The sequence below is a fragment of the Halorubellus litoreus genome, from assembly GCF_037081675.1.
GTDB classification, from domain to species: domain Archaea; phylum Halobacteriota; class Halobacteria; order Halobacteriales; family Natrialbaceae; genus Halorubellus; species Halorubellus litoreus.
The window spans coordinates 56,167-113,837 of sequence record NZ_JAZAQL010000006.1 but is presented as its reverse complement, the minus strand read 5'-3'; the positions used below and the strand labels follow the sequence as shown (position 1 = coordinate 113,837).

The 57,671-nt window shown below is 69.2% G+C and carries 50 protein-coding genes (1 of these 50 running past the window's edge); 22 read left to right on the top strand and 28 right to left on the bottom strand.

Annotated features, from left to right (window positions below; translation table 11 throughout):
- Positions 1-150: 150 nt before the first annotated feature.
- Positions 151-810 carry an HAD family hydrolase gene (locus VYJ16_RS21385; RefSeq protein WP_336352350.1) on the top strand — a complete coding sequence of 220 codons (660 nt, stop codon included), beginning with the start codon at positions 151-153 and terminating at the stop codon, positions 808-810.
- 28 nt (positions 811-838) lie between these two features.
- Here the strand turns inward: VYJ16_RS21385 and VYJ16_RS21380 are convergent, their stop codons facing one another.
- Positions 839-1,297 (bottom strand): DUF7993 family protein, encoded by a 459-nt coding sequence (locus VYJ16_RS21380; RefSeq protein ID WP_336352349.1) that lies wholly within the window; start codon positions 1,295-1,297, stop codon positions 839-841.
- A 34-nt stretch (positions 1,298-1,331) separates the two neighbouring features.
- Positions 1,332-1,790: a DUF2240 family protein gene (locus VYJ16_RS21375; RefSeq protein ID WP_336352348.1), complete on the bottom strand. Its 459-nt coding sequence runs from the start codon at positions 1,788-1,790 to the stop codon at positions 1,332-1,334.
- A 185-nt stretch (positions 1,791-1,975) separates the two neighbouring features.
- On the opposite strand from VYJ16_RS21375, the gene VYJ16_RS21370 reads away from it, so the two are divergent.
- The 5 genes from VYJ16_RS21370 (at position 1,976) to VYJ16_RS21350 (ending at position 10,263) form a co-directional block, all read left to right on the top strand.
- Entirely contained in the window at positions 1,976-2,347 is a 372-nt protein-coding gene (locus VYJ16_RS21370; protein ID WP_336352347.1) for a 30S ribosomal protein S8e, read from the top strand.
- Between the two features lie 192 nt (positions 2,348-2,539).
- Positions 2,540-3,862, top strand: coding sequence for a carboxypeptidase-like regulatory domain-containing protein (locus VYJ16_RS21365; protein WP_336352346.1), 1,323 nt, complete (start codon positions 2,540-2,542; stop codon positions 3,860-3,862).
- A 124-nt stretch (positions 3,863-3,986) separates the two neighbouring features.
- Positions 3,987-6,392, top strand: a complete 2,406-nt coding sequence (locus VYJ16_RS21360; RefSeq protein ID WP_336352345.1) for an ATPase, T2SS/T4P/T4SS family — start codon at positions 3,987-3,989, stop codon at positions 6,390-6,392.
- Positions 6,389-8,443, top strand: a complete 2,055-nt coding sequence (locus tag VYJ16_RS21355) for a type II secretion system F family protein (protein WP_336352344.1) — start codon at positions 6,389-6,391, stop codon at positions 8,441-8,443. Before VYJ16_RS21360 ends, VYJ16_RS21355 begins: the two co-directional genes overlap by 4 nt.
- A 170-nt stretch (positions 8,444-8,613) precedes the next feature.
- Positions 8,614-10,263, top strand: coding sequence for an Ig-like domain-containing protein (locus VYJ16_RS21350; protein WP_336352343.1), 1,650 nt, complete (start codon positions 8,614-8,616; stop codon positions 10,261-10,263).
- A gap of 51 nt (positions 10,264-10,314) precedes the next feature.
- Here the strand turns inward: VYJ16_RS21350 and VYJ16_RS21345 are convergent, their stop codons facing one another.
- From VYJ16_RS21345 to VYJ16_RS21300, 10 genes are all read right to left on the bottom strand, one after another.
- Entirely contained in the window at positions 10,315-11,352 is a 1,038-nt protein-coding gene (locus VYJ16_RS21345; RefSeq protein ID WP_336352342.1) for an NAD(P)/FAD-dependent oxidoreductase, read from the bottom strand.
- Between the two features lie 235 nt (positions 11,353-11,587).
- On the bottom strand, positions 11,588-12,334 hold the full coding sequence (locus tag VYJ16_RS21340) for a hypothetical protein (RefSeq protein WP_336352341.1): 747 nt from the start codon (positions 12,332-12,334) through the stop codon (positions 11,588-11,590).
- A 49-nt stretch (positions 12,335-12,383) separates the two neighbouring features.
- Positions 12,384-13,577, bottom strand: coding sequence for a redox-regulated ATPase YchF (locus VYJ16_RS21335; RefSeq protein ID WP_336352340.1), 1,194 nt, complete (start codon positions 13,575-13,577; stop codon positions 12,384-12,386).
- 107 nt (positions 13,578-13,684) lie between these two features.
- Entirely contained in the window at positions 13,685-14,311 is a 627-nt protein-coding gene (locus VYJ16_RS21330; protein WP_336352339.1) for a GNAT family N-acetyltransferase, read from the bottom strand.
- Positions 14,308-14,958, bottom strand: a complete 651-nt coding sequence (locus VYJ16_RS21325) for a GNAT family N-acetyltransferase (RefSeq protein WP_336352338.1) — start codon at positions 14,956-14,958, stop codon at positions 14,308-14,310. The genes VYJ16_RS21330 and VYJ16_RS21325 overlap by 4 nt, the downstream gene beginning before the upstream one ends.
- Complete coding sequence (locus VYJ16_RS21320; protein WP_336352337.1) at positions 14,955-15,716, bottom strand: GNAT family N-acetyltransferase; 762 nt, start codon at positions 15,714-15,716, stop codon at positions 14,955-14,957. Before VYJ16_RS21320 ends, VYJ16_RS21325 begins: the two co-directional genes overlap by 4 nt.
- A gap of 8 nt (positions 15,717-15,724) precedes the next feature.
- A complete protein-coding gene (locus tag VYJ16_RS21315; RefSeq protein ID WP_336352336.1) occupies positions 15,725-16,348 on the bottom strand; it encodes a GNAT family N-acetyltransferase in 624 nt (207 codons plus the stop codon).
- Positions 16,349-16,473: 125 nt separating this feature from the next.
- Positions 16,474-17,934, bottom strand: coding sequence for a hypothetical protein (locus VYJ16_RS21310; protein ID WP_336352335.1), 1,461 nt, complete (start codon positions 17,932-17,934; stop codon positions 16,474-16,476).
- 57 nt (positions 17,935-17,991) lie between these two features.
- Entirely contained in the window at positions 17,992-18,723 is a 732-nt protein-coding gene (locus VYJ16_RS21305) for a competence/damage-inducible protein A (RefSeq protein ID WP_336352334.1), read from the bottom strand.
- Positions 18,724-18,725: 2 nt separating this feature from the next.
- Entirely contained in the window at positions 18,726-19,175 is a 450-nt protein-coding gene (locus VYJ16_RS21300) for a pyridoxamine 5'-phosphate oxidase family protein (RefSeq protein ID WP_336352333.1), read from the bottom strand.
- A gap of 108 nt (positions 19,176-19,283) precedes the next feature.
- Here VYJ16_RS21300 and VYJ16_RS21295 point away from each other — a divergent pair, with 108 nt between their 5' ends.
- Together VYJ16_RS21295 and VYJ16_RS21290 are read left to right on the top strand one after the other, a co-directional pair.
- A complete protein-coding gene (locus VYJ16_RS21295; RefSeq protein WP_336352332.1) occupies positions 19,284-19,970 on the top strand; it encodes an alpha/beta hydrolase in 687 nt (228 codons plus the stop codon).
- A gap of 82 nt (positions 19,971-20,052) precedes the next feature.
- Positions 20,053-20,211, top strand: a complete 159-nt coding sequence (locus VYJ16_RS21290) for a hypothetical protein (RefSeq protein ID WP_336352331.1) — start codon at positions 20,053-20,055, stop codon at positions 20,209-20,211.
- A gap of 45 nt (positions 20,212-20,256) precedes the next feature.
- On the opposite strand, the gene VYJ16_RS21285 is transcribed toward VYJ16_RS21290, so the two are convergent.
- The 3 genes from VYJ16_RS21285 to VYJ16_RS21275 all read right to left on the bottom strand — a co-directional run bounded on the left by VYJ16_RS21285 (position 20,257) and on the right by VYJ16_RS21275 (position 22,698).
- Positions 20,257-21,192 carry a hypothetical protein gene (locus VYJ16_RS21285; protein WP_336352330.1) on the bottom strand — a complete coding sequence of 312 codons (936 nt, stop codon included), beginning with the start codon at positions 21,190-21,192 and terminating at the stop codon, positions 20,257-20,259.
- Entirely contained in the window at positions 21,189-21,776 is a 588-nt protein-coding gene (locus VYJ16_RS21280) for a flavodoxin domain-containing protein (protein WP_336352329.1), read from the bottom strand. Before VYJ16_RS21280 ends, VYJ16_RS21285 begins: the two co-directional genes overlap by 4 nt.
- A gap of 115 nt (positions 21,777-21,891) precedes the next feature.
- Entirely contained in the window at positions 21,892-22,698 is an 807-nt protein-coding gene (locus tag VYJ16_RS21275) for a DUF7839 domain-containing protein (protein WP_336352328.1), read from the bottom strand.
- Positions 22,699-23,005: 307 nt separating this feature from the next.
- Between VYJ16_RS21275 and VYJ16_RS21270 the strand changes: the two genes are divergently transcribed.
- Positions 23,006-23,986 (top strand): AAA family ATPase, encoded by a 981-nt coding sequence (locus VYJ16_RS21270; protein WP_336352327.1) that lies wholly within the window; start codon positions 23,006-23,008, stop codon positions 23,984-23,986.
- A gap of 362 nt (positions 23,987-24,348) precedes the next feature.
- On the opposite strand, the gene VYJ16_RS21265 is transcribed toward VYJ16_RS21270, so the two are convergent.
- Genes VYJ16_RS21265 through VYJ16_RS21250 form a run of 4 tightly spaced genes read right to left on the bottom strand, consistent with a single transcriptional unit; the run spans position 24,349 to position 28,013 of the window.
- Positions 24,349-25,098 (bottom strand): DUF7519 family protein, encoded by a 750-nt coding sequence (locus tag VYJ16_RS21265; protein ID WP_336352326.1) that lies wholly within the window; start codon positions 25,096-25,098, stop codon positions 24,349-24,351.
- On the bottom strand, positions 25,095-26,372 hold the full coding sequence (locus VYJ16_RS21260; protein WP_336352325.1) for a DUF58 domain-containing protein: 1,278 nt from the start codon (positions 26,370-26,372) through the stop codon (positions 25,095-25,097). The genes VYJ16_RS21265 and VYJ16_RS21260 overlap by 4 nt, the downstream gene beginning before the upstream one ends.
- Positions 26,369-27,082, bottom strand: a complete 714-nt coding sequence (locus VYJ16_RS21255) for a DUF7269 family protein (protein WP_336352324.1) — start codon at positions 27,080-27,082, stop codon at positions 26,369-26,371. Before VYJ16_RS21255 ends, VYJ16_RS21260 begins: the two co-directional genes overlap by 4 nt.
- A gap of 34 nt (positions 27,083-27,116) precedes the next feature.
- Complete coding sequence (locus VYJ16_RS21250; protein WP_336352323.1) at positions 27,117-28,013, bottom strand: DUF4129 domain-containing protein; 897 nt, start codon at positions 28,011-28,013, stop codon at positions 27,117-27,119.
- 324 nt (positions 28,014-28,337) lie between these two features.
- Between VYJ16_RS21250 and VYJ16_RS21245 the strand changes: the two genes are divergently transcribed.
- The 4 genes from VYJ16_RS21245 (at position 28,338) to VYJ16_RS21230 (ending at position 34,273) form a co-directional block, all read left to right on the top strand.
- Positions 28,338-30,158, top strand: coding sequence for a bacterio-opsin activator domain-containing protein (locus VYJ16_RS21245; protein ID WP_336352322.1), 1,821 nt, complete (start codon positions 28,338-28,340; stop codon positions 30,156-30,158).
- 46 nt (positions 30,159-30,204) lie between these two features.
- Positions 30,205-30,993 carry a helix-turn-helix domain-containing protein gene (locus VYJ16_RS21240; protein ID WP_336352321.1) on the top strand — a complete coding sequence of 263 codons (789 nt, stop codon included), beginning with the start codon at positions 30,205-30,207 and terminating at the stop codon, positions 30,991-30,993.
- A 375-nt stretch (positions 30,994-31,368) separates the two neighbouring features.
- Complete coding sequence (locus tag VYJ16_RS21235) at positions 31,369-32,361, top strand: glycosyltransferase family 2 protein (protein ID WP_336352320.1); 993 nt, start codon at positions 31,369-31,371, stop codon at positions 32,359-32,361.
- 1 nt (position 32,362) lies between these two features.
- Complete coding sequence (locus VYJ16_RS21230; protein ID WP_336352319.1) at positions 32,363-34,273, top strand: asparagine synthase-related protein; 1,911 nt, start codon at positions 32,363-32,365, stop codon at positions 34,271-34,273.
- 286 nt (positions 34,274-34,559) lie between these two features.
- Here VYJ16_RS21230 and VYJ16_RS21225 read toward each other — a convergent pair whose 3' ends face one another.
- Genes VYJ16_RS21225 through VYJ16_RS21210 form a run of 4 tightly spaced genes read right to left on the bottom strand, consistent with a single transcriptional unit; the run spans position 34,560 to position 38,122 of the window.
- Positions 34,560-35,480: a glycosyltransferase gene (locus tag VYJ16_RS21225; RefSeq protein ID WP_336352318.1), complete on the bottom strand. Its 921-nt coding sequence runs from the start codon at positions 35,478-35,480 to the stop codon at positions 34,560-34,562.
- A 31-nt stretch (positions 35,481-35,511) separates the two neighbouring features.
- Complete coding sequence (locus tag VYJ16_RS21220; protein WP_336352317.1) at positions 35,512-36,573, bottom strand: DUF354 domain-containing protein; 1,062 nt, start codon at positions 36,571-36,573, stop codon at positions 35,512-35,514.
- Positions 36,570-37,661, bottom strand: a complete 1,092-nt coding sequence (locus tag VYJ16_RS21215; RefSeq protein ID WP_336352316.1) for a glycosyltransferase family 2 protein — start codon at positions 37,659-37,661, stop codon at positions 36,570-36,572. The genes VYJ16_RS21220 and VYJ16_RS21215 overlap by 4 nt, the downstream gene beginning before the upstream one ends.
- Positions 37,661-38,122 (bottom strand): hypothetical protein, encoded by a 462-nt coding sequence (locus tag VYJ16_RS21210; RefSeq protein ID WP_336352315.1) that lies wholly within the window; start codon positions 38,120-38,122, stop codon positions 37,661-37,663. Before VYJ16_RS21210 ends, VYJ16_RS21215 begins: the two co-directional genes overlap by 1 nt.
- Positions 38,123-38,414: 292 nt before the next feature.
- On the opposite strand from VYJ16_RS21210, the gene VYJ16_RS21205 reads away from it, so the two are divergent.
- The 5 genes from VYJ16_RS21205 to VYJ16_RS21185 all read left to right on the top strand — a co-directional run bounded on the left by VYJ16_RS21205 (position 38,415) and on the right by VYJ16_RS21185 (position 46,756).
- Complete coding sequence (locus VYJ16_RS21205) at positions 38,415-39,731, top strand: nucleotide sugar dehydrogenase (protein WP_336352314.1); 1,317 nt, start codon at positions 38,415-38,417, stop codon at positions 39,729-39,731.
- 233 nt (positions 39,732-39,964) lie between these two features.
- On the top strand, positions 39,965-40,588 hold the full coding sequence (locus VYJ16_RS21200; RefSeq protein WP_379762946.1) for a DUF7344 domain-containing protein: 624 nt from the start codon (positions 39,965-39,967) through the stop codon (positions 40,586-40,588).
- 5 nt (positions 40,589-40,593) lie between these two features.
- The gene (locus VYJ16_RS21195; RefSeq protein WP_336352313.1) at positions 40,594-42,249 is read left to right on the top strand and encodes a helix-turn-helix transcriptional regulator; all 1,656 of its coding nucleotides are present in this window, start codon (positions 40,594-40,596) and stop codon (positions 42,247-42,249) included.
- A gap of 875 nt (positions 42,250-43,124) precedes the next feature.
- A complete protein-coding gene (gene glmS / locus VYJ16_RS21190) occupies positions 43,125-44,942 on the top strand; it encodes a glutamine--fructose-6-phosphate transaminase (isomerizing) (protein WP_336352312.1) in 1,818 nt (605 codons plus the stop codon).
- Between the two features lie 185 nt (positions 44,943-45,127).
- Positions 45,128-46,756, top strand: coding sequence for an alkaline phosphatase family protein (locus tag VYJ16_RS21185; RefSeq protein ID WP_336352311.1), 1,629 nt, complete (start codon positions 45,128-45,130; stop codon positions 46,754-46,756).
- Positions 46,757-47,020: 264 nt separating this feature from the next.
- On the opposite strand, the gene VYJ16_RS21180 is transcribed toward VYJ16_RS21185, so the two are convergent.
- On the bottom strand, positions 47,021-47,728 hold the full coding sequence (locus VYJ16_RS21180; protein ID WP_336352310.1) for a hypothetical protein: 708 nt from the start codon (positions 47,726-47,728) through the stop codon (positions 47,021-47,023).
- Positions 47,729-47,969: 241 nt separating this feature from the next.
- Between VYJ16_RS21180 and VYJ16_RS21175 the strand changes: the two genes are divergently transcribed.
- Positions 47,970-49,319: a CapA family protein gene (locus VYJ16_RS21175; protein ID WP_336352309.1), complete on the top strand. Its 1,350-nt coding sequence runs from the start codon at positions 47,970-47,972 to the stop codon at positions 49,317-49,319.
- A gap of 202 nt (positions 49,320-49,521) precedes the next feature.
- Here VYJ16_RS21175 and VYJ16_RS21170 read toward each other — a convergent pair whose 3' ends face one another.
- From VYJ16_RS21170 to glmM, 3 genes are all read right to left on the bottom strand, one after another.
- On the bottom strand, positions 49,522-51,150 hold the full coding sequence (locus VYJ16_RS21170) for a lipopolysaccharide biosynthesis protein (RefSeq protein ID WP_336352308.1): 1,629 nt from the start codon (positions 51,148-51,150) through the stop codon (positions 49,522-49,524).
- 115 nt (positions 51,151-51,265) lie between these two features.
- The gene (gene glmU, locus VYJ16_RS21165; protein ID WP_336352307.1) at positions 51,266-52,450 is read right to left on the bottom strand and encodes a bifunctional sugar-1-phosphate nucleotidylyltransferase/acetyltransferase; all 1,185 of its coding nucleotides are present in this window, start codon (positions 52,448-52,450) and stop codon (positions 51,266-51,268) included.
- Between the two features lie 716 nt (positions 52,451-53,166).
- On the bottom strand, positions 53,167-54,519 hold the full coding sequence (glmM, locus tag VYJ16_RS21160; protein WP_336352306.1) for a phosphoglucosamine mutase: 1,353 nt from the start codon (positions 54,517-54,519) through the stop codon (positions 53,167-53,169).
- 201 nt (positions 54,520-54,720) lie between these two features.
- On the opposite strand from glmM, the gene VYJ16_RS21155 reads away from it, so the two are divergent.
- The 3 genes from VYJ16_RS21155 (at position 54,721) to VYJ16_RS21145 (ending at position 56,916) form a co-directional block, all read left to right on the top strand.
- Positions 54,721-55,014, top strand: a complete 294-nt coding sequence (locus tag VYJ16_RS21155) for a PadR family transcriptional regulator (protein ID WP_336352305.1) — start codon at positions 54,721-54,723, stop codon at positions 55,012-55,014.
- Positions 55,015-55,304: 290 nt separating this feature from the next.
- Positions 55,305-56,222, top strand: coding sequence for a DUF1616 domain-containing protein (locus VYJ16_RS21150; protein ID WP_336352304.1), 918 nt, complete (start codon positions 55,305-55,307; stop codon positions 56,220-56,222).
- A 115-nt stretch (positions 56,223-56,337) separates the two neighbouring features.
- Complete coding sequence (locus tag VYJ16_RS21145) at positions 56,338-56,916, top strand: metal-dependent hydrolase (RefSeq protein ID WP_336352303.1); 579 nt, start codon at positions 56,338-56,340, stop codon at positions 56,914-56,916.
- A gap of 574 nt (positions 56,917-57,490) precedes the next feature.
- Here the strand turns inward: VYJ16_RS21145 and VYJ16_RS21140 are convergent.
- Positions 57,491-57,671 carry the 3' portion of a polysaccharide deacetylase family protein gene (locus tag VYJ16_RS21140; protein WP_336352302.1) on the bottom strand. It continues 1,049 nt past the right edge of the window, so 181 of the gene's 1,230 nt are visible here — the last part of the coding sequence; the start codon falls outside the window, past its right edge; its stop codon occupies positions 57,491-57,493.

Genomic DNA, 57,671 nt, shown 5'->3' with positions numbered 1-57,671 from the left:
CGCCCCGCGCCACGAGACGACTCGTCACGCGACGGCCGGTCACGCGACGGTCAGCCTCGGCGAGGCCGGGCGAGCGCGGCGTCGGTCGGCCGTCGACGCCGACGACCGGAACCTGGCACGCTCAAGTACGTCCGGCGCCTCTAGTCGTCCGTGAGAACGCGCGCCGTCGGCTTCGACCTCGACCACACGCTCGCGGTCCCCGACCGGGACCGCCACCGCATCCTCGCCGCGGCCGTCGACGACGTCGACGCACCCCCGATAACGCGCGAGGAGTACCTCAGCGCGCACCGCGACGACCACGCCGCCGTCACGCGCTCGCCGATATTCGAAGCCGTGCTTCCAGCGGACGCCGGCGTCTCGCCGGACGCGCTCGCGAGCGCGTACCGGCGGCGCATCGCCGACGCGCTCGCGCCCATCCCGGGCGCTCGCGACCTCCTGGACGGGCTCCGAGCGGACTACCCGGTCGGGCTCCTGACGAACGGCCCCGTGAAGGCCCAGGGCGACAAGCTCGACGAGCTCGACTGGTGGACGGCGTTCGACGCGACGCTCGTCACCGGCCAGCTCCCCGCGGGCAAACCCGACCGGCGGGCGTTCGACGCGCTCGCCGGCGCACTCGGCGTCGCCGTCGAGGACGTCGTGTACGTCGGCGACGAACCCGTCGCGGACGTCGAGGGGGCGACGAACGCCGGGGCGCGCGCCATCCAGGTCGTGTGGCCGGACGGCCCCGACCCGCATCCGGCCGCGGCCGCGGTCGTCGACCGCGAGCATCTCGCTCGCGACCTCGGTGACGTCATCCGGAGTCTCGACTGACCGGGCGCGACGCTGCCGAGGAAAGCGGCTACGAGTCCTCGAGTAACGCAGCGACGACAGCGCTCGCGACGTCCGCGGCGTCCTTGACCGCGGCGCCGGACTCGACGAACGCGAGCGTTCGCGGTGGCGTCGTCGCCTTCGGGCGGACGCGGAGGCGCGTTCCCTCGGCGGCCTCGACCGCGACGTCGACGCCGGCGTGGAACTCGACGCGTGCACGGTCCGGGTGCACGAACACGGACGCGAGGCGCTCCCCGTCGGCGTCGCCGACGTCCACCTCGAGGACGGCGACGTCCTGCTCGGGTTCGTCGACGAGCGCTTCGGGCGACCACACCACGTCGTACGCGCGAACGCCATCTTCGGTCGGCGTCACGTCCGCGACCGCGTCCGTCACCGCGACGTGCGCGAGCACGCCGTCGGTACGCCCGTGCAGCTCCGAGGACAGCAACTCCGCGATGCGGACGCCGTCCGTGACGCGACGCTCCGTCATCGCTCGCCCCCACGCTGGCTCGTCCGGACGCAGATCATTCCTCGTCGCCCTCCAGTTCCGTCATCGCTCGCGCCGCCGCGTCGGCCACGTCGACGCCCTCGCGGCGACCGTAGACGACCGCCGCCGCCGCGACCGTCACGCCCAATCGCTGCTGGAGTTCGTTGATCGCCGCGACCGCCTCGTGCTTCTCGGCGCCCGCGTCCACGAGCGCGTCCAGCACGCGCTCGAACGTCGACCGCTTCCTGAGGACGTCGTCGTCGGGCACGAACCCGTCGGGGACCTCGACGCCGCTCGTGTCGAACGACGGCGACAGCCCACCGTCGTCGACGCGCTCCAGGAGGCCTTCGCCGGTTGCGACGTCCACGAGGCGTTTGGCCTGGTCGGGCGAGAACCAGTCGCGGTCCAGGGACAACGCCACGACGAACTCGCTCTCGGCGAGCGTATCGGTGCCGCGCTGGCGGAACGGCGCGGCGACGGCGACGCGTAGACTCACGCCGAATCGTCGCCCGCGACGGCGCGTAAAGACTACGATTCGCGGTCGCTCGGGCCGCGTTCGCGGACGTGCGGACGACCGCTCGACGGATCGGCGTCCGCGGACGGCAAGGGCCGCGAGCGACCGCCAGACGGCCGTCGGGGCGTTCCGAGCCTTTCAAGTAGTTGCTGGGGCTTCTTCGAGGTATGCAAGACCAGGGTCCGTCGCCGCGCAAGCGTACCGGCGGTCGACGCCGTCGCCAGAACAAGCGAAAGAAGCACCAGCTCGGTCGCCTCCCGACCGAGACGCAGCTCGGCGAGCCGCGGTTCCGCGTCATCGAGACGCGCGGGAACACGAAGAAGACGCGTGCACTTGCGACGAACGTCGCGAGCGTCGCGGACGGTGGGGACACCGTCGAGGCCGAGATCGAGGACGTCGTGGAGAACCCCGCGAACCCGAACTACGTTCGCCGGAACATCATCACGAAGGGCGCGCTCGTCGAGACGAGCGAGGGCACGGCTCGCGTCACCTCCCGTCCGGGTCAGACCGGGCAGGTGAACGCGGTCCTCGTCGAGTAACCACGCGATTCCTTCTCGCGTTCGCCACCCCGTGAGCGACCGCGCTCGCGGTTCCGCCGCGACGATTGCGGCCCGGGTTGCGGTGTCGTATGAACGAATTGACGTCTCTCGGGGTGTAGGGCGGTGTCGCGGCCGCGAACGGCCGTTCCATCTCGCGTATGTTTAAGTGCGAACCGAGACGATACCACGTGTATGAGGACACTCCTAGGCGTGCTCGTCGTTGCGGTCTGCCTGGCGCCGGTCGCTGGAGCCGCTCCGGTCGCGTCGGGAGCGGGACCCGGACCGAGTGACGCCAGTGCGACGGCGTCCAGTTCGACGACGGAAGCGGTGACGATCACGGTGAGCGTGGTCGACGCTGACGGACAGGCCGTTGGTGGCGCGAACGTCACCGTCGCGTACGGCGACGAGACGAAGACCGGTGAGACGTTCGCGAACGGGAAGGCGTTCTTCGACGTCCCCGAGGGTGCGGACGTCTCCGTGGACGTCTCGGCGCCGGACCTGGCGTTGAACCGCCCGAAGACCGTGTCGAACGTCGACGCGGAGACGACCGTGAACGTCACGATGTATCCGGCGGCGACCGCGCTGGTGACTGTGCGGACGCCGAGCGGGCAGGCCGTCGAGGGCGCGCAGGTCCGCTTACGGAAGACCGGAGCGGTCCTGACGTCGGTGTCCGGTGAGACCGCGTCGAACGGGACGTTCGTCGCGAGCAACGTCGAACGCGGGAACTACACGGCGACGGTGACCGCGGACGGGTACTACTCGACGGCGTCGTCGTTCGTCGTCTCGAACCGCGCCGGGAAGACGGTCACGCTGGAACCGGGGACGGTAGCGGTGGAGTTCGCGACGGTCGACGGACACTTCGCGAACGACCGGCCGGTGACGGCGACCGTCGAACTGTACGACGGCGACCAGTTCGTGTCGAACATCTCGACTGGCGAATCCGGGCTGCGGACGGTGAGTCTCGACGTGAACACGCAGTACCGCGTCGTCGTGAAGAAGAACGGCTATCAGCGCGAGAGCCAGGTGTTGTCGGTCAGCGAGTCGGACGTCTCGGTCCAGTACGCGATCAATCGAACGCCGTCGCTGTCGGTGACGGCGGCGAACACGCAGGTCGTCACCGGGCAGACGGTCCGGGTGTCCGTGGCGGACGAGTACGACGAGGCGGTGTCGAACGTGTCGGTGCGCGTCGGCGGGGAGTCGGTCGCGGAGACGGACGCGGCCGGCGAGGCGGTCGTGCCGATAGAGACCGCGGGGACCGTGGAGATCGTGGCGACGAAGGGCGACCTGTCGGCGTCGACGACCGTCGAGGGCGTGTCGCCGTCGACGGAACCGGCGACGACGGCGGCGACGGCGACGACGGCGGGGACGACGTCTGGGACGACCGCGGCGACGACGTCTGCGACGCCGACGCCCGAGAACGAACTCGACGGGCTGCCGACGCCGGGCTTCGGTGGGCTCGCGGGACTGCTAGCGGTCGCGCTCTCGGTGGTCGTTCTCGTCCGCCGACGGAAATGATACGTTAACGGACACTAAATCGTCCGGGTCTATCGCTCTCGGAATCTTTGGTTTCAGCGTCTCTATAGCCGAGAAACGTGCAAAGCTTTAGGTGTAGTTAGGCCGTATACATAAGTATCTATTAATGAGTAACCAAGACCAACCAACTGATACTAACACCAACAGCACGGACGACATCTTCACCGACGGCCCCAGCGGCGACTCCGGAGACGTCCTCGACGTCGCAACCGACGAAGCGACCGACGCCGACACCGTCTCCCTCGACGACGCGACCCGCGACCACGCGACCGAGACCGACCTCTTCGTCGCCGCCGACCCCGAACCAACCGACGACCCGACCAGCGGCGACGCCGACACGACCGGTACCGCCGACGACCCGACCAGCGGCGACACCGACACGACCGGTACCGTCGACGATCCGACCAGCGGCGACGCCGACACGACCGATTCCGACGGCGAACGACCCACCAGCTCGGCCTCGTCGATGTCCACGAAGGAGCTCGTCCGACGCATCGAGGACCGCGACGACGACGAGGTCGTCGACGTCCTCGACACCGTTCTCGAGGCGAGTGACGCCGGGAACGCGGTCAGCGAGGAGCTCGTCCGCCGCGATCCCGACGTCGACACCGAGGACGTCGAGGCACCCGACGTCGACGAACTCGGCGAGGAGGAACTCGTCCTCTGGGTCGAGCAACAGGAGACCCCCGAACCCGAGGACGTCCGCGACGCCATCATCCGCGAAGTCAAGGAGTACTACGACAGCGTCGACCTCGACGTCGAGTTCGCCGAGCGCCCCAGCGACGAGTTCATCGAGACCCGCTGGTTCGACTTCTCGTACCTCGACGACGTCGTCCAGATCGAACGACACTGGGTGAACCGGCCATACGCGTACGTCTCCATCCTCTTCGACACGCGAGCGAAGGAGTTCCGGTACCACGTCAACGAGGTGACGCTCGACGGGTTCGAATCGTACGTCCGCGAGGACCTCACTCGCATCCTCCGGAACAGCCTCATGTACCAGGACATCGACGCCGACGCGGGCCGCGAGGTCGTGTTCGAGGAGCGCTCCAAGGAGGAGATCGCCGAGCACGCCGCCACCGTCGAGGACGGCTCCATCTACAAGCTCCTGTACTACCTGCTCCGGGACTTCCTCGCGTTCGGGAAGATAGACCCCTTGATGCGCGACGAAGCGCTCGAAGACATCTCGTGTGACGGTATCGACGTCCCCGTGTTCGTCTACCATCGCGCGTACCGCGACCTCCGGACGAACGTCGTCTTCCCGAGCGACCAGCTCGCGTCGTTCGTCGTCCAGCTCGCACAACGCGCCGGCAAGCACATCTCCGTGAGCGACCCGCTCGTCGACGCGAGCCTCCCGGACGGCTCCCGCATCCAGCTGACGCTCGGCGGCGAGATCGCCACGCGCGGCTCGAACTTCACCGTCCGGAAGTTCGCCGACGTCCCCTACACGCCGGTGGACCTCATCAAGTGGAACACGTTCGACGTCGACCAGATGGCGTACTTCTGGCTCGCCATCGAGAACAACAAGAGCCTCGTGTTCGCCGGCGGCACCGGCAGCGGGAAGACGACGTCGATGAACGCCATCGGGTTCTTCATCCCGCACAACTCGAAGGTCGTCTCCATCGAGGACACCCGCGAGATGACGCTCCCCCACGACAACTGGATCCAGAGCGTCACGCGCGAATCCGTGATGGAAGGCGGCCGCGGCGAGGTCTCGATGTACGAGCTCCTGCAGGCCGCGCTCCGTCAGCGCCCCGAGTACCTGCTCGTCGGCGAAGTCCGCACCGAGCAACGCGTCGGATTGACGTTCTTCAACGCGATCGCGACCGGGCACACGAGCTACACGACCATCCACGCCGACAGCGTCGACGGCGCGCTCGGCCGGCTCGCGAACCCGCCGCTGTCGATCCCCGCACAGCTCGTGCAGGACCTCGACGTCATCGCCATCCAGAAGCAGATCTTCCAGGACGACGAACGCGTCCGCCGGAACCAGGAGATCGCGGAGATCCTCCCGACCGAGGACTTCAGTGACGTCTCCTACCAGACGGTGTTCGACTGGGACCCCCGCGAGGACGTCTACGTGCAGGTCAACGACTCGCACCTCCTCGCGGAGATCGCGGAGGAACGCGGCTGGAGTACCGACGGCGTGCAGGCGGAACTGGCGGCGCGCCGCGACGTCCTCGCGGCGCTCGTCGACGCCGACATCACCGACTACGACGACGTCACGACGGTCATCCACGACTTCGCGAAGGACCGCGACGCCGTGCTCGACGCGGTCGACACCGACGGCCTCGACGCGTACCTCGGGAACGACCCGAACGTCGAGGACCTCTTCGACGACGCGACCGAGACCGCAACCGAGTCCGACGACGACGCGACCGAGTCCGGCGACGACGCGACCGAGACCGCGACCGAGTCCGACGACGACGCGACCGAGACCGCGACCGAGTCCGACGACGACGCGGTCGAGACCGCTGACGCGACCGAGTCCACGGACGCGGAGGCGCGATGAGCACGCCCGGGGCCACGGGCGAGACGGCCTCGACGCCGATGCCGGACTACGAAGTGAGCCAGTACTTCCCGCGGTCGCGGGACATGACGCCGGAGGAACGGCGCGAACTCCGCGACCAGTACGGCGTCACTCGCGCGTACTTCAAGGCGCGCCCCGAGGAGTACCGCGACGTCCAGCGATGGCTGAACCAGGCGCGTATCGGGACGACGTACGACATCTACCTGTCGCGGAGCGTCATCCTCGCGCTCGTCGCCGGCGTCCTCGCGGCGCTACTCGGCGTCGTGCTGTCGCTCGTCCTCTCGAACCTCGGGGTGCTCGGCGGCCTCGAGTCGCCGTTCTCGTTCCCCGCAGGTATCGCCGGGTACATCGAAGCGAACAAACTGCTGTTCACCGGCGGCGCACTGACGCTCGGACTCGGTATCGCCGCGGGCGCAACCACGTGGTTCGTCCGGTACTACTACCCGCGGAACATCGTCGACACGCGCGAACGCGCTATCAACGTCATGCTCCCCCACGCCATCACGTACATGTACGCGATGAGCTACGGCGGCACGAACCTCGTCGAGGTGTTCCGGTCGCTCTCGGAAGCCGAGGACACGTACGGTGAGGTCGCCGCGGAGTTCGACATGATCGTCCGCGACATGGAGCTGTTCGGGAACGACATGTTCACCGCACTCCGGAACGCGCGGAACCTCACGCCGAGCGGCAGTCTCGAGCGCTTCCTCGACGACCTCGTGAGCGTCGTCGACTCCGGCGGGGACGTCACGACGTTCTTCGAGGACCAGGCCGCACGGTACGCAGAGACCGCGAACGAGGAGCAAGAGGACTTCCTCGAGACGCTCAGCGTGCTCTCGGAGATATTCATCGTCGGGTTCGTCGCCGCGCCGTTGTTCCTCATCGTGACCCTCATGGTCATCTCGTTCCTCGGCGGGTCGACCGTTAACCAGATGGCGGTCCTCGTCTACGCGGGCCTGCCCCTCGGGATGATCGGGTTCCTCGTGTTCCTCGACGTCCTGTCGGCGCCGTTCGTCCAGCCGGCCGCGGACGAACTCGACGACGGTCGGTCGGCGCCGCTGACGCCCGACGACGTCGACGACGACGACGAACGGTTCGAGGCGTACGCGAAGGATCGACAGTACGAGCGCTACTATGCGATCGCTCGCGACCCGCTCGCCGCGGTCCGCGAGCACCCGCTGTACACGCTCGCGGTGACGGTGCCGCTCGCGCTCGTCTACCTGGCGGTCGTCAGCGCGCTCGACGTGGTGCCGGTGTCCATCGGAGCGTTCACGACGACGCCCGTGATGACGACGACCGTCGCGGTCGTCGCACCGCTCCTGCTCGTGCTCGTGCCGCTGTCGTACTTCCACGAGGGGAAGCGTCGCCGCGAGAACGCGATGGTCCGCCGGTTCCCGGAGGTCCTGAACGTGCTGTCGTCGGCGAACTACATGGGTATCCCGTTCGTGGACGCACTCGGGCTGGTGTCGCGGTGGTCGAAGGGCGCGCTCGCGGAGGACCTGCGCGCACTCCGGAACGACATCGAGTGGAACTACGACGTCACCGCGGCGCTGCTCGCGTTCGGGAACCGCATGCACGTCCCCTACCTCACGCGGACGGTGAAGCTCATCGCGGAAGGCGGGCGGACGAGCGGTGACATGTCCCGCATCCTCGCCATCGCGGCGGAGGACACGCGCGCTCGCTACCGCATCGAGCGGTCGCGACGTCGCGCGATGGGGTCGTACATCGCCATCGTCGTCATCGGGTACCTCGTGTACCTGATGGTCATCGTCCTGGTGGCGGCGAGCTTCCTCGGCCCGATCGCCGAGGCGGCGAGCGCCCCGACCGCGTCGAACGTTCCCCAGAGCAGCCTGCCGGTGTCGTTCACGAACATCCCCCTGGACACGTACCGGGCGTTGTTCTACCACTCGGTGCTCGTGATGGCGGTCGGCAGTGGACTGCTCGCGGGGAAGCTCGCGGACAACTCGACGCTGTCCGGCCTGAAGTACAGCATCCTCATGATCGTCCTCGGCGTCGCGGCGTTCATGCTCGTCTGAGTCCCGTCCCTTCACTTTCGGGATGGCGTTGCGGGGCCGCCACGTGACGAGAACCACCGTATCGCCCCGCGAATGATAATCGGTCTGATAGTCGGTTACTCACAGTTATTGTTACTTTCAGGGCGCATGCCCGTAGATAACTACTTATACTCACTCGTCGTATTACTAGTATGACATTCTTCGCCGAGGAGAGGGCAGTCTCCCCAGTCCTGGGAGGCATCCTGATGTTCGGGCTCGCGATGAGCCTCCTCATCCTCACCCAGGTCAGCGTCGTCCCGGCCGCCAACCAACAACTCGAGTTCGAGCACAACCAGGGCGTCCAGGAGGACTTCGAGCGCTTCGGGAGTTCCACGACGCGCGTCGCCGGCAGCGGCGCGACCGAGACCGTCGACGTCGACCTCGGCGTCCGCTACCCGAACCGGTTCTTCCTCGTGAACCCCGGCCCGGCGAGCGGCTCACTAACCACCGACACCGCGACGTTCAGCATCGAGAACGTCACCAGCACGAACCCCGAGACCGCCGAGTACTACACGTCGCTCGGGAACGACGTCACGTACCAGACCACGCGCCTCGTCTACGAACCCAGCTACCGCCAGTACGCGAACGCACCGCGGACGCTCTACGAGAACGGCGTCGTGTTCAACGAGTACGACGGCGACGTCACGCTCGTCAACTCGCGAACGCCCATCGTGAGCGACGGCGACATCACGCTCGTCCTCTTCGACGGCGACGTCGCCGAGCAGACGACCGGCACCACGAGCCTCACGCTCCAGGCCGCGAGCGCGCCCGCCGAACGCATCGCCGTCACGGACACCGGCGAACCCATCACGCTCCGCATCGCCACCCTCGTCCCCGAGAGCGACTGGCAGGAGTACGCCGACGGCGAGAACGCCGTCACCCTCCACAAGTACGTGGACGCGGACGCCAACCCGCGGACGCCCAACGAGGTCGTCCTCAGACTCGACGATACCCGCGACTACACGCTCCGCGTCGCTCGCGTCACCCTCAACGGGAACGCGATCACCGACGTCCCCGCGTACGTCACGACCGTCGGCTCGTACGCGAGCTCGGTCCCCGCGAACACCTCGATGACGTACACCGTCGAGGTCCGCGACGCACAGAACAACCCCCTCAGTGGCGGCGAGGTCACCGCGACCATCGACGGGCCCGCTCGGTTCGCGAACGGGAACAAGGCGACGAACGCGAGCGTCGACGAGAACGGGCACGCGTCCGTCACCGTCACCGGGAACACGAACGCGCTCGGCACCATCACGGTCGACATCGGCCGCGACACCGACGTCGACGCCGACCTCTCGGACGAGGACGCGCACAAGTACGTCACGTACAGCTTCGAGCTCGTGTCGACCGACGTCACGAAGATCGACCAGGTCGCGGACGTCGGGAGTTCCATCAACCCCGGTCTGGACTCGCAGGGGCTCGTCTTCGAGACGTCCTCGCTCAGCGGCAACGACCTCACGATGACGTTCGCGTACACCGGGACGGAGACGTCGGAGATCACGTCCGCTCGCGTGAACTACTACTTCGTCGCGAAACCCGGGACGAACGGCATCGCGGACTCGCTCGTCATCACGACCGAGAGCGGCGCGACGAAGACCCTCGAGGTCGGCGGCGTCTGGCAGGACCTCGGCACCGACACGTACACGCTCTCGCCCGGTGACCCGTTCGTCCTCGAAGGCGACCTGTTCCAGCCCGACGGCAGCGACTACACCCTGAAGGGGTCCAGCGACGACTTCTTCATGCTCTCGCTGGAGTTCAGCGACGGCTCGACGAAGGTGTACATCATCCCCGTCTCGAAGTAACGCGCGGACTCACCGCCCGGCCCTTTTCTCGATTCTTTCGACGCCGCGTCGCTACTCGACGAGCCGCTGGCCGACGCGCCGGCCGTTCTCGAACGCGCGGTGGACGCGGCCTTCGCCGACGACCCAGTCCCCAGCGCAGTAGAGGCCAGCGTCTTCCGCGGCTCGGACGTCGGCGTCGTCGGCGGCGTTCTCGGGGAGTGCGTACCGCCAGCCCTGGCTGTCGACCCAGTCCGGGTTGCGGTAGCGGTCGTCGTCGAGGAGGTCGGCGACGAGCTCGGCGGCGTCGCTCGCGGCGCTTTCGGTGTCGTCGTCGTAGTGCGCGACGGACCAGTCGGGACTCATCTGCGCTATCAGGAGACTTTCGCTGTCAGGGACGTGCCCTGGTTTGCACTCCTCGCGCGCGAGCCAGCCGACGGGGTGTTCTTGCTCGGGGTCGAGGAGCGCGTACCACGGGTACTCCTCGTGGAAGTCGTAGTGGAGCACGATGGTGCGGATGGTCCGGTAGTCGACCGCTGCCGCTGCGTCCCGGACGCGCTCGAGGCGGTCGTCGGTCCAGTCGGTCGCCGCGAGCAGTTCGGTGGTCTGAGGAGCAGGTGGCGTGAGCACCACGGCGTCGAAGCCGTCGTACCGCGTGCCGTCGACGTCGACGAGCGACCACGAATGGTCGTCCCCGTGCTCGCGGTCGAACTCCTCGATGCGCGTCTCCAGGGTGACGGTGGCGTCGGTCGCGTCGAGCACGCGCTTGGCGAACTGCGTGATGCCGGCCTCGTACGTCCACTTGTGCTCGTCGCTGTCGCGGCCCTCCTGGACGTGACCGTCGACGTCGTGCACCCAGATGGGTTCCTCGATGTCGTGCATGCCGTCGTCGCCGAACGATTCGAGCACTTCCGTGAACCGGTCGTCGTCGCCGGGTTTGGCGTAGTTCGCGCCGTGGTCGTATCGACACCCGTGCTTGCGGCGCGTCGCGGCGCGGCCGCTGACGCCGCGGGCTTTGTCGAACAGGGTCACCTCGTGGGTCGTGTCGTCGAGGACGTCGGCGACGCCGCACGCCGCCGCGCCGGTGCCGACGATGGCGACTCGGTCTGGCATACGCGACGCTACCCGCGGGAGGAGTAAGTACGGCTAGGTCGCGGCACCCGACTCGCGGCGTTCCCGGTCGTCGCCGCGGCTGCTGCGGTGTGGTGCGGTGTGGTGCGGTGTGGTGGCGAGCAGGGAGCGCGTGGGCGTGGGGGACGTCGGCGCGCTCCGCTCCGGCCTGGACCGACGTCCCCTGGATGCGGGGGAATCGTCGACCCTGGCCGCGTCTTCTCTGAAGAACCCTCGGTCAGGACGCGGTGGTGCGTTGCTCGGTGTGGGTGTCGTCGGCGGCGTGATGCTCGCAGATGGTGGCGGCCATCCCGCACCCGCGACCGAGGGCGTCCAGGCGCTCGCCGACGTCGGGATTTCGGAAGTGTGCGTCGTCGCGGAGGCCCTGGACGAGCGTTCCGGCGGTCTCGAAGGCGTCGGCGGCGTCCGCGTGCCGGTTCGCCGCGAGCGCGGTCCGTGCGGTCTCGATGTCGTCGGCCGCGACGAACCCGCCGCCGGCGAGCTTCTCGCGGAGGAATCGAACGCTCACGAATCGCCCGCCGGCACCGATGACGTAGACACTTACTCCGACGATGGGCACCAGCCAGCACGCCAAGAGCAGGAGTTCGTACCGCCTCGGTCGCCAGCCGCGTCTGAACGTCTGCCCGGGGCCGCGAGCGAGTGCGACGACCAGTGTTCCGAGGGTGACGGCGACGATGGGTGCGGCGGCGAACGCGAGGAACGTGGGGACGCTCTCTGCGTAGAGCCCGAACTGTGTCGCAATGGTCTCGCGGAGCGCTCCGGGTCGAGGGAGGCCGAGAACGAGGAGTGCGGTCTGCGCGACGCCGAGGGCGACCGCGAGTGCAGGGAGGACGCCAGCCCAAACGGCCGAGTATGCGAACGCGTCGCGGAGGCGACTGCCGGGATGGGTGTCGGCGAAGTGTTGCGGGAACCGCCCGCGTCTGGTCTCGGTCCCACAGACCGGGCATCGAACGCGCTCGTTCACATACAGGAACGGACAGGTCAGCGTGAAAAAAGAACCGGTCGTGAGCGGTTCAGCTCGTCGTGACGAGCTCGACGACGTCCCGGTGTTCGAGCTCGTGGCGCGTCGATATCTGGCGGCCGCTCCGGCAGTCCATCGCGTGCAGCAGGCCGTCACCGATGTCGCTGTGGAGGTGGTACGCGAGGTCCTCGGTCGTCGCGTCCTCGGGGAGTATCCAGCAGTCCCGCATCACGCGCCCCTGGTCGTCCCCCATCGCGTCCGCGCCACCCGGGAAGACGGCTTTGGTGCCGAGCTCGTCGAAGAGCGCGGTCTCGATGGCGTCCTGGACGCCGGTGCCGTCGAACTCGGTGACGAACTCGCGGATCTGTTCGAGGCCGGCTTCCTGTTCGTCGCTGACGTCGCCGACGATGTCGAACGCGCCCTCGCCGGGCGTGTAGTCGACGACGCCGGCTTCGTTCGCGCTCTTCAGGGCCTTCTCGGCGTGCGCGCTCACGGGGACGACGGTGAGGTGCTCGTACTCGGGGTCGTTCGCGATGTCCTCGAAGTTCGCCTGCGCCTCGGGGGTGTCCATCTTGTTCGCCGCGACCACCATCGGCTTCGTGCGCTTGCGGAGTTCGCGAGCGAGCGCCTCGCGGTCGTCGCCGTCCCACGCGTCCGGGTCGAGTTCGAGGTCGAGCGCGAGGATGACCTGCTTGATCTCGTCCTTGTTCGTCCCGAACGCGTTCATCTGCTCGGCGAGGTCCACCTCGATGTCGCCCTCGTTCCCGTGGTAGCCCGAGCGATAGCGCTCGATGCCCTTCTCGAGGACGTCGACGTACCACTGGTCGAGCTCTTCCTCGAGGAACCCGATGTCCTCGCGGGGGTCGTGGCCCTCCGTCGGTTCGCCTTCGAGGTCGGTCTCGCCGGAGAAGTCGACGACGTGCACGAGCACGTCCGCCTCGTTCAGGTCGCTGAGGAACTGATTCCCGAGGCCTTTGCCCTCGTGTGCGCCGGGGACGAGCCCGGCGACGTCGACGAGCTTCGTGGGCACGAACCGCTCGCCGCCCTCGCAGAACCCCGTGTCCGGCGTGCACGTCTCGTCGAAGTCGGGCGCGGCGCACTCGACGCGAACGTACGCTTCGCCGACGCTCGGGTCGATCGTCGTGAACGGATACGCGCCCTCGGGGACGTCGTTCATCGTCGCCGCATTGAAGAGTGTCGACTTGCCCACGCTGGGCTTGCCGACGAGGCCGATCTTGTAGGTCATTGCACAGTCACAGACCGTGAGCGGGCTTGAAAATTGATACTCGCCGCGGCTCCGTCACGCGATTGCATGGCACGGGGTCGCAGCCGACCGGCGCACCCTCTCGGAGGTCACTCGTCGACGACGGCGAGGTCGACGTCGACGCCCGCGGACTCGTAGTCGGCGCGTGCGATGGCGTACCGGTGGAGGTTCACGGGGTCGTCGCCGTGCGGCCGGAGATGCCGGAAGTAGCCGTCGTGACTGCCGCCCCAGCGGTCGACGTACTTCTCGATCGCGCGTACCGACCGGTCGTTGTCGTCGACGACGGTGACGGTGACGAGGTCGAGGTCGAGGCGCGCGAACGCGAGTTCGACGAACGCGTCCGCTCGCTCGCCAGAGTAGCCGCGGCCCCAGAACGGTTTGCGGAGCCAGATACCGAGTTCGGCGCTCCGCCGCTCCCAGTCGGCGCCGAGCCCGGCGTTCCCCGCGAACTCGCCACCGCCCGGCTCGCTGGCTTTCGGATACAGTGCGTAGTTCCCGCTGTCGGCCGCGTCGTTCGCCTCGCCGGTGTGCTGGACGTATTCCATGGTCTCCTTCGGGTGCTCGTGGGGGTCCCACGTCATGAACCGGGTCGCGTCCGCGATACCGGAGTCCTCGCGGACGTGCGGGTAGAGGTCGCGAGCGTCGAGCGTCTCCGGGTGGATGCGTTCGAACCGCAGGCGCTCGGTCTCGAAGACGCGCGGGAACAGGTCCGTCACGGCGACTCCCTCCGATTCTCGCGCTCCTCGACGAACTCGCAGTCCGGGCGCTCGCCGCTTTCCGCGTAGTCCACCTGCGTTATCTCGTACCGGACGACGTCCCTGGGTTCGTCGTCGACGACGTGCTGGTTCCGGAACCGGCCGACGCGCCGGCCGCCGTAGCGGTCGACGTACTTCTCGATGGCGCGCCGCGAGTTCTCGTTCCCGACGAGGTGCGTCACCGAGACGAGTTCGAGGTCCAGGTGCTCGAACGCGACGCGGAGGAACGCCGCGGCGCGCTCGCCCGAGTAGCCGCGGCCCCAGAAGCGCTTGCGGAGACCGAACGTCATGAACGCCGTCTGCTCGTCCCAGATCGCAAACAGCTCGGCCTCGCCCGCTGGCTCCCCCGCCCCGGGCTCGCCTTCCCGCGGCCGCACGACGTACGTCCCGGCGTCGCCCGACTGCATCCGACCCTCGCGCTGAGCGACGTACTCGCGGGCGTCCTGGAGGTGCTCGAACGGCTCGATGGGGACGTACGCGAGTTCGCCGTCCTCGATGGCGTCCTCGTTCATCGACTCGTAGCGCTCGCCGAGATCGGCGTCGGCGACGGACTCCCGCACGAGGTGGAGGCGCTCCGTGCGTATCTCGTCGAAGAACAACTCCGTCACGCCGACGCACCTCCATCGCCGTCGCTGTCGCCGTCGTCGACCTCGTCGCGTCCGCTGGCACGGTCGAGGTCGGTCGGCTCCGCGGTCGGTTTCGGAACGTCCTCGGGGTCGAGTTCGACCTCGGGCGCGCCGCCGGCGTCGCGGTAGTCCGCGGCGGTGATGACGTACGAGCGGAGGTCCCACGGTTCGCTGTCGCCGCCGTCCCGCGGGACCGCGTTCCGGAAGTAGCCGTCCTCGCTGCCGGCGTAATGCTCGACCCAGCCCTCCATCTGACTGCGCGAGTTCTCGTTGCCCGCGAAGTGCGCGACCGAGGCGACCTCGACGTCGAGGACCTCGAACGTCACCTTCAGGAGCGCTCGGGCGCGCTCGCCGGCGTACCCGCGGCCCCAGTACGGCCGGTAGAGTTCCACGCCGGTGTGGACGCGGCGATTCTCCCAGAGTGCGTCCATGCTCGCGACACCGACGTGCACGCGGTCGCCGGGTTCCACGGGGTCGCCGCTGGCGTCCGGTTCGCCGGGTCGCAGGAACACCGCCCAGTACGCCTGTTCGGCGTCCGCCCAGGCGTCGCCGTGGTCGGCGAGCGCGTCCGCGGTCGCCTTCGGGTGCGGGTCGGGCGTCGTCGTCACGTACCGCGTCTCGCGCTCGCGAGCCTCCCGTCCCTCGCGAGTCCACGCGTAGCGCTCGAACGCGTCGACGGCGTCGTCGATTCGTTCGTAGCGCAGGCGGGGCGTCCGCATCGTCTCGGGGAACAGCGACATGGCGGGAGCTACTCCAGCGTCTCCTCGACGCGGAGGTCGACTTCGACGTCGGCGTCTGCGTACTCGTCGGCGCTGATGGTGTACCGGTGGAGGTCCCTCGGTTCGTCGTCGAGCACGACCCAGTTCCGGAGGACGCCCTCGTACCGGCCGCCGTAGCGGTCGACGTACTTCTCGATCGCTCGCTTCGAGGCGTCGTTCCCGTCGGTGTGGCCGGCGGCGACCAGCTCGAGGTCGAGGCGGTCGAACGAGAGCGAGACGAGGGCGTCGGCGCGCTCGCCGGCGTACCCGCGGCCGTGGTAGTCCTCCAGGAGCCAGACGCCGAAGCGCGCGGTCCGGCGGTCCCAGAGCGGGATGAGGGAGGCGACGCCCGCGAACGCGCCGGCGCCCGCTTCCGAGTCCTTCGGGAACATCGCGTAGTTCGCGCGGTCGCCGTCGCGCCACTGTTCGGCGCTCTCCTCGAGGTAGTCGAGCGCGTCCTTCGGGTGATGGTGGCGGTCCTTCGAGATGTGTTCGCTGACGCGCTCGAACTCGTCGGTGCCGGTGTGCTCGTAGAGGGCGAGCGCGTCCATCGCCTCGTCGAGGCGTTCGTACCGCAGTCGCTCGGTCTCGAACGCGGCGGGGAACAGGTCCATACGCCGTCATCTCCGTGGGTCGACGTAAGGATTCGGTCGGTGTGTCAACCAGTGCAACGGGGCGCGCTCACGCCTCGTCGACGTTGCCGCGCCGGCGTGCGCGTCCTCGACGTTGCCGCGCCGGTCTACGCGTCCTCGACGTCGTCGCGTGCGACGTCGACGGCGTGCTCGAGTGCACTCTCGGTCGCACACGCCCGGACCCAGTCGAGGTCGACGCGGTCGGTCGCGTCGAGCGCGTCGAGCGCGTACACGGCCTCGCGGACGACGTACTGGGGGTACCGCGACGGGTCGGCGTACTCGACGGCGCGGTCGGCCGCGACGTCACGCGGCACGCTCCCGCCGGGGAGGGCGGCGAGCGCGCACGTCGCCGGGACGCTCGCCGGGTCCTCGGTGCGCGCGGCGAGGAACTCCAAGCCCGCGGTCGCCTCGACGCCCACCTCCGGGTAGCGCGCGCTCAACCCCGCCACGGCGACCGCGGCGTACAGTCGGACCCGCGAGTGCGTCGCGTCCAGATGCGAGGCGAGTTCGCCCGCGAGCGGGTAGACGGCGTTCGGGTGCGTCCGCGCGAACTCGCGGAGCGCCGCGAGCGCGTGCTCGCGGGAGTCCGCGTCGCCCTCCGCGACCATCGTCGCGAGCCCTCGGACGACGAGCGGTTCCTCGTCCACCGGGTCGGTGTCGTCGCCGAACACTTGCTTGAGGTAGCCCGTCGGGACCGCGTCGTCGCCGACCGCGAGCAGGCTCTCCGGGCGCTCCCACGCGAGACTCGCCACCGCCGCCGCCGACGCCTGCCGGATGCGAGCGTCGTCGTCCGCGAGCGACCGCACGAGCCGCGCGCGCACCGAGCCGTCGACGAGCCCGAGGTGCGTGAGCGCCCTGGCGAGCTCCCGGAGGTAATCGACGTTCACGAGGTCGGCGCCGCGCTGAGATTCGAACTCGGCGAGTACCTGGTCGACGACCGGTCGGACCGCGTGCGGGTCGTACGCGGCGACGTCCGCGAGCTCCGCGGCAGCGTCGATCGCGAGCGCCTCCGCTTCGAGGCGGTTCGCCAGGTCGAACGCGTCGGCTGGCGTCGGGTGGTCGGGCGTCCGGTTGGCGTCGACGTACTCGCGGTGGAACTCGCGGTGATGGCGCTCGCAGCACTCGTAGACGGTCGCGGTCGCGCCGTCGGCGTCGGTGTCGAACGTCTCGACCCGACAGTCCGGGCACTCGCTCGCTGTCTCGGCCGCGCGGTCGCGGAGCGCGTCGTCGTCCTGGTAGCTGTCGACGGTCGCGCCGGGGCCACCGAGGCGCGCGTCGGCGGCGGCGAGCGCGCGCAGCAGTCGCGTCAGGTCCCGGAACTCCATCGGGTCACGCGGCCGGTCGTACCGATGCCCCCACGTCGGATGCCACTCCTTCGAGGCGAGTCGGCCCGCAGCAGCGGCGAGCGCGCTCGCGTCCGCGTCGTCACCGGCGTCGAACCCGACCTCCGACTGGAGGAACGTCCGGTACGCCGGGTCGAGGTCGCCATCGACCGTCGCGACCGACAGCGGCGCGTCGAACGCGACGAACGCCGACGCCGGGAGCGTCCACCGGATGGGCTGATCCATGTCGACTCCACAAGGCGTACGACGTAATAAACCCGCACCAAGGCCACCGCGGGTCGGTCAGTCCGCGACGTCCACTCGTTCGCGAACGAATGCGGCCGCTGCCGCGACGACGTCGGGGTCGGTGCCCGTGACCTTCACGCGACCGGGCGCGTCCTCGCCCCGCGGGTAGCTCCCGACGCGGACGTCGAAGCGCTCGCGGACGCCGTCGATGACGTCGAGGAGCGCGCCCTCGGGCGTCCACGTCCGGACGACCTCGCTCGTCGCGTCGCCCGTGAACGCGTCCGCGACCACCGCGAACATCGCGCGCATCTCGCTGGGGATGCCGGGGAGGACGTACACGTTCTCGAGAACGCAGCCGGGCGACCACGACTCGTCGGTCGTGATCGCTTGCGCGCCCTCGGGGAGGGTCGCGGCGGCGTCGAGGTTCAGCTGGAAGTCGTATCGGTCGGTCAGCTCCGGGTTCGCGTCCCGGAACGCCTTCGCGCGTGCTTCGAGGCGCTCGCGCTGCGCGCGGTCGACGACGAGGTCGCGCCCGAGGGCGTCCGCGACCGCTTCGACCGTGACGTCGTCTGGCGTCCCGCCGATGCCGCCCGTGCAGATGACGGCGTCGAACGCGTCTGCGTACTCGCGGACCGCGTCCGCGATGACCGCACGGTCGTCGGGGACGGTGAGGACCCGCGCGACGAGTGCGCCGCGGTCGGCGAGCTCGCCGGCGAGCCAGTTCGCGTTCGTGTTCACGGTATCGCCCGCGAGCACCTCGTCGCCCACGGTCACGATGGCGACCTCCACGGTCAGTCGCGGCGCTGGATCTCGCGCTTCCCGCTCGCGTCGCTCGCGTCCAACCGGTAGAACGAGAACGTCGTCTCCCGGGGGCGTCGCTCGAACACGTCGAACAGCGGTATCTCGACGCGCGAGAGGCCGTCCAGTATCTCGCCGGCGACGTCGGCCTCCTCGATGGAGTCGAGGGTGCCCTGCGCGACGACGCTCTCGTAGCCGTCCTCGCCCTCGTGGTGAACCGTGAACGACACCGGGTTGTCGAGGAGGTCGCTCTTGCTGGAGTCCCCGCCGGTCGCGAGCCGGAAGTACAGCGACGCGGTGTCGGCGTCGTACCCGTACGAGACCGGCAGCGAGTGCGGTGGCTCGTCGCTGCCGGTGGCGAACGCGAGGACGCCGACGCCGCCGGTCCCGAGGACGGCATCACGTGCGTCCGCGTCGAGCTGATGAGGGTCAGTGTCTTCCATGTGTTACTAGTCAGTACGAACCACGAAAAGCATGCCGTCGGTTCTCGTGGACTGGCCGATCGGGGGGTCGCCCAAAGAGCTACCCGGCGGGCGCTCGCAGAGCGAGGTATGCAGGTGGATACGTTCGGTAACGGCCGGGACCTCGTCTGGGTGATGGGGTGGGGGAACGTCGTCGATAGCCGACACGAACGCTGGCTCGTCGACCAGCTGGTCGACGTCGGGTACCGCGTGCACGCCATCGAACTACCGACGACGACGCCGGACTTCCAGCGCGATTGCGTCGCGCCCGTCCGCGAGTACCTCGACGACCTCGGAGCCGACAGCGAGAGCGACGAGTACGCGGTGCTCGCGCACTCGATGGGCGGGCTCGCGCTCGCGCACGTCGATCCGGACCCGAAGGCGGTCTACCTGAGCCCGTGGTGGGGGATGCACGACGTCCCCATCGTCCTCGAACCGCTGCTCGCGCTCCCCATCGCGCGACCGATACTCCCGTTCAGCGTCCCGCCAGAGGACCTCGGTGGGCTCGCGACGAGCGAGGACGCCACCGCGCCCACGCGCATCGCCCCGAAGTGGATTCAGACGATCCGGGCCGCACAGCGGTCGCTCCCCGCGCTCGACGCGGACGACCACGTGTTCTACGCGCCCGACGACGAGGTCGTCGACCCGCGCGCCATCGAGCAGCATGCGCCGGAGTCCCAGCGAACGACGTACGACGGCGGGCACGAACTGTTCGCGTCGGCGAACCGCGACGAGTACCTCCCGTGGCTGATCGACGAACTCCCCGGGCCGGACTGACCGGCGGCTTTCGCGCCCGGCGAGTCGTTCCGTTCGCCGCCGCGACAGAACTACTATGCTACCATACCACATACGCTGTGGTATGGTTCAGGAGACCGTCGAGTCCGCGCGCACCACCTGCAAGCACTGCGGTTTCAGCGCACCCGTCGGCGCCGACGTCTGGGACACCGCGACCCACCCGACGCTCGGCGACCTCATGCAGTGCCCCGAATGCGGGAGCACAGACACGACGAGCGGCTGAACGAACCCGAGAGGAGAACCCGACCGCGCGCGTACCGGAGTCAGGTCACGACGCGTCGACCGACCGGTCCTCGCGTCCGCCTCGGTCGCCGCCAGCGGCGACGTCGCTCGCGGACTCGCCGTCGGTCATCGACCCGAGGAGTCGCGCGAGCAGCGCGACGCTCGCGACCGTCAACGCCCCGAAGACGACGACCTGTTCGACCGGCGCGGGCATCCCGTCGGCCGCCATCACGACGACCATCGAGAGGATGGCGGCGCCGAGCGTCGCGACCTTCGCGAGCAACACGACCGCGAGCGCGTACCCCCACGGTCGGCGGTGATGGAGCCAGTACGCGGCGACCGCGAACCCGGGGAGGAGGACGCCGAGGTCGAGCGAGTGGATGACGTTCACCGGGATGTTCGCGTCCGCGGCGCTCGCGGGTATCGTCCCGTCGAGCGTCGCGGGCAGTATCTCGCTGAGCCACGCGAACCCGACGAGCGCGACGACGAGCACCTCGAACGCGACGACCGCGCGCAACCGGCGGCCGTCGAGCGCGCGCTTCACGCGCTCCGCGTCCAGCCGGAGTAGTCCGGCGACGAACGCACCGAGCGAGAGCGCGAGGAGCGCGACGTACGCGAGGTACAGCGGGTTGAACGTCGTCATGAACGCGTACGAAGCGTACGTGTACAGGAGGTAGCCGAGGACGCCGAGCCAGACGAGGTACCCGCGGAGGGACCCGCGGCGCGCCGCGACGACCGACGCCAGCAGCGCCGGGACGGCGACGGCGAGCGTGAGGAGGTCCTGGCCGCGCGCCTGCGAGACGAGCGTCGGCGCGTCCCGGTAGAAGTCGGGCGCGAGGAGGCCGACCGCGGCCGCGGCCGCGGCCAGCACCGCGATCACCGAGGATGCGAGGACGAGCGCTCGCGACGGCGGCGCGTGCCGGAGCGTGCTGCCCTGCATCGTCCCGCCGCCCTCGCTGGTCGGGTCGACCGACGCGCTCATGACCGGGGTTCCTCCATCCGGCGGTCTGTCTCCTCGACGACCTCGCGGTCGACGAGGGCGTCGACGGCGTCGACGAACGACGCGACGTCCTCCCAGTCCGTGTACTCGTAGTCCTTCGACGCGTCCGTGTCACCGGTCGCGTCCTTCGCGATGCGCTTCATCATGAACCGCTTCAGGAACCCGTACTTCGAGTACCGGATGGCGCCGGCGAACCCGCCGACGACGTCGGGATGCCAGCCGGTCGCCTCGCGGAACTCGTCGACGTACCGCGCCGCGTCCGCCTGCCGGTCCGGGTCGGTGGACGCGGACGACAGCGACACCTGGAAGAACGCGCTCGGACGCGTCGCGAGGACGTCCCGCCACTCGCTCGCGAAGTCGACGACCTCGCCCTGGTGCTTGCCCACGTGGATGGACGCCCCGACGACGACGGCGTCGAACGCGTCGACGTCGTCCACGTCACCGGGTTCACCGAGGTCTCGCGTCGTCACCTCGTGCCCGCGCGCCGCCAACTCCGTTGCGACGTGGTCCGCGACCTTCGCGGTCTGTCCCTCGCCCGTGCCGTACGCGATGAAGATGGTGCTCATACCGATAGAGACGCGCCGAGAGGGGATATACGACGTTCACGGCTCTCGGGGTGCGAGAACGAACGCCGCTGAACCGCTGGCGTTCGACCGAGAGCGAGCGCCTGGGACGACGCCGTCAGTCGGCGGCGTCGACGACCTCGTAACTGATGTTCGCGTCCCGGAGGCGGTCGGTGTGCGCGCTCAGTTCGTTCGTCGACGCGAGCAGGAGCACGGAGAGCCCTTTCGTCGCCGCCTCCTGGACCGCCGCGGGCGTCCCGAACCGGACGTCGGGCGTGACGTCGCAGCGGCCCGCGGCGACGAACGCCTCCGTGCCCGCGGTCGCGACGAGGTCGTGCTCGCTCGCGAGCGCGGCGACGCGCCCGGGGTCGACCGCCCGACTCCCACCGTCCTGCACGCGCGGCACGCTCACGACCGTCACCGACCCGAGCTCGTAGTCGACCACGCCCTCGAAGTTCGTCACCCCGACGTCCTCGCCCTCGGCGGCGTCCGTCACCGCAACCGCAGTTGCACTGCCGGCGTCGCCCGCGATCGCGCAGAGGACGCCGTCGCGCATCGTCACCGACACCGTCTCGCCCTCCGCGACGTCGGTACGTGCGACCGCCGTCTCCACCTCGACCTGTCCGATGACGTCGCTCGCGACGTGACTCACGTACTCCTGGAGACCATCCGTCTGCCCGATGAGCCAGTCGACGCCCTCCTTCGTCACCTCGTACCGGCCACGGCCCTCCTTCACGACGAACCCCTCCTCGACGAGTCCCTGCAGGTAGTCCGAGACGGCTTGCGCCGTCACACCGATCTCGTCGGCGATCTCCTGCTGGCTCACCGCCGGCTGGCGCTCCGCAATCTGTACGAGAATCTGATAGCGGGTCGCGGACCGCTTGCTCCGGAGGACGTCCGCGTCCGACTGCGAGTGGTCGGGCATCGCTCCGCGCTAGGGAACGCGAGGACAAGTACTTTTGTGGTAACACCGGCACGGTTGTCCCAGTCCGCCCGTATCCAGTCATCTATCAAACCTGACTTGCGTTCCGCGTGGTTCGAGGCCGCGACCGCTCGCTCCACCGGCGTCGACTGGTCGCCACTCGCTCCACCGGCGTCGACTGGTCGCCACTCGCTCCACCGGCGTCGACTGGTCGCCACTCGTTCGAACGAGTGACCGACGGGACCGTCCCGTCGTCGAATCCACCTCTAGGAGTCTCATAATAACGGGGGCTGGTGGCGTACGTGCGGGTATGGACGTCGACCAGACCGGTCGCATCGCAGACGACGTATTGGCGGAAGTGTCGAACGCGGTCATCGCCGACGAGAGCGTCCTCGAGACGATACTCGCAGGCGTTCTCAGTCGCGGACACGTCCTCCTCGAGGACGTTCCGGGGACGGGGAAGACGCTGACGGCGCGGAGCTTCGCGGACGCGCTCGACCTGTCCTTCTCCCGCATCCAGTTCACGCCGGACCTCCTCCCGGCGGACGTCACGGGGACGTACGTCTTCGACGAACAGGAAGGCGACTTCGAGTTCAACGAGGGCCCGATATTCGCGAACGTCGTGCTCGCCGACGAGATCAATCGAGCGAGCCCGAAGACCCAGGCCGCGCTGCTGGAGGCGATGGAGGAGGCGCAGGTGACGGTCGACGGTGACACGTTCCAGCTCCCGGACCCGTTCGTCGTCATCGCGACCCAGAACCCCGTCGAGCAGGGTGAAGGGACGTTCCCGCTCCCGGAAGCCCAGCAGGACCGCTTCCTCGTGAAGACGAGTCTCGGGTACCCGCAGACGGAGGGGAGCGTGGAGATGCTCCTGCGGCGCGGCGACCGTGACTCGCAGCATCCGAGCGCGCAGCGCGCGGTCGGCCAGGACGGCCTCCGGAAGATGCAGGCCGTCCCCGAGCGCGTCGTGGTCGAGGAGGACGTCGTCCGGTACGCGGTCGACCTCGTCGAGGCGACGCGCGAGGACTCGCGTCTCTCGGTCGGCGTCTCGCCGCGCGGGAACGTCCGCCTCTACGAGATGGCGCGGTCGTGGGCGGTACTGGACGGCCGCGAGTACGTCACGCCCGGCGACCTGAAGGCGGTCGCCGAGCCAGTGCTCGCGCACCGCCTCGTGTTGACGCCGGACGCGCGCGTGAACGACGTGACGAAGCGCGACGTCGTCCGGGACGTCCTCGCGGACGTCCCCGTCCCGCGCGTCAACCGGGAGACCGCGCGGACGCCGACGACCTGAAAGCGCGACTCCGTCCTCCTGGCGCGGGCACGACGGGCCGCTCGTCGAGTCCGCTTGCGCCGTGGCGCTGCTTCTCGCGGGTTCTCGGTGCTCGTCGCGGATTCCCACTGCTCCTTGCTGCTCCTCGCGGGTTCTCGCTGGCTCCGTCGCCGAGTCAGTGCGGAGACGCGGACTGGAATGGGGCGGTTACTCTCGTCGGGCGCGGCAGGTACTCTCGTCGGGCGCGGCAGGTACTCTCGGCGGGCGCGCTGGTCGTTCCCGTCGAGCACTGCGTTCTGCGAGGGCCGTGTGGCGTCGCGATGCGTCGGTTGCGCGTCGCAACCGAGCGGGACTGACTGCAAGAACCGTGCGAACCCGTCTCGCTACTCGTGGAGGACGGCCACGAACGCGACGACGGCCACGAGGACGATGGCGAACTGGCCGAGGTCGAGCCCGGGCGTCTGGAGGCCCTGGAGCGCGCGCCCGAGGAGGACCGTGAGGACGCCGACGGCTGCGGTCCCGGCGAGGTGCGTCGACTCGACGCGCCACGTCGACGCCTCCTGCCCGAGGTGCTCGCCGACGTTCACCGCCGTCTCGCCGGCGTCGTACGCGACGACGATCCCGACGGTCGCGAGCGCGAGCTCGTCGAACGTCGCGCTCTGCCCGACGCCCGCCATGAGGACGCCGAGGAACACGACGCCACAGCCCGCCTTCAGGAGCGTGCGCGTGCCCTCGCCGCGACCCGGTGCGAGCGAGACAGTGACGAGGAGTGCGCCGAGGAGCGCCGGCGCGACCGTCGCGAACGCGACCGCGCGCCCGACGCCCGTCCACGACCCCGCGATAGCGAGCAGGACGAGCGCGACCCCCGGGAAGCCGACGACGACGCCGACCAGGCGACGCCACCGCCAGGCGACCCAGAGCCCGGCCGTGACGAGCGCGACGCCCGCACTCCCCATGAGGAACGTGTCCGCGGTCGCGACCTCGAGCGCCGCGAGCGCGAACAGTGCCGCCGACACCGCGACGAGCGTACTGAGCGTCGTCGGCCGGAACGTCACCGACACCGGGTCCGCGTCCGCCCCGCGCGCGGTCCCGCCTCCATCGGCGCTCGTCGCCGAGGTCCCTGTTTCCGTCACGCGGACGCACCTCCAGTGAACGTCGCCCCGCCTGCGCGCTGGCGGGCGAGTGCAGCCTCGAGCGGTTCGTCGCTCTGCCACTCCACGGTCGGGATGCCCGCACTCCGGAGGCGGCGGACGCGCTCGGTGTACTGGACGCGCGCGAACCGCGTCCCCGGACTGTCGTCGACGGTGACGTCCGGTGCGACGACCGTGACCGCGTGCCCGAACGCGTCCAGGCGCCGCGCCGCGTCAACGATCTCGTCGTCACACAGCGGCGACAACAGGAGGACTTGCGTCCGCGACCGCAGTCGCTCGCGGAGGTCCGAGAGCGCGTCCTCGAGGTCCACGCTCTCCGACGGCGGCTGCGAGGAGAACGCCGCGTCCCGCGAGAGCAGCCGGCGGACGTCGGCGACGTGGTCCGGGCCCATCCCGGGTTCCTGCCAGACGAACCGGTGCGCGAACGCGGCGACGCCGACCTGGTTTCGGTCGGCGGCGAACGCGGTCGCGAGCTGCTCGCACGCGGCCGCCGCGAGCGCGACCGCGTGCGGGTCGCCGGGCCGCGACCGGTACGCGCACTCGCGTGCGTCGACGAGACAGACGACGCTCGCGGCCTGATCCTGCCTGAACTCGGTCGTGGACAGGTCGCCCGTTCGCGCGTAGCGGTTCCAGTCGATGCGGTTCATCGGGTCGCCGCGCTGGTACTCGCGGGTACGGTGGAACTCGATGCCGGCGCCGCCGTCGCTCCCGGCGACCTCGCCGCTCCGGTCGAGCGTCTGCGAGCGCACGGTCGTCGCCGCGAGCCCGCTCGTGCAGTCGATCTCGGTGTCGGTCGCGACCGACGTCTCCACCTCGTGTTCGCCGCTGAGGTCGCGCGCGACGACGGTCGCGGGCTCGAACGAGTGGATGCCGCGCTTCGCGACGACCGTGTACGAGAACGACGCGCTCGCGCCGGGGCGGAGCGTCGCGCCACAGCGCGGGACGCCGTCGGTCACGGTCAGCATCGGGGGGACGCCGTCGACGACGCGGCAGTCCGGGACCGTCGCGTCGCCGACGTTCGTCACGGTGACGTCCACCTCGACGGGGTCGCCGTCGCTCGGGTCGTCGTCGCTCAATCGCCGGTCGATCTCGAGTTCGGGCTCGCGCGCACTCGTCACCCGCGGGTAGGCGCCGTAGACGACGCCGACGGACGCGAGCAGGAGGAGCGACGGTCGGTTCGCGAGAACGCCGACGACGCTCGCGAGGAGCGCGATCGCGACGACGCCGCGCCAGCGGCGCGTCGTGCGGTCGGTCATCGCGACCCCTCCGTGCTCGCCGCACGACGGGTGGCGGTGGCGCGTTCCGGGGTCTCGCGCCGGGGCTCGTCGCGACCGGTCCCGGTGCGGTGGTCGCTGGACGGGTCGGTGCTGCTCTCCCCCGCGATGACCGCCGTCGTCCGGCGTGCGCGCCGCTGGAAGAGCGTGTCGCCGTGTGCGAGCGCGCCGAGGTACGCGCCGACGCCGTCGCTTCGGGCGACGTCGCGGGACGGCGCGTCGTCGGTTGCGAGGAACGCCGCCGCGGCCTCGTCGCTCGTCCACGACCCGTCCGCGACGCGTTCCCTCGCGTCGTCCCGACTACACGAGTCTCGGCGCGCGACCACGTCGACCGCCGTCCGTCGAACCTCCTGCCGGACCGCCTCCTTGCGGTCCCGGGAGACGTACGGGACGAACGCGACGCCCGACTCCAGGGCCTCGTCGACGGTCTCGCCCGGGCGGGGCATCGCGAGCGTCGCCTCCGGCGTCGGCATCGTCGCCTGGTCGAGCGCGCTCGCGCGCGCCGACACCGCCACCGGGACGGTGACCGCGAGCGCGAGCGCCGCCACCGCGGCCGCGACCAGGTAGTCGTTCCCGAGCAGTCCGACGAGGGCCTCCGTGGCCGACGCCGCCACGCTCGTCCCGACGCCCGTGATGGCCGCGCCGAGCACGACGAGACCGAGGCCGCTGGCGAGCACGCGCCAGCGCTTCATCGCCGCCCCCCGCGACCGCCCGCGTCCCCCGCCATCAGTCGCGCCCTCCGTCGTACTGGGCGCGGAAGCGCTCGAGGCCGTTGCGAGCGCGCCGGCGGCGCTCCTCGGTCTCCGGCGCGCGCCCGTACTGCACCTCCTCGAAGGGTTCGTTCACGTCCTCCACGACGGACGCGTCGACCCCAGCTTCGCGAGCCCGCTCGGCGCACTCGTGGGGTGCCGCGGACCGGACGTCGCCGAGCCCGAGTGCCTCCACGAACTCGTACCAGGCGGCCGCGACGTCGGTCTCCGGCGCCGGCTCCGTCCGAACCGAGGTCGCCGACCCGCCGACGTCCTCTGAGGCGGCCGAATCCACGAGCCCCCAGTCCGCGAGACGCGCGCGGATCGCCGCGCGGAGCGCGTCCCGATACCGGACCGCGAGCGCGACCGCCGTCACGAGCGCCGCGACCGGGAGGAGCGAGCCGAGCACCCCGAGCAACCACTGCAGGACGTCGACCAGCCGGTCGAGGAGCGACCGCACGACGGACGGGGCACTCGAGGACCCCGACGCGCCGCCGCTGCTCGCCGATTCCTGCTCGTCGCCACTCGCGTCGCCCCCACTCCCTTCCCCGCCGTCGCCGCCGCTCGCGCTCGACTGCTCGCTCTCGCCGGCGCTTCGGGCCGTGCTGTCGCCCGACCCGCTGCCGGATTCGGCGGCCTGCCCGCCGTCGGACTGCTGTTGGCCGCCGCCGTCGTCGCCGGGTCCGCCCTCTGACTGGACCTGGGACTTCACTTCGACCGCGCTCTCGCTCCCGATCGGTAGTTCGGAGGAATCGATGTCGATGACGTCGTCCGGGTTGGTCGTCACGGTCGACTCCATCGTCGTCGCCGCCGTGCTGACGGCGAACAGACAGGCTACGCAGACGGCGACCGTCGCGACTGACTCCCAGTTCATATGGCTTGCCGAGACCCGACGTCGCCAACGGGTTTTATTATCGGGACCGTAACCGCGTGTCGTCCGATTCTACGTGCACGAGCGTCCACGCGATTACCCATCGAGTAACTCCCGAGACGGCGTGCAACAGTGCGCTATGCGCCCGATAATAACGGGCGTACGGCTCGCGTCTTGGCGTATGTCGGGTGCGACGGTAGACGATCGAGTTTCGACAGTCCCGTCGACGCGTGCGCGTCGACCCGCCGAGTCGCCGGGGTCTTGCGTCGAGCGGCCGCCACGGAACCGGCGGCCCGCTCGCGACCGCAACCACGGAGGTGTCGTGCGATGACCGACGGGAACGCGGTCCGGTCGCCATCGAGCACGGAGATACTGCTCGTCGGCGACGCGGACCGCCTCGCGCCGGCGCGCTCCACGCTCCAGGACGTCTTCGAGGAGGTGCAGTTACGCTTCCAGCGACGACCGAGCTCGGCGACGTCGTTCGTCCAGGCGGCCGGGCGACCGCCGGGCGACGAACTGGATTGCGTCGTCCTGGACGCGGCCGCAGTGGACGAGGACCCGGCCGCGCTCGTCCGGACGCTCGGGGATGCGTACGCGGACGCCCCGCTGTACGTCGTGGTGGACGACCCGGGGGCGTTCGGCGCGGAGGCGGCACTCGACGCGGGCGCGACCGACGTCGTCCGGCACCAGTTGACCAGTCGGTCGGTGTTCGGGCACCGCCTCCGGGACGCGCTCGGTCAGGACTCGCACGCCGCGAGCGCGGACACCGCATCGGACCGGCGCGCCGACGACGACGCCTTCGACGTGCCCGACGCGACCGAGGGGGAGAGGGAACCGACGGACGGTCACGGCGACGACCCACCCCGCGAGCGCGCGTCGAACACCTCGCGGCCGACCGCGCCGTCGGACGCGCCCCTCCGCGACGTCGACCGGACCCGCGACGTCGACCGGACCCGCGACGTCGACCGGACCCGCGACGTCGACCGGATCCGCGACGTCGAGAACGAACTCGTGCAAGCGGACTCGCGCGAAGCGATCGAACAGGCGCTCTGCGAGCACATCACCGAACTCGACGGCATGGCGTTCGCGTGGTTCGGCGCCGCGATCTCCGAGTACAGCGCCATCGCGCCGCGCGCGTGGGGTGGCGACGGCGAGTACCTCGGGCGCGTCTCCGTCGACCCGACCGAGAACGACGGGCCGACCGCGCCGCCAGCGGTCCGCACGCTCGTCTCCGGGAACACCACCGAGGTCCCGACGCTCGTCCCCGGAACGGCCGACGTGGAGGTCGGTGGCGAGTGGCGCGACGTCGCCGTCGAGTGCGGATTCCGGTCCGCGCTCAGCCTCCCGGTTGCGTTCGACGGCGTCCACCACGGGATTCTCACGGTGTACGGCGACGAACCCGGCGTCTTCCAGGACCACCAGGGGACGGTCGTCCGCGAACTCGCGACGACCGCCGCGTACGCGCTCGACACGCTCGAGGAACGCGAGGCGGGCGCGGAGACGTCGACGTTCGTCGCGGAGTTCCTCGCCACGACGCCGCGGACGTTCCTCCCGTCGCTCGCAGCGTCGACCGACGTCGAGGTCACGATCGACCAGCTCTACAAGAGCGAGAACCGAACACGCGCGTTCCTCTCGGTCCCGGACGGGCACGCGGCCGCGATCGAGCGGTTCGCGAACCGGCACAGTGCCGTGGTCGCCTCGCAGACGCTCCCCGCGGACGAGGAGCGCGTCGCGGTCGTCACGCGCGACCCGATCCTGGAGACGATCGCGAGCGAAGACGGGGCGCTCCGCGGGTTCGACGAGCGCGAGGACGGCGTGCACTTCACGGTCGAGCTGTCGACGGGGACGGACGTGGACCGCGTCCGGTCGCTCTTCGATTCCGCGGGCGACGACGTCTCCGTGCTCGCTCGCCGACACGTCGACGACAGCCGCGGGCACGAGGCCGGGTTCGCGGCCGGGCTGGAACGCCGGCTGTCAGCGACGGACTACGAGGCGCTTCGCACGGCGCACGCCGCCGGGTTCTTCGACGAGACCCGCCCGACAGGGATGGCCGCGGTCAGCGACCTCCTCGGGGAGACGACCCAGGAGACCGAGCGGCGAGTACGAAGCGCCGAAGCACGCGTGTTCGACGCGCTCTTCGACAGATGACCGCTGTCGTGACCCATTGCGGGGCGCGACGACGACCGGAGGGACCATGGACGATCTGAGTTCGGACGACCGGTACCCGGAGCCGTTCGGCTCGTGGCGCGACGACCCGACCCTCATCGACCTGTCCGGCCATGGGGACGACGGCGTGCCGCGAGTCCTGGAGCCGGGGACGCCGGCGCTCGTCTCCGAGGTCCACCTCGTCGGTGGGGACCTCGTCCTCAGTCCGACGATCAGGGCAGCGCCCGAGATGACGATCCGTCCGGACTACCAGACCGTCGTCGAGGACGGCGTGAAGATCCTGTTCTTCACGGTGACGGGCGACGACTACGCGTCGTTCGAGGACGCGTTGCTCGCGGACGACACCATCGGGGAGCCGACGCTCGTCGCCGAGGAGAACACGCATCGCGTGTACCGTGCGCGCGTCGCCCCGGCGACGAAGGCGGTGACGCCGACCACGGCGAAACTCGACATCTGGCTCGTGGACGCGAAGAGCGCGGACGGCGGCTGGCTCGTCCGCCTCCGCATCCCGAACCGCGACGCACTCCTCCGGTTCCGGGATCACTGCGGCGACGAGAACATCCAGTTCCACGTTCGCCGGCTGTCCACGCACTCCGCGGGCGACGAGCCGTTCGTCGGCCTCACGGAGACCCAGTTGAACACGCTCCAGACGGCGTTCGACGCGGGGTACTTCGACATCCCGCGTGGCGTCTCGCAGACGGAGCTCGCGGAGATGCTCGACATCTCCACGTCCGCGCTCTCCCAGCGGTTACGGAACGCGCTCGGACAGCTCATCGAGGGCACGGTCGCGGACGACGACCCGACGGAAGACCCTTGAGTCCCGGAAACCCGACGCGCTTCGACCGGTGAGGTCGCAGATTCCGGTGCGTGACGTGCTTCGACCGGTGACGTCGTCGAGTCGTGGTTCTCCGTTGCGTTGCGCGCGACGATTGCACTGCGTTTACGCACGACCGATTCCAGTTCAGGACCGTTCAGCACCGGCTCTTCGACGGGCGTTTCTCGCGGTGCCAGTGCCGACGTCGCCAGTTCCTCGCTCGGCTTCCAGTGCGCCGACGGCGGGCTCGTTCCGGCGATTAACGTCGGCGTTAGCGCGCCACGGCGCTTGCGGGACCGCAATCCGGACGTGGAACCATCCACGGGACGGCCCTTACCCGACCGATAAGTAAGGGCCTCGTCGGCGTAGCTCGCAGTAATGCCGACAGTCACCGCCATCATCCCCACGTACAACCGCGCGGACGCGCTTCCACGAGCGATCGAGAGCGTGCTCGCGCAGACCCACGACGACGTCGAAGCGGTCGTCGTCGACGACGCCTCCACGGACGACACGCAACTGATCCTCGAGCGGTACGCGGACGACGACCGCGTCCGGACGTTCACGCACCGCGAGAACAAGGGCGGGAACGCCGCGCGAAACACCGCGCTCGAGCACGCGACCGGCGACTACGTCGCGCTACTGGACTCCGACGACGAGTGGCACCCCGAGAAGGTCGAGCGCCAACTCGACCGGCTCGACGAACTCGGCGACGAGTACGTCGCCGCGTACTGCGACTGGGCGTACGAACTCGATGGCACCAGTGGGAGCGCGAAACAGGCGATATCGGGCGTGCTCTCGCACTTCCAGTCGAACGCCCCCGACGAGGGCGGAGCCGACGACCTCCTCGAACCGATCCTCGCGGACGACCTCCACACCGCGGCCGGGTCGACGCTCCTCGTCGAACGCGACGTCGCCGAGGCCGCTGGCGGGTTCGACGAGTCCCTCGACCGCTTCCAGGACACGGACTTCCTCATCCGCGTCGTCCTCGAAGGGAAGCTCGCGTACGCCGACGACGTCCTCATGACGCGGTTCGACACGGGGAGTCCCTCGGCAGATACGTACGCGGAGGCGAACGAGCAACTCCTCGAGAAGTACGACGACGAGATCGCGCCCCTCGTGACCGAGGGCGTTGACGTCCGCGGGCAGCGCGCGCTGTTCGTCGCGAAGCACTACCTCGCCGAGGGACGGTTCGGGCAGGGCTCGCGGCACCTCCGGAACGCGGCCGTCGCCGGCCCGCAACTCCCGGGACTGGCCGCGGTCGTCGCGTCCGGGCTCCGGCAGCGCCGTCGGACGACCGGCGTGCTCGTCGCCTCGACCGTCCTCCTGCTGGCGCTGCTCGTACTTGGAACCGCCACTGGAGGCGAGGAGTAGCATGCCGCGAGACGGGTCGCTCGCGGCGCTCCTCGACGCGCCCGCCGAGGTCTCGCGAGCGAGCGAAGCGAGTGCGCTCGCGGACGTCGCGGTCGCGTCGAAGGAACTGTTCGGCGTGTTCGCTGGTCGAGAGTCGTTCGACGCGCTCGCCGGCGACCGCCGGTTCGACCGCGTCGTCGAGGCGGCGGGCGTCACCGTCGGCGTGCGCTCGCCCGAGCTCGACGTCCCGAACCGGACCGCGGTCGCGACCGATGGCGAGGACGCGGTCGTCGTGTGGGGCGAGGCGTTCGCGCCCGACGCCCCACGGGGAACCGACCTCGCTGGCGTCGGGGACGAGACGCCGACCCCGGGCGAGCGCGGGAACGAGCACGCGCGCTGGCTCCTCGACGCCACGCGCGCCGTCGGCCCGGACGCGCTCGGGCACCTGAACGGCTCGTACCTCGCGGTCGTCGCCGTCGACGGTGACGCGTACGTCGCGACCGACCCGGCGCGCTCGTGGGACTGCCACTACACGGACGACCCCGGCGTGCGCGCGTTCGGGACGGACGCGACCGCAATCTCGCGTGCCGTCGTCGATCCGACGCCGGACGTCGACGCCGTCCGCGAGTTCCTCCACCTCGGGGTCGCCCTCGGCGAGAAGACGTTCCACGACGAGGTATCTCGCGCACCCATGGACGCGCTCGTCCGCGCCGACACCGTCGACGAGTTCGAGCGGTTCGTGCACGCAGACCCGGAGGAGAACGACGAGATGCGTCGGTTCGACCGGCCGCTCCGCGCCGGGACGACTGACGGCAGGAACGACGGCGGCGTCGACTGGGTCGGCGAACTCGCCGCGCGCCTCGAACGCGCGATCGCTCGTCGCTCGAACTACCCGGGGCGGGCCGGCGTCCTGCTGTCCGCGGGCTACGACTCGCGCGTCCTACTGTCGGCGCTCGACGACCTCGACGTCGCGTACACCGTCGGGCATCCGAAGGCCGACGAGACCGTGGGCGCGCGAGCGGTCGCCGAACAGTACGACGTCGAGCACGTCGCGTTCCAGCCCGACGAGCGCTACATCCGCCCCGTCGACGAGAAGGTCCGGTACGGACAGGGCGTCAAGGAGTCCCTGCACGTCCACCACGCCGGGTACGACGACCAGATGGACGTCGACACAATCTACCACGGCCTGCTCTGCGACACGTTCCTCACCGGGCACTTCCTCGCGCGCGACGGCGTGGACGCGTTCGGGAAGCGCCTGCCGCGAACGCGCCTCGACCCCGACCCGGACCCCGTGGACGCACTGCTGGGTACGTTCGGGTTCGTTCGCGAGGGCACGGACGCGATCGCCGAGCACGTCCCGGTCGCGAGCGACGACCCCGTCGGGTTCGTCCGCGACGCCGTCCGGGACGAACTGGACGCGGTCGCGCACCGCGCAGCGTGCGTTCAGGACCGCATCGACGCCGCCGGCATCCGGAACCAGCCGTCGATCCCGTTCCGCCGGCACCTCTACGACAACTACCGCGAGTCGTTCTTCGTGATGGACGCCGACCTCCTGGACTGGCATCTCGCCGCGCCCCCCGAAGCCAGGAACACGCGGACGTTCCTCGACGCGTGCCGTCGCATCGACGGGAACGTCCTCGACAACCGCCCGCCGGACCGTCCGTACGACAACCCCGTCCTGAACGAGGTCGAGGGGTTCGTCCGACGACTCACGCCGTTCGTCCGGTCGTTCGAGTCCGCGTGGCCCGACCGCCGCGAGCTCTACGCGCGAAACGACCTCGACGCCGAACTCTTCCCGGGCGACCCCGGCGTCCACGAACTCCCCGTCCGACACAAACTCCGCGTGCACGACGCCCGCCGCTGGACCACCCTCGGCACGCAGCAGGCGCCCACCGAGGCCAGCGACGCGCGCGAAGCCGGGTCCGCGGACTGAATCCGCTTCACGAACCGACGTCGTCTCGACGACGACCGAACCGGTCTCCCTTCTCGCCGCTCCCGAGAACGATACGTAACCGCATGCACCCCCTCGACGTTCGATGTCGCCCATGCACCCACTCGACGTTCGATGTCGCTCGTGCGCCCTTCGACGTTCGATGTCGCTCGTGCGCCCTTCGACGTTCGATGTGCTGCGTGCGTCGATTCGCGTCGATGCGATACTCGGCCGCGCGAGCGATGCGACTCTCGATGCACGACGAATCAGCGGCGAGAACGAAGCGGTCTCAGGCGAGCGCGGACTCGTAGACGTCCAGTAGGCGGTCGCCGAACTCCGCGTGCGAGACGACGCCCGCGGCGGTCGAGCGCGCGTTCGTCCGCGGGTGCTCGGCCGCCGCGAGCCGGTCGAGGCCGTCCGCGAGGTCCGGGTTCGCGTCCGAGACCACGCAGCCGGGCACGTCACCGACCACGTCCCGGACGAACCCGACGTCCGTCGAGACCACGGGGACGTTGCACGCCGCGGCCTCCTTCACCGTCATCGGCCCGGACTCGCGCTTCGAGGTGACGAGGAGGCAGTCGCTCGCGTTCATGTACGTCGGAACCTCGTCGTGGTCCACGCCGGAGAGCGGTCGGAGGTCGACGTCCGCGTCCGCGAGCTCGCAGACGCGCTCGGCGCGCGCGAAGTCCTTCTCCTCGCGCGTCGTGTCGTACGGGAAGAGTGCGATCGTCTCGCCCGTGGGCCACCCGACCTGCTCGCGCGCCGCGTCCCGGTTCATCGGCGCGAACAGGTCCGTGTCCACGCCGAACGGGACGTGCGTGTACGACGTCGAGAGCCCAGGTGCCATCGCACGACTCGGGAGGACGACCTCGTCCGCGGCTCGCGCGCTCGCTCGACTGAGCGCGCGCAGCCACCCGCGGTCGCTCATGAGGTCCGTCCCCCAGAGCGTCAGGACCGTCGGCGTCGTGACGTCCGCGAGCGCGTACGGCCCAACGAGCCCGTAGTTCGCGTGCACGAGGTCGTAGTCCTCGAGGGACTCCCCGAGGACGTCCGGGACGAACTGGAGGTAATCACTGGGCGTCCGCGGCTCGTCCGGCGCGTACGACCCCGGAACCGAGAGCGTCGTGCACTCGACCCCGCGGTCCTCGAGCTCGTCGACCTGTGCCTCGAAGAACGTGCGCGTACTCGTGATGAGTTGCAGGACCTTCATGCGTTGACTCGTGGGGGCGTCGACCGACGGGTCACGTCGGGGCCGCACGCTGCAGGCGCGACTCGGGCGCGGTCTCGCCCGTCACTTCCGCGACGATCACGTCCGTCACGTCGACCACGTCGTCGAGCAAGCGCTCGCGGCGCTCGGCCCACTTCGCGTCGTCGTACTCGCCGAGGATCGACTCCGCCTGCTCGATCGCGGCCTCGTGGCGGTCCGCGCCGTCGAAGTTGTACAGTAGTCCGTACGCTTCCTCGAGTTCGCGCGTGTACCCCATCGTGAGCGTGTTCACGTACACCGCGGGCGTCCCGAGGACCGCGCACTCCGCGGCCGTCGTCGCGCCCTCGCCGACGAACGCGTCAGCGTAGTAGAGGAGGTCGTGCATGCGTTCGGGCGCGACCGTCATCCGACGGTCCTGGTACTCGTCGGGCAGCGGCTCCTCGCTCGTGAACACGACCTCCGCGCCGGTCGCCTCCAGCCGGTCGAACACCTCCGTCACGTCCTCGAACCCGCCTTCGCCGACGTCGTGGCTCGCACCCCAGCCGTTGAAGCGCGCGACCACGAAGTCGTCGTCGGCATCGAGAGCGGCGTCGTCGAGCACGCTCGGGTCCGGCTCGAAACGCTCGGGGTGGAGGTACGCGAGCTCGTGCATCCCCGGGTACGTCGTCTGCGCGCTCCCCGCGTCGCCGTCGTAACACTCGGGCGTGACGACGCGGTCCGCGAACGGGTACGCGAGCGACTTGATGAGCGTCGCGTGCTCGGTGTCGTAGAACACGACGCTCTCCGCGCCGACGAGGCGCGCGACGTGAGCCGCCGCGACCCCACCGATCGCCGTGATGACGTCCGGCTGGATCGTCCGGGCGCGCGCCAACAGCCGCGCCTCGTACGTCGCCTGTACCTTCGCGAGCGACGCCAGCCCGTCGGACTCGCCCGCGAGCACTTCGTACTCGATGCCCGCCGCGTCCAGGATGTCGAGGTTCACGCCCATCCGGCGCGCGAACACGTGGACTTCGTGGCCCTGCGACTGGAGTTCGTCGATCGCGTGCTTGAAGAAATGCACGTGGCCGGGGTGCTGGATGGTGACGACGACCTTCACGCGTCGTCACCTCCGTGCTCGTTCTCCCTGCGATCCAGGACCATCCCGAACAGGAGGAAGGCGACGCCCTGGATCGCGACGAGCAACGACCCGTCGTCGTCGTCACCGTGGAGTTTCGTGACCACACCGGTGAGGACCGTGAGGACGCCGAGGCCGTAGAACATCGAGAGCGGGTGGAAGTCTCGCGCCACGTGGCGCTCCTTCAGTCGATAACAGAACCCTTCGAGGAGCGCGAAGGACGTCTGTGGCACGAACCCCGTCAGGGAGATCGTCGAGTTCTCGTCGCCGTACTCCGCGGGCATCGGGACGTCCTCGACGCGGACGCCCTCGACGTTCAACTGGACGAGGACGTCGTTCGTGTACTGGTGGTCGTCGCCGACCGCCGTCAGGTCGATCGCCGCCAGCGCGTCCCCGGAGATCGCAGTGTACCCGTTCTGGGAGTCCATCACGTTCCAGTGCCCGCTCGCGATCTTCGTGAGTATCGAGAGCAGCCAGTTCCCGACGAACCGGAACGTCGGCATCTCCTCGCGGTACTCGGCCTTCGCGAGCCGATTCCCTTTCGCGTACCCGGCGCGACCGGCGGCGACCGGCTCGACGAGGTCAGCCATGTCCGCGGGATCCATCTGGCCGTCCGCGTCCATCGTCACCGTCACGTCCATCCCGTCGTCCATCGCGCGACGATACCCGGTCTTGAGCGCGCCACCGGCACCCTGGTTCTCCTCGTGGCGGATCGGGACGACGTCCGGTGGGGCGGTTCCGCCGTCAGCGATCGACTCGACGGCCTGCGAGCGCTCCTCGCGGTCGTCGTCGGCCGCGCTCGCCCACGTCCGGTCGTCGTCGCTGGCGCCCGTTGCAGTCGTTCCGTCAGTTGCAGTCGATTCGGACGCGTTGTCCTCGTTCGTCGGTCGCATCGTCTCGTCGGTCCCGGCGGCGACGCGACAGATCTCCGCCCACGTATCGTCGGTCGAGTCGTCGTCGATCGCGTACACGCGGTCGACGTACGACGGCATCGACGCGAGCACGTCCGCGACCGTGTCGCCCTCGTCGTACGCTGGCACGACGACGGCGACGGTACAACCGTCGTACATCAGAGCACCTGATCCGTGATGTAGACCGCGTCGTCGTTCGCGACCGCCTCCGGCTCGACCGTGCCGGTGAGGTCGACGACGTACTGTTCGGTGCCGTCCTCCGAGACGAGGTCGGTCACGGAGACGTCTTCGGCCGCGTCCAGCGGACTGAACACGATGATAGCGTCGTAGCACTTCGTCGGCGCGGCGTCCGTGTTCCCGAGCGTCTCCGTCGCGGTGTTCGTGTCGTACCCGGTCACCTTGATGCCGCGTTCGCGGAGACTGCCGATCAGCGCCGTTACGGTTTCGAGCGACCCCATCGCGGAGTCCGTCTGCCGGAACCCGACAGTGAGTATCGAGGGGTCGTCGTCCGGCAGCCCCTCGTCGAGCATGCGCACGACGTGGTTCGTCGCCGATTCGCCGAATCGCCGGGAGACGTTCGGTATCTGGGCGTCCTGGTCGTTCCGTGAGAGTGATGTCATTGCTGGAAGGGGGTGCTGGGAACCGTCTGCGGTCCGCTCGAACCCACGCAACCAACCCCCATTATTATCTACCGGGTAAGTCCCGAAATCGACAGTCCCGGACTCTCTCGCGTACGATTAGTGGATTGGGACGGTGCTTACCTGGGCCGTAAGGAGAACTGATGGAGTCTATAAGAAAGAGGCGGGGGCGGGAATCCAGGGGTACGATGTACGTAGCCGTTCGGCGTGCCGTCCGCACAGCAACTCCCCCAGTTGAATCAGTTCTCGCTCGCTCGCGCGGAGGTGCGTGCGCGTGAGTCAAACCGTCCAGCAGCCAGACGTCGCCTCGAAGACGATCGGGGTCGTCGGCCTCGGATACGTCGGGCTGCCGCTCGCGGTCGCGTTCGACGACGCCGGCCTCGGCGTGGTCGGGTTCGACGTGTCGCGCGAGAAGGTCGACGCGCTCGACGCGGGCGAGGACCCCATCGAGGAGGTCGGCGACGACACCGTCGCGGCGAGCGACGCCGACTTCACGGCCGACCCGTCGACGCTCGTCGACTGTGACCTCGTCGTTCTCACCGTCCCGACGCCCGTCGACGACGTCGGCACGCCCGACTTCTCGTACATCGAGAGTGCGGGCGAGACGGTCGGCGAGCACATGGCGCCGGGGACGACGGTCGTTCTCGAATCGACCGTGTACCCGGGCGCGACCGAGGACGTGCTCGTGCCCGCGCTCGAGGCGGCGTCCGGGCTCGAACTCGGCGACGACTTCGGGGTCGGGTACTCGCCCGAGCGCGTGTCGCCGGGCGACTCGAAGCGCGGCCTCCGCGACGTCACGAAGATCGTGAGCGGCCACAGCGAGGACGCGCGCGAGGAGATTGCGGCCGTCTACGAGGCGGTCGTCGACGCGGGGATTCATCGCGTCGACGAGATCAAGACTGCGGAGGCGGCGAAGGCGATCGAGAACGTCCAGCGCGACATCAACATCGCGCTCGTGAACGAACTCGCGATCGCGTGCGACCACCTGGACGTGGACGCGGAGGCGGTGCTCGAGGCTGCGGGGACGAAGTGGAACTTCCACGACGAGTACCGGCCGGGGCTCGTCGGCGGGCACTGCATCCCCGTGGACCCGCACCTGTTCTCCTACGAGAGCGAGCGACAGGGGTTCGAACCGGACCTCATCGTGCAGGCTCGCGAGATCAACGAGTACATGCCGGCGCACGTCGCGGAGAAGGCGCGGAAGGCGATGAACGACGCGCGGACGGTCCCCGCGGAGACGGACCTGCTCGTGATGGGTGTCGCGTACAAGCCGAACGTCGGCGACATCCGGACGTCGAAGGTGAAGCCGATCGTCGAGGACCTCGCCGAGTACGGCGTCTCCATGACGGTCCACGACCCGTACGCGGCCGACGACGAGATCCGTGACGAGTTCGGCGTCGACGTCGTCTCCGACCCCGACCTCGAAGCGTACGATGGCGTCCTCTTCGGCGTCGGGCACGACGAGTTCCACTCGATCGAGGCTGCGGACCTCGTGAGCGCGCTGAATGGTTCCGGGTTCGTCGTGGACGTGCCTGGCGTGGTGGACGAGGACGCGGCGCACACCGCTGACCTAACCTATCGGAAACTTTGAGCGTTCAAAGGGTTTCGTATCGTTTTCCCTCCTGTTTCAGCTAGTTGTATCTGTTTCCATATGGATTGGAAAATCTTGCCTTCAGAGCCGAAATACTGGGTTTTAGCCGGTAATGGCTCGTTTATGCCCAGAATAGTCCCTCCCGAATCGTGGACGAACGCGATTATATAGCGAAACTGTTGGGATGGCTTTCGGGGTTTATTATCGCTCTCGCAAGTGTGTCGATAGAGACAATGAGTGACGTTGTAGACACCCCCGTGCACGAACTCGACGTTCCCGAAGAGATGCTCCCCGACGGTGAGGACGAGTTCAAGAAGGACGAGATGTTCCACCTCCTCCAGAACCGTCGCCGGCGTGACGTCCTCAGGTACCTCCGCGAGACCGAGGGCGCGGTCCGCATGCGCGACGTCGCAGAGCAGGTCGCCGCGTGGGAGAACGACACCACAGTCCAGCAGCTCTCCTCGGACGAACGCCAGCGCGTCTACATCGGGCTCTACCAGACGCACCTCCCATCGCTCGACGACGAAGGCGTCATCGACTACAACCAGGACCGCGGGTACGTGGAACCCCAGCCGCTCCTCGAGGAACTCGTCCCGTACCTCGACGACCCCGAGGACGCCGACGAGGAGGAGGAGGAGACGGCGGGCGACGCCGACACCGAACGCGACTGGCACCAGTACTACTCCGCGGTCGCCGCCCTCGGCGTCGCCTCCTTCGTCGGCGCCCAGACCGGCGTCCTCGCGGTTTCCAGCGAACTCCTCCTCGCCAGCATGATCGCCCTCCTCGTGCTGGTCGTCGGCGCGAACGCCACCAGTACCAGCGAGCGTTTCGCTGACGGCACCGACGCGGCAGAGTGACCACGATGGAGGCGCAACCGTCCCCGAACGACGAGCGACCGGTGTGGACGCGCGACGCCGTCCGTCGCGCGTTCGCGCTCGCGCTCGTCGTGGTCGTCGGGGTCGCAAGCGCCACCCCCGCTGCGGTGGCCGCAGCCACCCCACAGGACCCGACTCGAACCGCAACGGTCGGGTCGCCCTCGACGCTCGCCGGCACCACCGGCGAGACGACGACGGTGAACCAGTCCACGGCAGCGGTCGAGTCCACGACAGCGAACGGGACGACGGCAGCGACACCGACGATCTCGCGGGTGTCGTTCAGCGGACCCGCGGTCGTCGACTACAACGGTAGCTTCCAGCGGTTGCTCTGGGCGGACGCGAACCATACCGCGACGGTGTCCATCGACACGCCGACGACCGCCCGCGACGACCGCGTCGTCGTGTGTCTCGAACGCGAGAAAGCGTCCGATGAGACGACGACGCAGTCGAACGCCGTCTGCCAGAACGCGACCCTCAGCGGGAACGCGACCACGGTCGCGTTGTCCTCGAACGGCTGGCCGTTCAATCGCACCGGCAAGCAGCCGCTCACCGTCACGCTCCGGAACGACTCCGCAGTCCTCGATCGGACGGAGATGACGGTCGTCGTCGTCGGGAAGCAGGCGGACCTCGACGATGACTCGCTCTCGAACCAGCGCGAGGTGAAGGCCGGGACGAACATGACGGTCTCTGACACCGACGGCGACTCGCTCAGCGACGGCGCCGAGGTGAAGAAGCACGGGACGAACCCGCTCGAGACCGACACCGACGAGGACGGTGCGCGCGACGCACGCGAGGTATCGGTCGGGACCGACCCCACTGACCCCGATACCGACGGCGACGGCATCAGCGACGGCGAGGAACTCGACAAGGGCATGAACCCGCTGACCGTCGACTCGGACGAGGACGGGCTCGCTGACCCGAACGAACTCCGTCTCGGCACGGACCCGACGAACGCGGACACGGACGACGACGGCCTCTCGGACTTCCAGGAGCTCGTGAACGGCACGGACCCGACGCTCGCGGACACGGACGACGACGGTCTGACGGACGCGACGGAACTCGAGGTCGGGACGGACCCGACGGCGTTGGACTCGGACGGTGACTTCCTCGCGGACGGCTTCGAGCGACGGCTCGGGACGAATCCGTCGGACCCGCTGTCGCCGTTCGGGTTCCTGCTCGCGTTCGGCGTCGTCGCGCTGTTCGGTGCGCGGTACGCGTCGCCTCGGATCGACGAGGAAGCGATCCGGGCGCGCCTCGGCTGGCTGGATTCGAACGGCGACCGGAACGTCGACGACGCACCTGCCGGGGACGCGACCCCGACGGCAAGCACGACCGACGCAGGGTCCAACGCGTCGTCGACGGAGCCCGTCCACGACGTTCCGCGACCGGACGCGTCGCCGGACGAGACGACGCCGCCGGTGATGACGGACCAGGAGCGCGTGAAGCAACTCCTCCACGAGCACGGCGGTCGACTCCAGCAGACGACGGTCATCGAGGAGACCGACTGGTCGAAGTCGAAGGTCAGTCGCCTCCTCTCGAAGATGGAGGACGACGGCCAGCTCCGGAAGATCAGCGTCGGCCGTGAGAACCTCATCGCGTACCCAGAGGACGAGAGCGAGGATTCCGCGTCTCCGAGACCCTGAACGCTCGGGGTCGCGTCGCCCGCCTCGTGGGAGACGCCGTTCGAAGGACCGACTCGCCTTCTCGATGCACGACCTCCGACCACACTGGTTCTGGCTCCCTCGTCGATCCGCGCCGGTAGCCACGCACCCGCTCGTCGCCACCGCCACTCGTTCGCGGAACGAACCCGAATCGGCCGAGGGGAATCCAACGCGAGCCACGGAGCCCGGGCACCGCGGTCGCGGAATCCACCCCGTCCGTGAGGATTGGCCGACTCGGTCCGAACCCAGCCGGTCCGTGAGGATTGGTCGAACCGGTCCGAATCCACCCCGTCCGGGTTGGGTCTGTGGGGTGGATGCGAACGCGCGGGCGTCGACGGCGACGGCTGACGCGTCGGCCGCGGCTGTCGGACGCCCGTCATCGGCGCTCCACCGGTTCCCGAAGTTCCCACCGACGGAACCGCGGGTCCGCCGAGTTCACCCCACCCTCAACGCACCACGGGTGGGGGTCGTAGGCGGGCGCCAGCGCGTCTCGCTCGCCCGCGTCCCGGACGAGGGAGGAACCGAGTCAGCGCCTGCGACGCTCGATGAACGATTTGAACGGACCGCTACAACGGAACCCGTGCTCCGGAACGATTCGATGCGGAGCGCGCTCGAACCGCCGAATCCCTTACCGCTCTATTAACAACTGTCTTACCGACTCTATAGTAAACAGGTCGGGAACACAACCCGAGAAGCACACCCGCACCCCATCGCTGGCACAGGCGGGACACAGACCGGATTGATCTACACATGACCGACCATACCCCCCCGGAACGTCACGCTGACGACCGGACGACGATCAGCACGCCCAGCCCCCCGACGACTACCGCAACCGACTCGAACGAGGTGACCGCCTGATGTGTGGCATCATCGCGTGCCTCGGCCCCGACCGGTCAGTCGACCGACTCTTCACCGGCCTCGAGAACCTCGAGTACCGCGGCTACGACTCCGCGGGCGTCGCCATCCAGAACGGACACGGCGTCGAGGTTCACAAGCACTCCGGTCGCGTCAACGAACTCAAGGACGACGACCTCCTCGACAAGCAGTCCTCGCTCGGTATCGGGCACACGCGCTGGAGTACGCACGGCCCGCCGACCGACGAGAACGCTCACCCCCACACCGCCGACGACGGCCGCGTCGCCGTCGTCCACAACGGCATCATCGAGAACTACGACGAACTCCGCACGCGACTCGAAGCCAACGGCCGCGAGTTCACGAGCGATACCGACACCGAGGTCATCCCGCACCTCATCGACGAACGCCTCGACGCCGGCTACGAGCTCGAGAACGCATTCCGCGACACCGTCCAGGAACTCGAGGGTAGTTACGCGATCGCAGCCCTCGTCGAGGACGAGGAGGCGATCTACGCCGCCCGCAAGGGGTCACCGCTCGTCGTCGGTCTCGGCGACGACTCCTACTATCTCGCGAGCGACGTCCCGGCGTTCCTCGACTACACCGACGACGTCATCTACCTCGAGGACGGCGACGTCGCCGTCGTCACCGACGGCAACCTCGAACTCATGGACGTCCACGGGAACTCGGTCTCGCGCGAGGTCACCACGGTCGACTGGGACCCCAGCGAGACCGGGAAGGGCACGTACGACCACTACATGCTCAAGGAGATCAACCACCAGCCGACCGCGCTCGACAACACCATCCAGGGCCGCGCCCTGGCGAGCGACGGACGCGTCGTCCTCGAGGACTTCCCGCCGGGGACGTTCCATGACCACCGAACCGTCCACCTCGTCGGCTGCGGCACGAGCTATCACGCCGCGATGTACGCGGAGAAACTCCTGACCGACGGCGACATCCAGGCGGACGCCTACCGCGCGAGCGAGTACGACCTCCAGGCGGAAGTGACCGACGACACGCTCGTCGTCGGCGTCACGCAATCCGGCGAGACCGCGGACACGCTCTCCGCGCTCCGGAGCGCGAAGGAAAGCGGCGCGACGGTCGTGACCGTCACGAACGTCGTCGGCTCCACCGCCGCGCGCGAAGCCGACAACGCGCTGTTCATCCGCGCCGGCCCCGAGATCGGTGTCGCCGCGACGAAGACGTTCTCGTCGCAGGTCGTGTCCCTCGCACTCCTCAGTCAGTGCATCCTGAGCGACATCGAGGACGCGACCGCGCACGAGAACATCCAGTCGCTCCTGAACTCCCTTCAGGCGCTCCCGGATCACATCGACCGCGTCCTCGAGTCGACGCGCGCCGAAGCGATCGCGCGCCGGTACGCCGACGAGGAGGCGTACTTCTTCATCGGTCGCGGGATGGCGAACGCCGTCGCGAAGGAAGGCGCACTGAAGTTCAAGGAGATCACGTACGAGCACGCCGAAGGGTTCGCCGCGGGCGAACTCAAGCACGGCCCGCTCGCGCTCGTCACCGACCGCACGCCCGTGTTCGCGGTGTTCACCGGGGACGAGGAGCAGGACTCGAAGACGCTGAACAACGCGAGGGAAGCGAAGACGCGCGGCGCACCCGTCATCTCGGTCGCGCCCCCCGACCACGACTCGATCGGCTTCGCGGACGCACACCTCGAGGTCCCGGACACGAACCCGGAGTGGCTCGGGCTCCTCGCGAACGTCCAACTTCAGTTGCTCTCGTACCACGCGGCCGACCAGCTCGACCGTCCGATCGACAAACCCCGGAACCTCGCGAAGAGCGTCACCGTCGAGTGACACTCCGCGCCAGTTAACGGGTGCATCTGGGGCTTTACCGGGTGCCTTTTCTGGACTTACGCATCGGATAGTAAGGTACCTTCCACGCAACCACTGGAACACATGCAACACCGACGCGTTCATCGAACCGATATCGAACCGACAGCCGCCGGCGCAAGCGTGTTCGTCGAGCGCGGTGAGACGAGATGAGCGAGGACGGACTCGACGTCCTCCTCATCGGAATCGACGCGGGCTGCCCGGACGTCTTCGACCGGCTCTCGGAGACGAACTCGATACCGACGCTGGAGACGCTGACCGCGGAGGGGACGAGCGGCTCGCTCGAATCACAGGTCCCGCCGTGGACGCCGTCGGCGTGGCCGTCGCTGTACACGGGCGTGAATCCCGGGAAGCACGGCGTGTTCGGGTTCGTGTCCTACGACGGCTACGACTGGCACGTCAGTAGCGCGGATCACGTCGACGAACGCACGCTCTGGGAGCTCCTCGACGAACAGGGGAAGTCGAGCGTGGTCGTGAACGCGCCCGTGACGTATCCGCCGCCGAGCATCGACGGCGCGATCCTCCCGGGCTTCATCGGGCCGGAGGAACCGCGCTGTCACCCGGAGGGAACGTTCGACGAGGTCCGGGAGGCTCTCGGCGAGTACCGCGTCTACCCCGAGTACGCGCGCGGCGACGACTCGTACTCGGAGGCGGAGAAGATGGACGAGTACGAGACGCTCGTACGGATGCGCGGCGAGGCGTTCCGTTACCTCGCCGGGGAGCACGACCCCGACTTCGGGTTCGTGCAGTTCCAGAAGACGGACACGGTCTTCCACGAGTTCGGTGGCGACTGGGAGAAGGTCCGACGGGTGTACGAGGCGACGGACGACGAGATCCATCAGATTCTCGAGGAGCACGACCCGGATACGGTGTTCGTCGCGAGCGACCACGGCATGGGGAAGTACGAGGGCTACGAGTTCCGCGTGAACGACTACCTCGAGGACGAGGGCGTCGTGGAGACCACGCTCGGCGGGAAGGGCATGCCGTCGTGGAACCCGATCCGGCAGGACCTCCGCGAGGGGAAGGACGTCGACTCGTGGGAGCCGGGCGTGGTCGAGAAGGTGGCGTCCGGTGCGGCGAAGGTCGGCCTCACGGCGAGTCGCATCCGGAAGGCCCTGGAGCGGGTGAATCTCGAGGACGTGGCGCTCCGGTACGCGCCCGCTGACGTGGCGCGCACTGGCAACGAGCAGGTCGACTTCCCGTCGTCCACGGGCTACCTGCGGTCGCGGACTGAACTCGGCGTGCGATTGAACGTCGAGGGCCGCGACCCGTCGGGCGAGGTGTCGCCCGAGGAGTACGACGAGGTGCGCGCGGAGATAATCGAGTCCCTCCGAACCGTCACGGACCCGGACGGGAACCTCGTGTTCGAGGAGGTCGTGCCGCGCGAACGCTACTTCGAGGGCCCGCACACGGACGAGGCGGTCGACATCGTCACGATACCCCGGGACTTCCAGTACTTCCTCTCCGATCAGGTCCGCGGCGAGTACTTCGCGGAGCCGACGGAGTCCTGGAATCACAAGATGGACGGTATCGTCGCGGCGTGGGGCGAGGGCGTGGACGCGAGCGCGGACCTGTCGGACGCGCACCTGTTCGACGTCGCGCCGACGATCCTCGCGGCGCTCGGGATGCCGACGAGCGACCGGATGGACGGCGACGTGCTCCCGGCCGTGGCGTCGACGAACGAGCACTCGTATCGCGAAGTCGAGGCCGCCGGCGAGGAGGCGTCGCCGGAGGCAGCGGTCGAGAACCGTCTGAGCGACCTCGGGTACCTCGAGTAGTTGTCCGGTCGTCGTCGCCGCGCCCCGTCGGTCCTGTTAGCCGGTTGCTGTGTTTCTCTCGCGTGCCACGTCCTCGAGTGACGACATCCGCTGGGTGGTGATGGAGCGGGTGTCGTCTCGGCGTCCGTCGGTGTCTGTTCGTGGCCACGACGACCGGCGCCGTCGCCGAGACGACGCGTCGCTCCTGGACGATGGGTGGTCGAGGGGAGAACGAGTGCGGGTTGGTTGGCTGGTTGGCTGGTCGCGTCGAACCGAGAGCGACCGTCAGTGACGTCGGAGCAGGCCGACGGCGCCCGTCGCGATGACCGAAAGGACGGCCGCGGACGTGCCCGCGGTTCCGTCTGACCCCACGTCAGTCGCCGCGAACGAGAGGTGGGCCATGCCCTTCGCCGGGGTGACCGTCACCTCCAGGTCCTCCCCGGTGGTCGTCGTGTTCGTCGTCTCCGTCGTCGTCGTGGTCGTCGTCGTGGTCGTCGGCTCCGTCGTCGTCGTGGTCGTCGTGGTCGTCGTGGTCGTCGGTTCCGTCGTGGTCGTCGTGGTCGTCGTGGTCGTCGGTTCCGTCGTGGTCGTCGTGGTCGTCGTGGTCGTCGGCTCCGTCGTGGTCGTCGTCGTGGTCGTCGGCTCCGTCGTCGTCTCCGTCGAAGATGTCGATGTCGACGAGGTCGTCGTCTGAGTCGTCCCCGTCGTCTGAGTCGTCCCCGTCGTCTGAGTCGTCCCCGTCGTCTGAGTCGTCCCCGTCGTCGTGGTCGTCTGGCCCTGCGTCGTCGTCTCCGCTGGCGCCGTCGTCGAAGGAACTGTCGTTCCAGTCGCCGTCGTCGTCAGGGTCCCGACCGTCGTAGTCGTCGGCTCGTTCTCCCCCGACCCCGGGTCGTCGGCGCCGCCGACGAGGCCCGCGGGGACGGCCGCCAGCACGACGCCGATCCCCAGGAACAGGATCCCGAGGATCGCGAGGCCTTTCTGGGACCCGCTCATGCCTCACCACTGGAACCCGACGCGCTCGTTCGCGGGCCAGGCCGCCACGACCACGACGGCCGAGAGCATTCCAACGGCCAGCGTGTACTCGATACCTGTTCGTCTTCGTCGTCGAACGTCGATCGCAACTGGTGCATCGATGACTCTATTCGAACCACGATCCGAGCCACCATGTTTATCGGCTCACTAAGAATCTGGAGCGTCTCAGGGGCTTATCTGGCGGGGCGGCGTGGACGTAGGTATGGATTCACGGGACTGGCAAGCCATCGTCGACGACGTTCCGTCGCCGGAACGAACGGTCGACGTTGCCGCTGACGCGTCGGGAGACGCGTGGTCGCTCTTCGCCGCCGGCGACGTGAAGTATCGACACCGGACAGCGACGGACGCACCCGTCGGGACCGCGCTCGCATCGCGAGCGCGTAACGCCGACGTCGCGACCGCGAACCTCGAAGCGCCCGTCGCCGGCTACGGCGAACCCATCGCGAAGTCCGGGCCGACGAACGACACCGACCAAGAGGTCCCCGCGATACTGGACGCCGCCGGGTTCGACTGCGTGACGCTCGCGAACAATCACGCGATGGATTACGGCGCCGACGGCCTGTTCGGGACGATCGCCGAATGCGAGGACTCCGGTCTGACGACCGTCGGCGCTGGCGACACGGAAGACGCCGCGATGATGCCCGTTCGCTTCGACGTGAACGGGACGTCCGTCGCCATCTTCAGCTTCTGCGAGCGCGAGTTCGGGACCGCGGACGCGGATGCGCCCGGGACTGCGTGGCTCCACCATCCCGAAACGCTGGAGCGCGTTCGCTCGACGGAAGCGGACGTCGTGGTCGTGAACGCGCACGGCGGCGTCGAGTTCGTGCCCGTACCGCCGCGCCACCATCGGCGGCGACTGCGGGAGCTCGTGGACGCGGGCGCGGACCTCGTGGTCGGCCACCACCCGCACGTCCCGCAGGGCTGGGAGGTGTACGACGACGCGCCGATCTTCTACAGTCTCGGGAACTTCCTGTTCCCGATGCCCGACCGCCCGAGCACGCAGTCCGGGCTCGCGATCGACGTCACGTTCGCGGACGACGCCGTCAGCGAGGTGACGTTGATACCGACGGAGACCGTCGACGACACGGTCCTCGCGGCCGGCGATCGGTTCGACGCGGACGAACGCCTGTCGTACGTCCATCGGCTCGCCGAGGTCACCGCGGACAGCGAGACGCACCGCGCGTTCTGGCAGAGCGTCGCCGTGGACGTGTTCCAGCAGCGGTACACGCGCTGGCTCCGACGGGCGGTCGCCGGCGACTTCGTCTCCCAGCTCACCACGCCAAGCCAGCACGTCGACCGGGACGTCATCTGGGACGCCGACGCGCGAGGCCCGCAGATGCTCGCGCTCCTGAACCTCCTCCGGAACCGCTCGCATCGCTCGCTCATGGAGACCGCGCTCGAGGTGCAGACCGGAAAGCGCGAAGACCGCCGCACGGAGCCCGTTACCCGCGAGGCGCGCGCGCTCCTCGCGGAGACCGAGGACGAACCCGTCAACGACCGGAAGTCGCCCGTCCGCGAGACGCTCGGTGCGGCACTGAGCAAGCTCTCGTAGCGCGCCCTGGCGCGCACGCACCGCTCCTCGACCGTTCTCGTCGCGGTCCGCTCGCCGTATCCCGATTTAAGACGATTCAAACAAGCGAAACTCGGGAGCGACGGGACCGGTCCGCGCTTCGGGTGCGGGTGGTTGCTGGGATGCCGTCGAGACTCGGTTCCGAGGGCGGGTCGAAGCGACGAATACCGCCTCTCCTGAGCGCTCAGACGTTCGCCATCGCGACGATACCGAGGACGACGAGCGCGAGCCCGACGAGCACGAGCAGGCGTTGCGTGCGCGCGGCGAGCGGGACGCCGCCGTCGCTCCGGAACGCCTTCCGACTCCCGATGGAGCCGTCGATCGAGCGACCGTCGCCACCGAGCGGTCCCGGGAGGGAGTCCAGGAAGTCCGAGAGCTCCTCGACGTCGACCGCGCCCGAGACGAGCGCCGCGGCGGCGAACACGACGAACCCGACGACGGGAATGATGACCAGTTCGAGGACGTCGTTCTCGATGATGCTCGGGAGGAGGTAGATCGGGACGGCAGCGATGACGGTCGTCACCGCGATCCGGACCGGCCGGAGGTCGTTCAGCGGGTCGTACCCGAGTTCGCGGGCCGCGTACGCGTTGAATAGCGGGAGGCTCGCGTACCCGATCGTGGTCGCGAGCGCCGCGCCCGCGGCACCGTACATCGGAATGAGGTTGAGGTTCAGTGCGAAGTTCAGGGTCGCGGACGCCCACGTCGCCGCGATCAGCGTCTTCACGTCGCCTTTCGCGTGACTGATCGCGAGCAGTGGGCGCGCGACCGCGAACCCGACGGTCCCCGGGAGCAAGAGCAGCAGCGGCGTGACCGCGGGCGTCATCTGCTCGCCGAGGTACAGCGGAACGAACGTGGACGCGAGCGCTGCCATTCCCATCGCGAGCAGGAGCGTGAGCAGGAGGACGTACCGCGTCGTCCGCGACGCCAGGTCCGTGATGCGGCCAAGGCGGCCCTGCTCCCAGAGGTCCGACGTCGACTGGATCATGACGCCCTGCACGGACCGCGGGAGGATCCAGAGGAACTGGACGAGCACGAGCGCGGCCTTGTAGTACCCGACGATCTCGCTCGACGCCGCCGACTCCAGCATCAGGACGTCGATGTGGTACAGGGACGTCAGGAGGAAGACGTACGCGATCGTCTCGTGGTTGAAACTGAACAGCTCCGAGTCCGGGAACCGCGACGGTGTCGACCCCGTGACCTTCTCGAGGGACAGGTGCTTCCGGACGACGTAGAGGCCGACCGCGACCGCGACGAGGCTCGCCGCGACCTGCGCGACGATGATGCCCGGGACGCCGAACCCGAGCGCGGCGAGCGCAACGGCGATCACGCCGAACACGACGCGGTAGAGGACCGTCAGTGGCTCCGAGACGTGCTCGAGCTTGAGGCCCATGAGCGTCCGACGGACGTACTCGCGGTACTGGACGGCGAGCGCCATCCCGCCGAGGAGGTAGAAGTACGGCGTGTACTTCTCGCCCCAGAGCATGGCGACGAGCCCGAGGTGTGCGGCGACCGCGAACCCGATCGCGGCGAGAACCGCGAGCAGCGTCGCCAGCCGGAAGTAGTACCCGAACACGTGATCCTTCCAGTTCGGCATCGACCGCTGCTCTGCGATGTACTTCTTCACACCGCTGTTCGTCCCCGAACTCATGAAGACCGTGAGGAGCGCGAACACGCTCATGATCGTCGCGTACTCACCGTACGTGCCCACGCCGAGGTAGTGGATGAGTAGCGGCGTGATCGCAGCCGTCACTACCAGTCCGACGAGCCGGCTTCCGACCGTCGAGAGGAACGCCGTGACGATGCTCCTGCTCATCTCGTGAGGGGCGGACTCGAGAGTTCGGTTCGTTCGGCCCGGCGACGTCGGACGGTGGAGCCCGCACCAGGGTGGTGGTTCGCGCCGGGCGTGGCGCGCACGCTACGTGTCCGGCCTACCATCGGTCGCGCGTGAGTGTCTCGCCGGGCGTGGTGGTCGCGCCGACGCCGAGCGTGACGCCGGCGTTCAGGCTCGTGTCGATTCCAGTGGCGGCGTCGTCGCCCGCGACCACGCCGAACTTCCGGCGTCCCGTGGACACGCGCTCGCCTTTCGTCGTGAGCTTCACGTCCGCGTCGTCGTGCCGGAGGTTCGCGACGACCGTGCCCGCGCCGAAGTTCACGTTCCGGCCGAGGACGCTGTCGCCGAGGTACGAGAGGTGTGCGACGCTCGAATCCTTCCCGACGATGCTGTTCTTCACTTCGACGGCGTTCCCGACGGTCGCACCTTCGTCGATGAGGGTCGCGCCGCGAACGTACGCGTTCGGGCCGACGGTCGCCCCTTCGCGCACCAGCGCGGGTCCCTCGATGAGGGTCCCGGCCTTCACTGTCGCACCGTCTTCGACGACGACGTCGCCTTCGAGGGTCGCGTCGTCGCTCACGTCGCCGTCGACGCGACGGTCGAGGGTCGCGACGTAGCGTTCGTTCGCCTCCAGTAGCTCCCACGGGTGGCCGACGTCCAGCCACTCGTCGACCTCCACTGGCGTCACCGCGAACTCGTCGATGACGCGCTCGAGGACGTCCGTGAGCTCTTTCTCGCCGCGCTCGGTCTCCGGGACGTCCAGCCAACCGGTGGCTTCCTCGGGGAACACGTACGCGCCGGCGTTCACGAGGTTCCCCGGTGGGTCGTCGGGCTTCTCGACGACGTCCGTCACCGCGCCGTCCTCGGTGTCGAGCACGCCGTACGCGGTCGGGTCGTCGGCGCGATAGGAGAGGATTGCGGGCCGGGCGTCGAAGAGTTCCTGGACGCTCGTCGGGTCGAAGTAGCCGTCGCCGTTCAGGACCGCGAACGGGCCGTCCAGGTGGTCGGCTGCAGCCTTGACGGCGTGGGCGGTCCCGCGCTGTTCGGTCTGTTCGGCGTACTTGACCGGCGTCCCCCGGTAGCTGTCGCCGAAGTGCTCGCGGACGTCGTCGCCCTCGTACCCGACGACGAGCACGAGTTCGTCGGCGCCGGCGTCCACCGCCGACGCCATCGTGCGCTCGACGAGCGGGCCGTCTCCGACGGGGAGCATCGGCTTCGCTTGCGTTCGCGAGAGCGGCCTGATTCGTGTGCCTTCGCCAGCTGCGAGAACCACTGCTTGCATCGTCCCTCCGTTCGCTCCCGGGGCCTTTTATTATCGAGCCGATAACGAGCCGCCTCGAGCGGTTCCCGCTCCGGAACCTGACAGGGGAGTGCCTAAATCGACACGACGGGCGCCCGCCGTCGTTCGAATCTCGGCCGTGCACGACGCCCGGGACCACGGGCGGTCGCCGGCGCCCGCGCTCCCCTCTCGGAACGCGAGCTCGGGCGCAGCGTCTGGCAGCCACGGAGACACGCTCCGCGCTATGCGGACACCGGAAGCGTGCGTCCGGGGGTGCGGTCACCGGTCGTCCCGTGCCCGGTCGACCCGCCGTCCCGTACGTCCTCCGGGCGGTCGATGGTGCGTGCTCGGGGCGGTCGACGGTACGTGCTACGGACAGTCGGCCGACGCCTCCCTTCTCGCAACTCGCGATCGGGCGACGAGCAAAAGAACCGGGTGGGATGGGAGTGGGGGTGGGGGGTGGGGGGTTTGATACGATGGGTGACCGACCCGGAGCCAGCGTCGTCGATCACCACGGTGCCAGGCCAACGTCCGTGCTAGGTCGGACGTAGCCAGCCGTCGAGGGCTTTCACCTCACCGGTCTGCACCGGTACTTACACCCAGTGGCGAAGGGACCATTATTATCCGCCGGATAAACCACGTTCGAGACGGTTTCGAGCGGCGAAACCGTCGGAACCGACCGACACGGTTTCGACCCCGGCACGTGGCGACTGGCGCACTCAGTCCATGGACTGCTCCGGGGGCGCGGCGGTCTCCACGGCTGCGACCGCGTCCGTCACAAGGTCGTGCGCGCGCTCGAAGAGCTCGTCCGCGCGCGCCTCGGTCCGGGATTCGGCGGTGACGCGAACGAGCGGTTGCGTGCCGCTCGGCCGCACGAGGAACCAGCCGTCGCCGACGTCGACGCGCACGCCGTCGCTGTCGTCCACGTCGTCGTACGCGTCGTGGAGTCGGTCGGCGACGGCGTCCATCGCGCGCGCCTTCTCGTCGGTCTCCACGCTCGCGCGCCGCAGCGGGTACGCGTCGATGACGTCGAGGAGCGCGTCGAGCGACCCGGCGTCGGCGACGAGTTCGACGAGCTTCACCGCGGCGAGCGGGCCGTCCGGGCAGAGCGTCTCGTCGGGCCAGATCCACGCACCGCTTGGTTCACCGCCGAACGCGACGTCCGGCGCCGTCGCGGCCTCCGCGACGAACACGTCGCCGACGCGCGTACGTTCCACGCTCGCACCGAACTCGGCGAGCGCGTCGTCGACCGCCATGCTCGTGTTCAGCGGGGCGGCAACCCGGTCGCCGTCGCTCGCCACCGCACTCGCGAACACCGCGAGGAGGACGTCGCCGTCGACGAACGTCCCGTCGCTCGTCACCGCCATCATGCGGTCCGCGTCCCCGTCGTGCGCGATCCCGAGGTCCGCGCGCGCCGCGACCAGGTCCTGGAGGGCGCCGCAGTGCTCGGCGGTCGGCTCGCTCTCCCGACCCGGGAACCGCCCGTCGGGCTGCGCGTTCAGCGTCTCCACGGTACAGCCGAGTTCGTCGAGCACGGTACAGGTCACGCCACCCGTCCCGTTCCCGACGTCCACGATCACGTCCAGGTCCGCGTCGATGCTGCGCCCATCGACGAGTTCGGACGCGTGTGCGCGCGCTGCGTGCTCGTCACGCTCGTACTGGCCGACGTCGTCGTAGGCGCCCTCGACGTAGTCGCCCTCGCGGACGATACGCTCGATCTCCGCGCGCTGGGTGGCGTCGAACGCCTGCCCGCTCGGATTCCAGAGCTTGATGCCGTTGTCCGGCGCCGGATTGTGGGACGCCGTCACCACCACGCCCACGTCCGCGTCGTGTCGCGCGACGCTGCGCGCGACCGTCGGCGTCGCCGCCTCGCCGACGTCCACGACGTCCACGCCGCCCTCGCGGAGCCCCGCCATCATCGCGCCCTTCAGCGGTTCACCGCTCTCGCGTGCGTCCCGGCCCACGACCGCGCGCCCCGCACCCGTCGCGGCGACCGCCCGGCCGATCGACAGCGCCGTCTCCGTCGTCACGTCCGATCCGTACTCACCGCGGATCCCGCTCGTTCCGAACATGGCTCGACGAACGGCCCGCTATGGCATTAGTATTGGAGGCATAAACCGCGAGCAATGCCGCGGGCGAGCGGTCTTCCGCGGGTCCGAGCGTCCCGCATCGAACGTGTGGGATATTGCGAAGGTTTCGGGGTTTACTTATCGAGTAGGACGCACAACGACTATCTGGATATTTGTGGTACCGGGACGCATCCTTGCGTAGAGATGAGAACCGACCTGACAAGCTTCCAGTACAACATCCTCGTCATCCTCACGAGCCTCGACGAGGTGAGCGGCAGGCACCTCAAACAGGAACTGGAGGAATCCGTCGAGAGCCCGCTCCCACACGGACGCCTCTATCGGAACCTCGACACGCTCGTCGACAAGCACCTCGTTGACAAGGGCACGATCGACGGTCGCACGAACGCCTACGCCATCACCGAGCAGGGTGAGGACGCGATCCGCGAGCGCCTCCAGTGGGAGCGCGAGCACGTCGAGACCGAACTCGCGTCCTCCTGACGCGCTCCCGTCGTCGTGACGCGCTGCCACGTCGTCCCGCGCTCCCGGCGTCGTGACGCGCTGCCACGTCGTCCCGCGCTCCGCGACCGCAGACGACTCGTGCGGCACCGGCACCGATAGGTGCGGTCGACGGTCGCTGCGGCCGGTTTTCGGCGCTCGTTTCCTCGCGCACCCGGGGGGCAGCGGACCGACAGCGCACGCCCGTCGACGTCCGCCACAGTGCTTAGTCATCAGCAACGCGCCCTTAGCGTCCCGGTAATAAACTACGTCGACGAGCTAGGGTCGTGCAGATGACTCGGACGATTCGCTGGCTCCTCGACGTCCTCGCCGTTCTCGTGCTCACAGTAGGCGCCGCGCTCGCCGTCCACGGCGCGGTCCCCGGTGTTCGCGTCGCCGCGACCGCTCTCCTCGTCCTGTTCCTGCCGGGGTACGCGGTCTCCGTCGCGCTGTTCCCGCGAGCCCACGACCCCGACGCCGACCCGTCCGTCGGCCGGTCGATGGTCGAGCGACTCGGCGCCTCGACCGCGCTCAGTCTCGGCCTCGTCGCGTTCGTCGCGCTCGCCGTGAACTTCACGCCGTACGGGATCACGCGCACGTCGATACTCGGTGGCGTCGTCGCGCTCACGCTCGCGTTCGCTCTCGCCGGGTTCGTTCGGCGAGCGATGCTCGACCCGGACGAGCGGTACGCGCCGACGTTCCCGGTCAGCGCGCTCATGTTCACGAACGACCACAGCTGGGGTGCGGACTCGCACACGACCACGTACAACCTCGCGGTCGGCCTGAGCCTCGTTCTCGTGGTCGGGAGCGCCGGGTTCGCGGCCTGGCACGGGCCGTCGACCGCGCAATACACGGAGTTCTCGGTCGTGAAAGGCGACCAGACCGTGGCGGAAGCGGCGGTGCTCGACGACGGCGAACCCCTGGAAGTCCGCCTCGAGAACCACGAGGGCGAATCCCAGGAGTACACCGCGGTGGTGGTCGCGCAACGCGTCAGCGAGGGCTCGGACGGCGCGGTACAGGTCCGGGGGCAGCGCGTGCTCGCGACCGAGACGCTATCGGCTGGCGACGGCGAGACGGCGAGCGAGACGTTCCAGGTGTCGCCGCCGAGCGGCGACGACATCGAAGTCGCGGTCCTCCTCTACAGGGGAGCGCCGCCGTCGACGCCGTCGCGCGAGACCGCCTACCGCGTCCTGACGCTCGAGGTGGCGTGATGTGTCGCCGATCTCGGTGCGGGCCTACGGCGGCCGAGCGGGCGACGCCAGCGACCACCGCGCTGGGTGCGTCGAGCAGTCGTCGTGAACGCGCCTGTCGGGGTGCTCGCGGCTGATGTGGCCGTGGGAGCACCTCGGTTTCGCGTACGTCCTCTACTCGATCGTGTCGCGGGTCGCGTTCGGCGAGTCACCGCGCGGCGACGGCGTCCTCGTCGTCGCGTTCGCGTCGCTCCTCCCTGACCTCGTCGACAAGCCACTCTCGTGGACGCTGGAGGTCACAGAGACGGGGTACTCGGTCGCGCACTCCGCGTTCGTCGCGCCGCTCCTCGTCGGTATCGTCGTCGCGGTCGCCGGCAACGAGAACCGACCGCGTCTCGCGGCCGCGTTCGTCGTCGGCTACCTCTCGCACCTCGTCGGGGACGTCGTCTATCCCGCCATCCGCGGCGGCGAACTCGCCGTGCACGCGGTCCTGTGGCCGGTCGTCGTCGGCGAACCCGGGAACTACGGCGGCCTCCTTCAGACGTTCAACCAGTACTTCTCGCGGTTCCTCCACGAGGTCGCGTCCGGCGAACTCTCGGCCGTCCTCGTCTTCGAGCTCGCGCTCGTCTCGTTCACCGCGCTCGTCTGGGCGCTCGACGGGTTCCCCGTCCTCCGCGAACTCTACCGGTCGGTCGCCGACCACCTGTGGAACTAGCGTCGGTCGACGCCCATCCGACTCGTGGTGCGTCTCGCGGATAGCGCTGGTGCGCACCCCTGAGTGAGTCGCGCTCCCGGCCCGCTCGAATGCGACCGCCACCCTGCGTGGCGACCGACGGGTGCTCGCAGCCCAATGCCGAGCGACGACGCGCGCCTCCGCGTGCCGAGCGCCGGGATGGAGAGGTCCCTCGGCTCGCTCGGTCTCTCACGACGATTCGGAGCACCAGCGGCCTCGGTCGGAGCGAGCGCGACCCCACCGTCCGTCGAAACGCTAGCAAGCAGTGCGCGTCGACCAGCGGATTGTCGACCAACGGAGCGTCGACCAGCGGGTCGTCGACCAACGGAGCGTCGACCAGCGGGCCGTCGACCGCACGTCCGTGGAGGCGGGCGCGTCGACGGTGACGTCGCTCGAGGACGGGTTGCGCTGCTGGTGGTCGCGGCGACGGGGAATGACAGAAGGAATCAGCGGCGGCCGCACGGACGCTCGCGGAAGCGATCCAGGTAACGCGAGCACGACCAGACCGTCGGCGTGTCGACCGAGCTGTCGGTCACGCAGCTCGTTCGAGGTGCGCTCACCAATGCTGGCTCTTCTTCTGAAACTTCTTCTTGACTTGCGACAGCGTGATCGGCTTCACGTTCGCCTGGTTCAGGTACTCCGCGAACTCCGCGAACTCGTCGCTCGTCACGTCGAACTTCCCGCCACGGTCGATCCCGTGGAACGTGATGATCTCCAGGTCGTTGTACAGGTGCGCG

Coding starts and splice junctions, on each gene's coding strand:
- VYJ16_RS21280 (WP_336352329.1), bottom strand. CDS start 21,776: ATGAGCACCATCTTCATCGCGTACGGCACGGGCGAGGGACAGACCGCG.
- VYJ16_RS21290 (WP_336352331.1), top strand. CDS start 20,053: ATGGTTCAGGAGACCGTCGAGTCCGCGCGCACCACCTGCAAGCACTGC.
- VYJ16_RS21275 (WP_336352328.1), bottom strand. CDS start 22,698: ATGCCCGACCACTCGCAGTCGGACGCGGACGTCCTCCGGAGCAAGCGG.
- VYJ16_RS21335 (WP_336352340.1), bottom strand. CDS start 13,577: ATGACCTACAAGATCGGCCTCGTCGGCAAGCCCAGCGTGGGCAAGTCG.
- VYJ16_RS21145 (WP_336352303.1), top strand. CDS start 56,338: ATGTGGCCGTGGGAGCACCTCGGTTTCGCGTACGTCCTCTACTCGATC.
- VYJ16_RS21170 (WP_336352308.1), bottom strand. CDS start 51,150: ATGAGCAGGAGCATCGTCACGGCGTTCCTCTCGACGGTCGGAAGCCGG.
- VYJ16_RS21235 (WP_336352320.1), top strand. CDS start 31,369: ATGCCGACAGTCACCGCCATCATCCCCACGTACAACCGCGCGGACGCG.
- VYJ16_RS21155 (WP_336352305.1), top strand. CDS start 54,721: ATGAGAACCGACCTGACAAGCTTCCAGTACAACATCCTCGTCATCCTC.
- VYJ16_RS21285 (WP_336352330.1), bottom strand. CDS start 21,192: ATGAGCGCGTCGGTCGACCCGACCAGCGAGGGCGGCGGGACGATGCAG.
- VYJ16_RS21260 (WP_336352325.1), bottom strand. CDS start 26,372: ATGACCGACCGCACGACGCGCCGCTGGCGCGGCGTCGTCGCGATCGCG.
- VYJ16_RS21365 (WP_336352346.1), top strand. CDS start 2,540: ATGAGGACACTCCTAGGCGTGCTCGTCGTTGCGGTCTGCCTGGCGCCG.
- VYJ16_RS21310 (WP_336352335.1), bottom strand. CDS start 17,934: ATGGATCAGCCCATCCGGTGGACGCTCCCGGCGTCGGCGTTCGTCGCG.
- glmM (WP_336352306.1), bottom strand. CDS start 54,519: ATGTTCGGAACGAGCGGGATCCGCGGTGAGTACGGATCGGACGTGACG.
- VYJ16_RS21360 (WP_336352345.1), top strand. CDS start 3,987: ATGAGTAACCAAGACCAACCAACTGATACTAACACCAACAGCACGGAC.
- VYJ16_RS21255 (WP_336352324.1), bottom strand. CDS start 27,082: ATGAAGCGCTGGCGCGTGCTCGCCAGCGGCCTCGGTCTCGTCGTGCTC.
- VYJ16_RS21195 (WP_336352313.1), top strand. CDS start 40,594: ATGGAGGCGCAACCGTCCCCGAACGACGAGCGACCGGTGTGGACGCGC.
- VYJ16_RS21215 (WP_336352316.1), bottom strand. CDS start 37,661: ATGTACGACGGTTGTACCGTCGCCGTCGTCGTGCCAGCGTACGACGAG.
- VYJ16_RS21245 (WP_336352322.1), top strand. CDS start 28,338: ATGACCGACGGGAACGCGGTCCGGTCGCCATCGAGCACGGAGATACTG.
- glmU (WP_336352307.1), bottom strand. CDS start 52,450: ATGCAAGCAGTGGTTCTCGCAGCTGGCGAAGGCACACGAATCAGGCCG.
- VYJ16_RS21210 (WP_336352315.1), bottom strand. CDS start 38,122: ATGACATCACTCTCACGGAACGACCAGGACGCCCAGATACCGAACGTC.
- VYJ16_RS21200 (WP_379762946.1), top strand. CDS start 39,965: ATGAGTGACGTTGTAGACACCCCCGTGCACGAACTCGACGTTCCCGAA.
- VYJ16_RS21295 (WP_336352332.1), top strand. CDS start 19,284: ATGCAGGTGGATACGTTCGGTAACGGCCGGGACCTCGTCTGGGTGATG.
- VYJ16_RS21345 (WP_336352342.1), bottom strand. CDS start 11,352: ATGCCAGACCGAGTCGCCATCGTCGGCACCGGCGCGGCGGCGTGCGGC.
- VYJ16_RS21300 (WP_336352333.1), bottom strand. CDS start 19,175: ATGGAAGACACTGACCCTCATCAGCTCGACGCGGACGCACGTGATGCC.
- VYJ16_RS21315 (WP_336352336.1), bottom strand. CDS start 16,348: ATGGACCTGTTCCCCGCCGCGTTCGAGACCGAGCGACTGCGGTACGAA.
- VYJ16_RS21380 (WP_336352349.1), bottom strand. CDS start 1,297: ATGACGGAGCGTCGCGTCACGGACGGCGTCCGCATCGCGGAGTTGCTG.
- VYJ16_RS21270 (WP_336352327.1), top strand. CDS start 23,006: ATGGACGTCGACCAGACCGGTCGCATCGCAGACGACGTATTGGCGGAA.
- VYJ16_RS21240 (WP_336352321.1), top strand. CDS start 30,205: ATGGACGATCTGAGTTCGGACGACCGGTACCCGGAGCCGTTCGGCTCG.
- VYJ16_RS21370 (WP_336352347.1), top strand. CDS start 1,976: ATGCAAGACCAGGGTCCGTCGCCGCGCAAGCGTACCGGCGGTCGACGC.
- VYJ16_RS21225 (WP_336352318.1), bottom strand. CDS start 35,480: ATGAAGGTCCTGCAACTCATCACGAGTACGCGCACGTTCTTCGAGGCA.
- VYJ16_RS21350 (WP_336352343.1), top strand. CDS start 8,614: ATGACATTCTTCGCCGAGGAGAGGGCAGTCTCCCCAGTCCTGGGAGGC.
- VYJ16_RS21250 (WP_336352323.1), bottom strand. CDS start 28,013: ATGAACTGGGAGTCAGTCGCGACGGTCGCCGTCTGCGTAGCCTGTCTG.
- VYJ16_RS21185 (WP_336352311.1), top strand. CDS start 45,128: ATGAGCGAGGACGGACTCGACGTCCTCCTCATCGGAATCGACGCGGGC.
- VYJ16_RS21150 (WP_336352304.1), top strand. CDS start 55,305: ATGACTCGGACGATTCGCTGGCTCCTCGACGTCCTCGCCGTTCTCGTG.
- VYJ16_RS21180 (WP_336352310.1), bottom strand. CDS start 47,728: ATGAGCGGGTCCCAGAAAGGCCTCGCGATCCTCGGGATCCTGTTCCTG.
- VYJ16_RS21355 (WP_336352344.1), top strand. CDS start 6,389: ATGAGCACGCCCGGGGCCACGGGCGAGACGGCCTCGACGCCGATGCCG.
- VYJ16_RS21230 (WP_336352319.1), top strand. CDS start 32,363: ATGCCGCGAGACGGGTCGCTCGCGGCGCTCCTCGACGCGCCCGCCGAG.
- VYJ16_RS21175 (WP_336352309.1), top strand. CDS start 47,970: ATGGATTCACGGGACTGGCAAGCCATCGTCGACGACGTTCCGTCGCCG.
- VYJ16_RS21320 (WP_336352337.1), bottom strand. CDS start 15,716: ATGTCGCTGTTCCCCGAGACGATGCGGACGCCCCGCCTGCGCTACGAA.
- glmS (WP_336352312.1), top strand. CDS start 43,125: ATGTGTGGCATCATCGCGTGCCTCGGCCCCGACCGGTCAGTCGACCGA.